We start from the raw sequence: 57,671 nt of genomic DNA, 5'->3' as shown, positions 1-57,671 counted from the left end.
ACGTGGCCATTGTCGGCGCCGGTTACACGGGCCTTTGGACCGCTTACTACCTGAAACGCCAGGCCCCTGAGCTGAAAATTGCGATTATCGAGGCACAGACTGCCGGTTTCGGTGCGTCGGGTCGCAACGGTGGCTGGTTGATGGGCAATCTGTTGGGCGAAGACCGCCTGCTGGCTGGCCTTGCCCCGCAACAGCGTCGCGCCTCGTTTGACCTGCTGCACGGCATTCCCGATGAAGTGGCCCAGGTGTTGGCCCGTGAAGGCATCGAGTGCGACTACCGCAAGGGCGGCGCCCTGTATTGCGCCGCGCGCTACCCTGAGCAGGAAGACAGCCTGCGGCGTTACCTGGACAAACTCTACGCCCAAGGCCTCACCGAAGATGACTATCGCTGGTTGAGCCCGCAACAGCTGGCCGAACAGATCCGTATCGCCAAGCCTTATGGCGGTATCTATGCGCCCCACGTCGCGACCATCAACCCCGCCAAGCTGGTGCGCGGCCTTGCCCGGGTGGTGGAAGGCATGGGCGTTGCGATCTATGAAAACAGCCCGGTAACCGATTGGCAGTCCGGCAGCCTGCGCACGGCCAAGGCCAGCGTGCGCGCCGCTTGGGTGGTGCCGGCGGTCGAAGGTTACGCCAATACGCTGCCGCCCCTGGGGCGCTACCAATTGCCGGTGCAAAGCTTGATCGTCGCCACCGAGCCACTGTCGGCCAGCACGTGGGATGAAATTGGCTTGAGCCACGGTCAGGCGTTTGGCGAAAGCAGCCGACAGGTCACCTACGGCCAACGTACGGCAGACAACCGCCTGGTGTTCGGCGCCCGTGGTGGCTATCAATTCGCCGGTAAGCTGCGCCATGACTTTGATTTGACCGACAGTGAAGTAGAGCTGCGTCGCTACCTGTTCGGCGAACTCTTCCCACAGCTGAAGCAGGTTCGGATTACCCACTCCTGGGGCGGCAACCTCGGCATGTCGCGTAATTTCCGGCCGCACATGCTGTGCGATCACAAAAGCGGTATCGCGTTGTCCGGTGGTTACGGCGGGGAGGGCGTAGGCGCCACCAACCTGGGTGGCCGCACGCTGGCGGACTTGATCCTGGGCCTCGACACGCCGCTGACCGTACAGCCCTGGGTGATCCGCGAGCGTGGCCTGGACGCGCTCAAAGCCTGGGAGCCCGAGCCGTGCCGCTGGCTGGGCTACAACGCGATCATTCGCAGTTTTGTCTATGAAGACCAAGTGTTGGCCGACCCCAACACCGCCCCTTGGCGCCGCAAGCTGGCGACCGGCGTGGCCGGGTTCATGGAAGGTTTTATGCACTAAGTCGTTTCACTCACACGGGAAAACCCATGAGCATCACTCAATTCAAAGACGCGCTGAATGCCCACCTGCCGGACTCGTCACCGGTGGCCGTGCCCCTGGGCGAACCGGTTGCCGTGGCCTCGACCTTGAGTGTCGAGCGCACCGACGGCGTCGAAACCGGCATCTGGGAATGCACCCCGGGCGTCTGGCGTCGGCAGATCAAATCCCAGGAGTTTTGCCACTTTATCCAGGGCCGCTGCACCTTCACCCCCGACAACGGTGAAATCGTTCACATAGAAGCCGGTGACGCACTGATGTTACCGGCCAACAGCACCGGAATCTGGGATATCCAGGAAACCGTGCGCAAGACCTACGTACTGATTCTGTAACGCTTTGATCCTTGATCGCCTGCCATAAAAACAGCCCTAAAACCGCCAGGAAATCGAACCATGAAAGCCATTGCCCTGTTGCCCTTGATGTTGGTGGCCTCTATCAGCCAGGCCGCCGAGACGGTGAAAATCTACAACTGGTCGAGCTACATCGCCCCGGACACCACAAAGAACTTCCAGAAGCAGACCGGGATCGGTTTCAGCTATGACGTGTATGACAGCAACGAAACCCTCGATGGCAAGCTGATGACCGGCAACTCGGGTTATGACGTGGTGTTTCCGTCTAACCACTTCATGGCGCGGCAGATCCAGGGCGGCGCCTTGAAAAAGCTCGACAAGAGCCAGTTGCCAAACTGGAAGAACCTCAACCCGGTATTGCTCAAGGCCCTGCAAAACAATGACCCGGGTAACGACCATGGCTTCCCGTACCTGTGGGGCAGTACCGGCATCGGCTACAACATCGACAAGGTAAAAGCCGTGCTGGGGGACAACGCCCCCGTGGATTCCTGGGACCTGATCTTCAAGCCCGAATACATGGAAAAACTCAGCAAGTGCGGCGTGGCCATCCTGGATAACGGCCCGGAACTATTGCCCATCGCCCTCAACTACCTCGGTTTGCCACCCCACAGCAAGAACCCTGAAGACTACAAAAAAGCCGAGGCGCTGCTGATGAAAGTGCGGCCCTATGTGGCGTACTTCCACTCCTCGAAATACACCGGCGACCTGGCCAATGGCGACATCTGTGTGGCCGTCGGTTTCTCCGGCGATGTGCTGCAAGCTGAAAGCCGTGCCAATGAAGCCAAGAATGGCGTGAAGATCGGTTACCAGATTCCCAAGGAAGGCGCTGCGATCTGGTTCGACATGGTTGCCATGCCGGCCGATGCCCCGGATGAAAAGGCCGGTTATGCCTTCATGAACTACCTGCTGGAGCCCCAGGTGATGGCCGACATCACCAACTCAGTGCACTACGCCAACGGCAATAGCGCCGCCGATAGCCTGGTAGACCCGCAGATCAAGGCGGACACCAAGATCTATCCGAGCCCGGAAATGATGGGCAAGTTGTTTGCGCTGGAGGCGATGCCGCTGAATATCGACCGGATCCGTACGCGGGTGTGGAATACCATTCGTATGGGGCGCTGATCGGTAATATTTCGTTGTGCATCGGTTCGGTTGTCTAGGTCGCTTTGCCTGTAGTTTCCTTGCTCCCAATGGCCGAACAGGGAGCAAGGAATGCTCAGGTCGAACAAGTCCGCACGTTTACGTCTAGGACGGGCGTCAGAGGAAGGTGGCGTGTATCTGCTCACGGCCGTGGTGGAGGGCCGGGAGCCGATCTTTGCGGATTGGCAGCTTGGGCGACTGGTTGTTGGGCAGTTTCGAGAAGCGCACGAGGCTGCGTCGGCTGCACCGCCGATATCAGGGGTTTTCCAGGTCATGCCCCAATGACTGAATAAACAACGAAAACAGCTCCGGTTGTGACGAAATATCCAGCTTGGCGTACAGATGCCGACGGTGCACCTTCACCGTGTCCGGCGAGATATTCAGGCGTTCAGCCATCGCTTTGGAAGAGAACCCGCGCAATACCAGGCGAGCAATTTCCAGTTCACGGTCCGAAAGCACCCCACACCCAAAATGGCTCATCGCGTCACGAATCTGGCTGGCCATTTCCTCGGCGGCCGGTGCGCGCTGGGTGCTTTGCTGCCAATGCTGCTGCATCAACGGCAGCACCCACGCCGCCACCGTGGTCATCAGCCCGGTTTCTTCGGCGCTGAACACCCGCTGCCTACCCAGCGACAGTGATAACGTCCCGGCGCCAGGCAGTTGCAGGATAAATTGCACCTCGTCTTCCAGCACGTTGTCGTGGAAGTAGTTGAGGAAGTATTCACTTTGCCGAAAATGGTCCGGCGCGACTTCCTCCAGGCGGTACACGCCATCGGCATACCCTTCGCGACAGGCCTGGAAGAATGGGTCGAGCAAATACAAGCCATTCAGGTAAACCAGCATCGACGCCGGTTTGCTGCTGGGCTGGGCGTCGTATTCTTCCAGGGCCTGGGGCGAGCCGTCGATGGGATAGAAAATCGCCAGGGCGTTATCAAAGGGCAAGCATTGGTGCAGCAACAGCACCAGCTGTTTCCAGAACCGCTCGGTGCCGATGTGCGCGACGGTGCGGCCCAGGCCTGCGTGTATGCCGACCTCTCTAAACAGGCTCATGTAAAAGGCTCCCGCCATCAAAAGATCGGCCAAGGGTTCGGCTTTTGCCGGGTGTCGTCAAGGGGAGTACGCCAATAGGGGAATTGGCTGACGCAAACACAGCGTTTACTTTCCCCACCATCCAGTGGGAAACATATCCCGCAAAAGCCCGACTTTTCGTTTCTGCCTCCTACCAAAAACAACGACAGAGGATAACGATATGAGTGCTTCCCCCGCGCCAGACGGCGTGCTCAAGCCCACCCTGAGCGTCTTCGATGTAGTGGCTATTACGGTTTCAGCCGTAACGCCTGCAAGCTCGGTGTTTGTGATTGCGCCCTTTGCCATCCAGCAAGCGGGCAGCGGTGTATTCCTGGCCTTTGTGATGGCCGCCTTGCTCGCGCTGATGTTCGCCTTCTGTTACGCCGAACTGGGCCGTGCCCACAACAGCGCCGGTGGTGAATATGTGTATGCCAAGCGGGTATTTGGCGGTATGGCGGGTTATGCGACCTTCCTGACGGTGCTGGTGATGTTGCTCTTCATCCCGCCGGTATTGGCCACTGGCGCGGCGACGTACCTGAATAATGCCTTGGGTACGAAGTTCGATTCTCAAACCGTCGCGCTGGTGATCGTGGTGTGCAGTTACGCGCTGGGCATCCTCAATATCAAGCTGAATGCCTGGATCACGGGCACCTGCCTGTTGCTGGAAGTGGCCGCTTTGCTGGTAATCGTGTTTATCGGCTTCGGTAACCCGGTGCAGCCGGCCAGCGTGCTGTTTCAGCCGCAGATCGTCGAAAACGGCGTACTGCATTTGGCGCCCTGGGCGTTGGTGATTGGCGCGGTCGGTATCGGTTTGTTTTCGTTCAATGGTTACGGTCCGGCGGTATTGCTGGCCGAAGACATGAAGTGCGGTGGCAAGGGCGTGCACAAGGCGGTGTTGTGGTCCCTGGGACTGGTGGTGGTGATTGAACTGGTGCCCATCACTGCGCTGTTGATTGGCGCGCCGTCGCTGAGTGCGATGATCAGCAGCCCCGACCCCATCGGCTACCTGTTGACCAGTCATGGCAATGAAACCTTGTCTCGGTTGGTCAGCGCGGGGATCTTCCTGTCAGTGTTCAACGCGATTGTCGCCATCGTCATCCAGATTGGCCGCGTGGTGTTCAGCAGTGGTCGCGATGCATTGTGGACACCAGGTATCAACAAGCTGTTTACCCGGATTCATCCGCGCTGGGATTCCCCTTGGTTGGCTACGCTGTTCCTGGCGATCCCTTCGGCATTGTTGAGTTTCAGCTCCAACCTGGCGGACCTCACATCCTTCAGTGTGTTGCTGATTATGTTGGTGTACCTGGCGGTGGCCTTGTGCGCATTGATGAGCCGGGTGCTGCTGCGTGATCGCGAGCACCCCTATCGCATGCCGCTGTGGCCGCTGCCGGCGTTGCTGGCAGTGCTGGGCGCGGGCTACCTGTTAGTGACCCTGGCGCTGGCGGCTTCGGCGCGAGACATCATGATCATCATCGGCTTGCTGGCCTTGTCGGTGATTTTGTATTGCATCAGTGGCCGGTTGAGTCCGGCGTTTCAGAAATTGTAAGGAGTGGTTATGCGTGCACGTCAATTGGGCATCACGTTGGGGCTGGGTACGCCTGGTGAATTGAATGCCATCACCGATGTTCCCGGCGTCCGGGTCGGCCACAGTACGCTCAAGACGCGTATCGACGGTAAACAGGTGCGCACCGGCGTCACCGTGGTCCAGCCGCGCGCCGGGGAGGCACGGTATCAGCCGTGCTTCGCCGGGTACCACGTGCTCAACGGCAATGGCGATGCGACTGGCCTTGAGTGGATCAGCGAGGCAGGGCTGTTGACCACGCCGTTGGCCATCACCAATACCCACAGCATCGGTATTGTGCGCGATACATTGATTGCCCTGGAGCGCGAGCGCCTGGCGGACCCTGCGGTGTACTGGTGCATGCCGGTGGTGATGGAAACCTACGACGGCCTGCTCAACGATATCTGGGGCCAGCACGTAGGCCCGGAACATGTGCGTGAGGCACTGAACAACGCTGAAACCGGCCCGGTGCAGGAAGGTGCAGTGGGCGGTGGCACCGGAATGATCTGCCATGAGTTCAAGGGCGGTATCGGCACAGCGTCGCGGCGTTTGCCTGCGGAGCAGGGCGGCTGGACCGTTGGTGTACTGGTGCAGGCCAACCATGGCAAGCGCCAGGAACTGCGGGTCGACGGCTACCCGGTAGGCCGCCAGTTGATGGGTATTGCTTCGCCGTTTGCCGAGCGGGGCACGCCGGGCATGGGTTCGATCGTAGTGATCATCGCCACCGACGCCCCCTTGCTGCCACACCAATGCCAGCGCCTGGCGCAGCGTGCATCCATCGGTATTGCCCGCACCGGCGGCGGTACCGAGGACTCCAGCGGCGACCTGTTTCTGGCCTTCGCCACCGGCAACCAGGATGTGCCCGCGGCGGATTACGGGCGCAAGGGCTTGCCGCTGAGCACCGCCTTGCAGATGGTCAATAACGACCACATTTCGCCGTTGTTCAGCGCGGCGGCGGAGGCGGTGGAGGAGGCGATCATCAATGCCATGCTGGCGGGGGAAGACATGACCACCGACGAGGGTGTCAAGGTTCCGGGGTTGGAGAGCGAGACATTATTGGAGGCACTACACAAGTCCGGTTGGAGTATGTCCCGGTAATAGGGGGCAACTCTAATTATATGATGTAAGTGGTGGCTCTTTAATGTTGCCAATGACACCGTGACAATATATTGGATCCATTTTTAAGTGCGCCGCTCAACTTGAGCGGCGTTACCGCTATTTAATATTTAAATATAAGGGGGCGGTTTTTTGTCGGACAAAAGCAAAGACCCCCAATAAATGCTGCGCGCGACTTCTTTAAGTTGAATCTACGTCACATTTTCAGTGCGGAAATATGTGTAGACGAAAGATTTCAGATTGTGTCAGTTTCGATACGCCTTCAAAAGAGGCGAGTGATAGGACTATCTCGCCCGCGAGGTTCCTATCGAACAAAGACTGATGCACTTGCAAACAAGGAAGTACGTTTATGTCAAAAGTAAAAGACAAAGCTATTGTTTCTGCCGCGCAAGCCAGCACTGCTTACTCGCAAATCGATAGCTTTAGCCATCTGTACGACCGTGGCGGTAACCTCACGGTCAATGGCAAACCGTCCTACACCGTGGACCAGGCAGCTACCCAGCTGCTGCGTGACGGCGCTGCGTACCGGGACTTTGATGGCAACGGCAAGATTGATCTGACTTACACCTTCCTGACCTCGGCGTCCTCGAGCACCATGAATAAACATGGCATCTCCGGGTTCAGCCAGTTCAACGCCCAGCAGAAAGCACAGGCCGCACTGGCCATGCAATCCTGGTCGGATGTTGCCAACGTGACCTTTACCGAAAAGGCCACCGGCGGTGACGCACACATGACCTTCGGCAACTACAGCGGCGGCCAGGACGGCGCGGCAGCCTTCGCTTACCTGCCCGGCACCGGCGCAGGCTACGACGGCACGTCGTGGTACCTGACCAACAGCAGCTACACGCCGAACAAGACCCCGGACCTGAACAACTATGGCCGGCAGACCCTGACCCACGAAATCGGCCACACCCTGGGCCTGGCTCACCCTGGCGACTACAACGCCGGGAATGGCAACCCGACCTATAACGACGCGACCTATGGACAGGACACGCGTGGCTACAGCGTCATGAGTTACTGGAGCGAGAGCAACACCAACCAGAACTTCAGCAAAGGCGGGGTTGAAGCTTATTCTTCGGGCCCGCTGATCGACGACATTGCCGCGATCCAGAAGCTCTACGGCGCCAACTACAACACCCGCGCTGGCGACACCACCTACGGTTTCAACTCCAACACCGGGCGTGATTTCTATAGCGCCACATCCAACGCCGACAAGCTGGTGTTTTCGGTATGGGACGGTGGTGGCAACGACACCCTGGACTTCTCCGGCTTCACCCAGAACCAGAAGATCAACCTCAATGAGGCCTCGTTCTCCGACGTTGGCGGCTTGGTGGGCAACGTGTCCATCGCCAAGGGCGTTACCGTCGAGAACGCGTTCGGCGGTTCGGGCAACGACCTGATCATTGGTAACAACGCAGCCAACATCATCAAGGGCGGTGCCGGCAACGACATCATCTACGGCGGTGGCGGTGCGGACCAACTGTGGGGCGGCGCCGGCAACGACACCTTCGTGTACGGTGCCAGCTCGGACTCCAAGCCGGGTGCGTCGGACAAGATCTTTGACTTCACCTCGGGTTCGGACAAGATCGACCTGTCCGGTATCACCAAAGGTGCAGGCCTGACCTTCGTCAATGCGTTCACCGGGCATGCCGGCGATGCTGTTCTGACCTACGCGGCAGGTACCAACCTGGGTACGTTGGCAGTCGACTTCTCCGGGCACGGCGTGGCGGATTTCCTCGTCACCACCGTCGGCCAGGCAGCGGTCAGCGACATCGTAGCGTGATGTAAAGCGCGCGGCGCTCCGGCGCCGCGCTCTATGATGGAGCTTGAGATGCCGCGTTTTTCTCATTTGATCGCCTGTGCTTCACAGGTGTTGTTCGTATCGGCAGGAGCCCACGTAATGGCGAGTAGTCTCGTGTTACCCACCACCGCCCAATTGGCCGGCCATTGGGAGTTGAAGCAACAGGATCAAGTCTGCGCACTGGACCTGTTGGAACAGGCGAACGCCCTGGCCGGCGATGTCGCGTGTGTCGAGCAATGGCTGGGCGATAAACCCCTGACCTGGTCGCCGACGCCGGACGGTATCTGGCTGATGAATGCCGAAGGCACCGGGATAACCCATTTGAATCGCCAGAAAGAAGGCGAATATAAAGGGCGTACACCGTCAGGCGCCGAAGTTGTATTACAACGAACACCTTAGTTGTTTGTTATAAGCATATAACTCGATTTTAATAGTTGGCCGTCCCTTGTTTAGGGATACGGGCAACTGTTGCGTGTAATTCGCTTCAGGGAAGATCAGACGATATGGCGAAGTCCCATGCGGTTGCGCCCCTTTTTAGGGCGCTGGGTGAATACAAGAGTATTTTGATCAGCGTTGGCTGCTTTACCGCATTGATTAACCTGCTGATGCTGGTGCCGTCGATTTACATGTTGCAAGTGTATGACCGTGTGCTGTCCTCCCAGAATGAAACCACCCTGGTGATGTTGACGCTGATGGTCGTCGGCTTCTTCGCCTTTATTGGCACGCTGGAGGTCGTCCGCAGCTTTATCGTGATCCGCATTGGCAGCCAGTTGGAGCGGCGTTTCAACTTGCGCGTGTACAAAGCCGCCTTTGAACGCAACCTGCAGCGTGGTCAGGGGCATGCCGGGCAATCCCTGGGCGACCTGACCCATATTCGCCAATTCATCACGGGACCGGCGCTGTTCGCGTTTTTCGATGCGCCGTGGTTTCCCATCTATTTGTTTGTGATTTTCCTGTTCAACGTATGGCTCGGCGTGTTGGCCACGGCGGGTGCGGTGCTGCTGATCGCCCTGGCATGCCTGAACGAATACCTCACCAAAAAACCATTGGGTGAAGCCAGTGGCTACTCGCAGCAATCCACCCAGTTGGCCACCAGCCATTTGCACAACGCCGAGACGATCCAGGCCATGGGCATGCTGGGCGCGTTGCGCAAACGCTGGTTTGCCGTGCATTCGCAGTTTCTGGGCCTGCAAAACAAGGCCAGCGACACCGGTTCGGTGATTACCTCGCTGAGTAAAACCTTGCGCCTGTGTTTGCAGTCCCTGGTACTGGGCCTGGGCGCGTTGCTGGTGATCAAAGGCGATATGACCGCCGGGATGATGATCGCAGGCTCCATCCTCATGGGACGGGTGCTCAGCCCCATCGACCAATTGATTGCGGTGTGGAAGCAATGGAGTTCGGCCAAGTTGGCGTACCAGCGTCTCGACGAACTGCTGCGCGAATTTCCACCGGAAGTCGAGCAGATGGCCTTGCCGGCGCCCAAGGGCCAGGTAAGTTTCGAGCAAGTCAGCGCGGGCCCGCCGGGGCGGCGTATGGCGACCTTGCATCAAGTCAGCTTCAACCTGGGCGCGGGCGAAGTACTGGGCGTGCTCGGCGCCTCGGGTTCCGGCAAATCCACCCTGGCCCGCGTGTTGGTCGGTGTGTGGCCGACCCTGGCGGGCACCGTGCGCCTGGATGGCGCAGATATCCATCGTTGGGACCGTGACGATCTCGGCCCGCATATCGGCTACTTGCCCCAGGACATCGAACTGTTCAGCGGCAGCATCGCCGACAACATTGCGCGCTTTCGCGATGCAGACCCTGCGCTGGTGGTGCAGGCCGCGCAACAAGCCGGCGTGCATGAACTGATCCTGCGCCTGCCCCAAGGTTACGACACCGTGCTGGGCGACAACGGCGGCGGGCTGTCCGGTGGTCAGAAACAACGCGTGGCCTTGGCGCGTGCCCTGTACGGCGGGCCTCGGTTGATTGTGTTGGATGAACCCAACTCCAATCTCGACACCGTCGGCGAAGCCGCGTTGGCCAGCGCCATCGTGCAGATGAAAGCCCAGGGCAGCAGCGTGGTGCTGGTGACTCATCGCTCCTCGGCATTGGCCCAAGCCGACAAGTTGCTGGTGCTCAACGAAGGGCACCTGCAGGCGTTCGGACCCAGCCAGGAAGTGCTGCGCGCCTTGTCCGGGCAGCAAGAAGCACCACGGGAAAAGGCCGGTGTGAGCCTTAGCCGTCAGTATTCAGCCGGAAGGAATCCAGGCGCATGAGCAGCCTCACTGTTGAGCCACGTTTTGAACAACGCGACGCACGTTTCTTTGTGCGCATGGGCTGGTTGCTGACGGTTGTCGGCGCGGGCGGTTTTTTTCTTTGGGCCAGTTTGGCGCCGCTGGACCAAGGCATTCCGGTCCAAGGCACGGTGGTGGTCTCGGGCAAGCGCAAGGCGGTACAAACCTTCAGCCCCGGCGTGGTCAGCCGCATTCTGGTGAAGGAGGGCGAGCTGGTGAAGCAAGGTCAGCCATTGTTTCGCCTCGACCAGACCCAGAACCAGGCCGATGTGCAGTCGCTGCAAGCCCAGTACCGCATGGCCTGGGCCAGCGTGGCGCGTTGGCAAAGCGAACGCGACAACCGCACTAGCATCAGCTTTCCCGCCGAACTGAGCGCCAACCCGGATCAGGCCCTCGCGTTGGTGCTGGAGGGTCAACGCCAACTGTTCAGCAGCCGCCGCGAGGCCTTTGCCCGTGAACAAGCGGGGATTCGCGCGAATATCGAAGGCGCCACCTCACAATTGGGTGGCATGCGCCGCGCCCGTAGCGACCTGACGGCCCAGGCCCAATCCCTGCGCGACCAACTGAGCAACCTGCAACCTTTGGCCGACAATGGCTACATCCCGCGTAACCGGCTGATGGAGTACCAGCGCCAGTTATCCCAAGTGCAGCAGGACCTGTCGCAAAACACCGGCGAAAGTGGGCGTGTGGAGCAGGGCATCCTCGAGTCACGCCTCAAGTTGCAGCAGCACAGCGAGGAATACCAAAAGGAGGTGCGCAGCCAACTGGCCGACGCGCAACTGCGCAGCCTGACCCTGGAGCAGCAACTCACCTCCGCCGGGTTTGACCTTCAACACAGCGAAATCAACGCCCCGGCCGATGGCATTGCGGTCAACCTCGGCGTACACACCGAAGGCGCCGTGGTGCGTGCCGGTGAAACCCTGTTGGAAATCGTGCCCCAGGGCACGCGCCTGGAAGTGGAAGGGCACTTGCCGGTGCATTTGGTGGACAAAGTCGGCACTCACTTGCCGGTCGACATCCTGTTCACCGCCTTCAACCAGAGCCGTACACCACGCGTGCCGGGGGAGGTCAGCCTGATTTCCGCCGACCAGATGCTCGATGAGAAAACCGGCCAGCCGTACTACGTGCTGCGCACCACGGTCAGTGAGGCCGCGTTGGAGAAACTCCATGGCCTGGTGATCAAGCCGGGCATGCCTGCCGAGATGTTCGTGCGCACCGGTGAGCGGTCGTTGCTCAATTACCTGTTCAAGCCGCTGCTCGATCGCGCCGGCTCCGCGTTGACCGAGGAATGAACATGAAGCTTGTGTTCATTGCCTTGCTGTTGAGCTGCACCAGCGCCCAAGCCGCCATGGGCCCGTTCGATGTCTATGAGCAAGCCCTGCGTAACGACCCGGTATTCCTCGGTGCGATCAAGGAGCGCGACGCCGGTCTGGAAAACCGCACCATCGGCCGTGCCGGCCTGCTGCCCAAGCTGTCCTACAACTACAACAAGGGCCGTAACAACTCCAAGGCCACCTTGCCCGACGGGCGTGGCGGCAATTATCAAGACAACCGCAACTACGACAGCTACGGCTCGACGTTCAGCCTGCAACAACCCTTGTTCGACTACGAAGCCTATGCCAACTACCGCAAAGGCGTGGCTCAGTCACTGTTTGCCGATGAAAGCTTTCGCGACAAAAGCCAGGCCTTGTTGGTGCGGGTGTTGACCTATTACACCCAGGCACTGTTTGCCCAGGATCAGATCGACATCGCCCGCGCCAAGAAGAAAGCCTACGAGCAGCAATTCCAGCAGAACCAACACCTGTTCCAACAGGGCGAGGGCACCCGCACCGACATCCTTGAGGCCGAATCGCGCTACGAGTTGGCCACCGCCGAAGAGATCCAGGCGCTGGATGAGCAGGACGCGTCATTAAGAGAGCTGGGCGCGTTGATTGGCGTGCAGAGCGTCAACATCAACGACCTGGCGCCGCTGAACCAAAGCTTCGCGGCCTTCACGCTGACACCTGCCAACTACGACACCTGGCACGAGTTGGCGGTCAGCAATAACCCCACGCTTGCGTCCCAGCGCCAGGCAGTGGAAGTGGCGCGTTATGAAGTGGAACGCAACCGCGCCGGGCACCTGCCGAAGATCACAGCGTATGCCAGCTCACGCCTGCAGGAGTCCGACAGCGGCAACACCTACAACCAGCGCTATGACACCAACACCATCGGCGTCGAAGTCAGTTTGCCGCTGTATGCCGGTGGCGGCATCTCTGCATCCACCCGTCAGGCCAGCCGCGCCATGGAGCAGGCCGAGTACGAGTTGGAAGGCAAGACCCGCGAAACCCTGATTGAGCTGCGCCGCCAGTTCAGCGCCTGCCTGTCGGGCGTGAGCAAGTTGCGCGCGTATCAAAAGGCCCTGACCTCCGCCGAAGCGCTGGTGGTGTCGACCAAGCAAAGCATCCTCGGCGGCGAGCGGGTCAACCTCGACGCGCTTAACGCCGAGCAGCAGCTGTACAGCACTCGCCGCGACCTGGCCCAGGCGCGTTACGACTATTTGATGGCCTGGACCAAATTGCACTACTACGCGGGCAACTTGCGCGACACCGACTTGGCCAAGGTAGATGAGGCCTTCGGACCTGTGAAATGAACATCCATAAAAACAACAAGGATGGTTTAGATGATCACCGATTTACCTCGCTTCAAACCCTTTACCGCAGGCTCCTTGCTGCTGTTTTCCGTGGCCGCTCAGGCGCAATACACTGAGACCGGCCAGTTGGGTAATCCCGCGAGTTGGCGTTCCGCCGAGTTCCAGAGCGACTGGGGCCTGGAGCGCATGAAGGCCAACGAGGCCTACGCTGCCGGGATCAGCGGCAGCGGGGTGAAAATCGGCGCACTGGACTCGGGGTTCGATGCCAATCACCCGCAAGCCTCCAAAGAGCGCTTCCACCCCGTCACCGCCACCGGCACTTATGTCGATGGCCGCCCGTTCAGCACCACCGGCGCACTTAACCCCAACAACGACTCCCACGGCACCCACGTCACCGGCACCATGGGCGCGGCACGCGATGGCGTGGGCATGCACGGCGTGGCGTACAACGCGCAAATCTACGTGGGCAACACCAACGCCAACGACAGCTTCCTGTTTGGCCCGACGCCCGACCCGAAATACTTCAAGGCGGTGTACAGCGCGTTGGTGGATTCCGGTGTGCGCGCCATCAATAACAGTTGGGGCAGCCAGCCCAAGGACGTCAGCTACCAGACCCTTGGCGACCTGTACGCGGCCTACGCCCAGCATTACAACCAGGGCACCTGGCTGGACGCGGCGGCGGATGTGGCCAAGGCCGGTGTCATCAATGTGTTCAGCGCCGGTAACAGCGGTTACGCGAATGCCAGCGTGCGCTCGGCGTTGCCGTATTTCCAGCCGGAGCTGGAGGGCCACTGGCTCGCGGTGTCGGGGCTGGATAAAGCCAACAACCAGAAATATAACAAGTGCGGCATCGCCAAGTACTGGTGCATTTCAACCCCGGGTGCGCTGATCAACAGCACCATTCCCGATGGCGGCTATGGCGTGAAATCCGGCACCTCGATGTCGGCGCCGCATGCCACCGGCGCGTTGGCACTGGTGATGGAACGCTATCCTTATATGAACAATGAGCAGGCGTTGCAGGTGCTGTTGACCACCGCCACACAACTCGACGGCTCGATCACTCAGGCGCCCAACACCATCGTGGGCTGGGGCGTGCCGGATCTGGGCCGGGCGATGCACGGACCGGGGCAATTGCTCGGCGCGATGAATGTAAACCTGGCGGCCGGGCAGGGTGATGTGTGGAGCAACGGGATCTCTGACCAGGCGTTGCTCCAGCGCCAGTCGGAAGACCGCATCGAGCACGCCGCTTGGCAGCAAACCCTGATCGACAAGGGTTGGCAAAACGGTGTGAGTGCCACTGCCAGCCAGCAGGATAAGACCGATTACGCCGTCGGCAGTGCACGCGATCAAGCTGGCGCAAACCGGGTGTACGAAGGCAGCCTGGTCAAATCGGGCGACGGCCGCCTGCTGCTCAGCGGCGACAGCACCTATCGCGGCGCAACCACGGTCAATGGCGGCCTGCTGGCGGTAAACGGTTCGCTGACGTCAGCGGTCACCGTCAACGCCAGCGGCACCCTCGGCGGTTCCGGGCGTATCGGCGCGTTGTCGGTGAACAGCGGCGGCACGGTGGCGCCGGGGAATTCAGTGGGTGCCTTACACGTGGCCGGCGATGTGACGTTGGGGGCAGGTTCCACCTATGCCGTGGAACTGACGCCCACCCGCAGTGACCTTATCGTCGCGGGTGGCAAGGCTATATTGGGTGGCGGCACCGTCACCCTGGCGCTCGAGAACAGCCCTACCGTGCTCAGCCAAAGCCAGGCCCAAAGCCTGATCGGTCGCCAATACAACATCCTCCAGGCGGCAGGCGGCATTCAGGGCCAGTTTGGGCAGGTGCTTCCCAACTACCTGTTTATTGGCGGCACACTCGACTATGCCGCCAATGGCGTTCAACTGGATGTGGTGCGCAACAACAAGACCTTCGCCAGTGTCGCCGCTACCCGTAACCAGCGCGCTGTCGCCGTCGCCGCCGAGCAATTGGGCGCCGGTAACCCGGTGTATGAAAGTGTGCTGCTGTCGGACTCCCTGGCATCGGCCCAGCAAGGCTTGCAGCAGCTGTCGGGTGAAATTTACCCGGCGATTGGCGCCATGCTGATCAACGACAGCCTGCAACTGCGCGACGCGGTGGGCGAGCGTCTGCGGCATGTGCCGGTGACCGGTGAAAGCAACCTGTGGCTCAAGACGCTCGGGGCCTGGGGCAAGACGGACGGCGGCAGCGAAACGGCGGGCTCCACCACCTCGATTGGTGGTCTGTTGGCCGGGGTCGACGGTGCGCTGGATGAGCAGACGCGTGTGGGTGTGGTCGCCGGCTACAGCGACAGCTCATTGAACATGGGCAGCGGCACTCACTCATCGGCGTCCATCGACAGTTACCACTTGGGCGCCTATGCCGGGCGTGAATTGGGCGACTGGCGGGTAAGCGTCGGCGGTGCCTACAGCTGGCATCGCGGTGATGTGAAGCGCGACCTGCAATACGGCGAAGTCAGCGGCAAGCAGAAGGGCAAGCTGGAGGCGCGCACTGCCCAGTTGTTCACCGAAGCCGCGTACCGCATTCACTTGCAACCGTTGGCTGTGGAGCCGTTCGCCAACCTGGCCTATGTGCACCTGGACAGTGAGTCTTTCCACGAAAAAGGCGATGCCGCAGCCCTGGAACGCGGCAGTGATCGGCGTGATGCCGTGCTCAGCACCCTGGGTGTGCGTGCCCTCAAAACCCTTCCTCTGAACGATCACCAGCAACTGGAACTGTCTGGTTCGCTGGGTTGGCAACACAGCCTCACCGCCGTTGAGTCCGAAGAGCACTTGGCGTTTGCCGCGGGCGGCCCTTCATTTGCCGTGAGTAGCGCGCCGTTGCTGCGTGATGCGGCGTTGATCGGTGTGCAGGCCAGCCTGGCGTTGAGCCCGTCCACACGGGTGAACCTCGATTACACCGGCCAATTGGGTGGACGGGAGAAAACCCAGGGCGTGGGGCTGAGCTTGAACTGGCAGTTCTAAAAGCACCGCGGATCAAAAAGGTGGGCGCTGCGGTGTGCAGGAGAAAGTGATTCACATACCGGCAATAAGAAAACTAAGGAAGGTCACCGTGAACAAACGCAAGTCAGGGTTAATTACCGCCACTCACACAGGCCCGGGCTACCCGCTCAAGGCCAAGAGCCGTGCGCCATGCGGTGCATTGCTGTGTTGCCTGGCAAGCCTGGGGACCGCCCAGGCCGCACCCTATGTGGAAACCGGCAAGCTGGGCGACGTCGCGAGTTGGCGCAGCAATGAGTTCAAGGCCGACTGGGGCCTGGGCGCCGTACACGCCGATACCGCCTATGCGGCCGGTTACACCGGCAAAGGCATCAAGCTGGGGATCTTCGACCAGCCGGTGTACGCCCAACATCCGGAGTTCGCCAGCCCGGGCAAAGTGGTGACGATTGTCACCGAGGGCATTCGCCAGTACACCGACCCGTATATTCCGGTGAAAGCGGGCGATGCGTTTCGCTACGACGGCACACCGTCCCTGGGATCCAACGGCAAGCTGGGTAACCACGGCACCCATGTCGGCGGTATCGCCGCCGGTAACCGCGATGGCGGGCCGATGCACGGCGTGGCGTTCAACGCGCAAATCATCAGCGCCGAAAACGGCGACCCGGGGCCGGAAGACGGGATCATCCTGGGCAACGATGGCGCGGTGTACAAAGCCGGTTGGGATGCACTGGTCGCCAGCGGCGCGCGGATCATCAACAACAGCTGGGGCATCGGTATCGGTGATCAGTACGCCAAGGGTGGCCGCGATCCGGCGTTCCCGAACTTCACGGTGAATGAAGCCCAGGCGCAGTTCAATCACATCCGGCCGATTCTCGGCACCGTCGCAGGCGGCGCTTATCAAGGGGCGATCGACGCTGCGCGCAGCGGCGTGTTGACCATCTTTGCCGCGGGTAACGACTACAACCGCAACAACCCCGATGCGATTTCGGGGCTGGCGTACTTTGTGCCGGAGATTGCGCCCAACTGGTTGTCTGTGGCGGCCTTGCAGCAAAACCCGAATACCGCCAGCCCCGATCCTTATGTGATCAGTACGTTCTCTTCGCGCTGTGGTTATGCGGCGAGTTTTTGCGTGTCGGCGCCGGGCACCAAGATCTACAGCTCGGTGATCAACGGCACCAGCCTTACAAACCTCACTACCGATTACGCCAACTTCAACGGCACCTCCATGGCCGCGCCGCATGTGGCCGGCAGCGCGGCGGTATTGATGGAGCGCTTCCCGTACATGAACGGCGAGCAGATCTCCACGCTGCTCAAAACCACTGCCACCGACCTCGGTGCACCCGGCATCGACTCGCTGTATGGCTGGGGCATGATCAACCTGGGCAAGGCGGTCAGCGGGCCGGGGATGTTCATCACGGCTGAGGATATCCCGGCAGAGTTTCGCATCGACGGCGCGTACGGCAGCGGCCAGTTTGTTGCCGACCTGCCGGGGATTGGCGCCGTGGTGGACGCGGGCAAACCCACGCAGCGCCTGTGCAGCGACGTGCATTGCGGGCGGGATGTGTGGAGCAATGACATATCGGGTCATGGCGGCCTGACCAAGCAGGGCATCGGCGCTTTGGTGCTGACCGGCACCAACACCTACAGCGGCCCGACGTTGGTCAATCAAGGTTTGCTGGCGATCAACGGTTCGGTCACCTCCGACGTCACCGTCAGCCAGAGCGGCGTAGTCGGTGGTTCGGGACGCATCGGTTCGCTGACCGCTAGAAGCGGCGGTACCGTGGCACCGGGTAACTCCATCGGCACGCTGAATGTGGCGGGCAATGTCACCTTCGACGCCGGGTCGACCTACGCGGTGGAGTTGTCGCCGACCAGCAGCGATCGCATCGTCGCCAGCGGCACCGCCACGCTCAACGGTGGCACCGTGACCTTGGCCCTGGAAAACAGCCCGACCCTGCTGACAGGCGCACAGGCCGACAGCTTGATCGGTCGCCAGTACAACATCCTGCAAGCCGCAGGCGGTATTACTGGCAGCTTTGGTTCGGTGCTGCCCAACTACCTGTTTCTCGGCGGCACCTTGAACTACGCGGCCACCGGTGTGCAGTTGGATGTGGTGCGTAACGCCAATAGTTTTGCCAGTGCGGCCGCCACGCCAAACCAGGCTTCCGTGGCTACCGCCGCCGAGAGGCTGGGCGCAGGCAATGCGGTGTATGAAAGCCTGCTGGCGGCGCCGAATGCGGCTTCGGCACAAGGTGCGTTTCAACAGCTGACCGGGGAAATCTACCCGGCGTTAGAGAGTGCACTGGTCAATGACAGCCGCTACGTGCGCGAAGCGGTAGGCGAGCGCCTGCGCAATGGTGAGATGGGCGCGACCAGTCAAACCGTCGACAGCCGTGGCAACGTGTGGTTCAAGGCGTTGGGGGCGTGGGGCAAGACCGACAGTCGCAGCGACACGGCGGGCTACACCACCTCCATCGGCGGCATGCTGGCCGGGGTAGATGGCGCGTTGGACGAAGCGACCCGTATCGGTTTGGTGGCAGGCTACAGCGACACCTCGTTGAACATGGGAGACGACACCCATAGCCGGGCCTCAGTCGACAGCTACCACCTGGGCGCTTACGCCGGGCATGAAATCGGCGCCTTGCGCCTCAGCGGCGGCGCGACCTACAGCTGGCACCGAGCGGATGTGAAGCGCGATCTGCAATACGGCGATGTGTCCGGCAAGCAAAAAGCCAAGGTCGATGCACGCAGCACCCAGGTGTTCACCGAGGCGGCCTACCGCGTCAACCTGCAACCCCTGGCCCTGGAGCCGTTCGCCAACCTGGCCTATGTGCACTTGGACACCGATGGCTTCACCGAGAAGGGTGACGCTGCCGCGCTGAAGAGCCACGACGACAGCCGCGACCTGGTGCTGAGCACCTTGGGCGTGCGCGCCTTGAAGACCTTCAATGTGAATGACCACCAGCAACTGGAGGTGTCCGGCACTTTGGGTTGGCAGCACAACCTGAGCAGCACCGATTCCGAACAGCACCTGGCGTTTGCCTCGGGCGGCCCGTCGTTTGCGGTGGAAAGTTCGCCGATGGTGCGTGATGCCGCGTTGGTCGGAGCGCGCGTGAGCCTGGCGTTGAGCAAGGACGCGCGGGTGAATTTTGACTACAACGGCCTGCTGGCAGGCAAGGAAAAAGTCCACGGGGTGGGGGTGAGCCTCGATTGGGCGTTCTGAGGTTTTAGCGATCACGGTGGGCGAGCAGGCTCGTTCACCGTGGGTACAAGTGTTTTGGCTTTCTCTACAAATCCAACAACAGAGAGGCACTACCATGGGTATCTTTGACTATAAAAACCTCGGGACCGAGGGCTCCAAAGCGTTGTTCGCCGATGCCATGGCGATCACGTTGTATTCCTACCACAACCTGGATAACGGCTTTGCCGTAGGCTACCAGCACAACGGCCTGGGGTTCGGCTTGCCGGCCACGCTGGTCGGTGCGTTGCTGGGCAGCACGGATTCACAAGGTGTGATCCCCGGCATTCCCTGGAACCCCGACTCGGAAAAAGCCGCCCTTGAAGCGGTGCAAAAAGCCGGGTGGACGCCGATCAGCGCCAGCACGCTGGGCTACGACGGCAAGGTCGATGGGCGGGGCACCTTCTTTGGCGAAAAGGCCGGCTACACCACGGCGCAAGTCGAGGTGCTCGGCAAGTACGATGACGCCGGCAAGCTGCTGGAAATCGGCATCGGTTTTCGCGGCACGTCGGGGCCACGGGAAACCTTGATCAGCGATTCCATCGGCGACCTGATCAACGACCTGCTCGCGGCCTTGGGGCCCAAGGATTATGCGAAAAACTACGCAGGCGAAGCCTTTGGCGGCTTGCTCAAGAATGTCGCCGACTATGCGGCGGCCCATGGCCTGAGCGGCAAGGACGTGGTGGTCAGCGGCCATAGCCTGGGCGGTTTGGCGGTCAACAGCATGGCGGACTTGAGCAACAACAAATGGTCGGGCTTCTACAAGGACGCCAACTATGTCGCCTATGCATCACCGACCCAGAGCGCCGGCGACAAAGTGCTGAACATCGGCTACGAGAACGACCCGGTGTTCCGCGCGCTGGACGGCTCCTCGTTCAACCTGTCGTCGTTGGGCGTGCACGACAAGCCCCACGAGTCGACCACGGATAACATTGTCAGCTTCAACGACCACTACGCTTCGACGCTGTGGAATGTGCTGCCGTTTTCCATCGTCAACCTGCCGACCTGGGTTTCACATTTGCCCACCGGCTATGGCGATGGCATGACGCGGGTTCTCGAATCCGGGTTCTACGACCAGATGACCCGTGACTCCACGGTAATCGTCGCCAACCTGTCCGACCCCGCGCGGGCTAACACCTGGGTCCAGGACCTTAACCGCAATGCCGAAGCGCACAAGGGCAACACCTTCATTATCGGCAGCGACGGCAATGACCTGATCCAGGGCGGCAAGGGCGCGGACTTTATCGAGGGCGGCAAAGGCAATGACACGATCCGCGACAACAGCGGCCATAACACCTTTCTGTTCAGCGGCCACTTTGGCAACGACCGCGTCATTGGTTACCAGGCCACGGACAAGCTGGTGTTCAAGGATGTGGAGGGGAGCACCGACCTGCGTGACCACGCGAAGGTGGTCGGCGCGGATACGGTGCTCACGTTTGGCGCCGACTCGGTGACCTTGGTCGGCGTCGGGCATGGCGGCCTGTGGGCGGACGGTGTTGTGATCAGCTGATTACACGCGCCACCTGTCAATGCCAATGGTGCCCCCGCCAGCCGCCGTCCCAGTGCGGCCGGTGGGGGTAGCCATAGCCATAGCCGTAATAATGGTGTGGATAGTAATAAGGCCGCGGGCCGTAACCCCAATGACCGTAATAGATCGGTGGCGGCGGGGCTTGCACCACGATCACCCGTGGAGGCTGGCGGATGATGAGGGTGTCGGCAAACACCGGCGTACTCGCCAGGGCCGCCAGGGTCAGGGGAATGAGCAAAAGAGCGCGTAGCGTTCGGGACATGCGTGCCATGGCCGTCGTTCCTCCGTTCTACCGCCTTCGAAGATGAAGGTGGCTTATCGGTTAAACGCCGGAGCGGGGAAAATCCTTCGGTAAATAAATCTTCACGTATCGACGGCTGAAGACTGCGACGGATCAAGCCGGTCTCACACGTTCAATGACTACCTGCGAGATGTTTCGCGCGTCATGTGTGAGGAGCTGAGCATGTCCCGATTTCGATTGCTGCTGTGCGCCTTGGTACTGCTGGGGTTGGGCGGGTGCGCGGTGTATCCGGCCTATCCGGGCCCATGCTGCTACCGCCCGTACTACCACTCGTACTATTACCATCCTTACTATCACCCGTATTACCACCCGTACTACCGGTACTGATCGAGTGACAGCCCTGAACAAAAAAGCCCCGAATATCGGGGCTTTTTTTGTTGTCAGTTTTCCTTGCGTACCGTCGCTACATCCGAGGGCTTGACTCGCACGTGCTTGCCGGCGATGTCGATGAATTCATAGAAACCGTCGGAGGTGTTGGTTTTAGGCATGTCCTTGGTCAAATACTGCGTGCCATTTTGCAATGTCACTACGGTTTGCGTCGCACAACCGGCCAATACCAAAAGAGTGAGTGCAACCAGCGGCAGCCCCAAAATCTTCATGTTCATAACCCTTACCTTTAACCCTGAAAAGTCCCGCGCCATGGGCTGCGGACAGCAAATGTTACGCGATCAACACCCTCATCTGATCACTTTTATACAGAAAGTTGCGTGCGCCATTTATCTATTACCAATTGCAACAATCGGTGGATGGCGGCAATCTGTATGCATAACCAGTATTTATTCAGCGCGCGAAATGGCCAATCCCCTCGACGACCCCTTGTATTACCTGCATAACTTCCGCCAAGTGCTGCTTTGGCTGGGGCAGCGCTATGCCGATTTACTCGACCCGGACGAAGCGCATTTTATTCAGCAATTCGACAGGTTGCCGCAGGCGTCCCAGGCGTTATTGGTGCGGATGGTGATGCGCAAGGGCATGCACTTTCGCGCGAGCAAACTCAATTACCTCGAGATTGGTTGCACCCACACGGCGGCGCAGGCGCTGGTGGCGCAAGGTTGGGTCGATGAACAAGGCTCTCTGGCCTTTGACGAGCTGTTCGCACTGCTGCAAAAGGGCGAACTGCTCGAGGCCTTCCACCCCTGGATTGATCAGCCCAAGGGCAAGAAGGCCGACTGGCTGGAGCCGCTGACGCTGCAGTTCACTGAACACCGCAGCTTTGCCCAGTGGTGCCCGGATATAAGCGATACGCTCTACAGCCTCACCGTGATGGACTTGTGCGATCGCCTGCGCCTGATGTTCTTCGGCAATCTGCACCAGGATTGGTCGGAGTTCGTGCTGGCGGACCTGGGGATCTACACCTACGAAAAGGTGGAGTTCTGCGCCGAGTCCCGTGGCCTGCGCAACCGCGACGATGTGCACGGCTTTCTGTTCCTGCACCACTGTCAGCAGGCGTTTGAAGCGGGGGAAGCGCTGGAGGGCGTGTTGGCGCAAATCGCCACGTTCTGCACCGACAACCCCTGGCTGGAAAAACGCCGCGCGAAGCTGTTGTTCCAGATCGGCCAATACTGCGAACGCAGTGCTGAATTGAACCTGGCGCAGCAGATCTACCGTCATTGCGCCTATCCCGGCGCGCGTTCACGGCTGATTCGCGTACTGGAGCGCCAGGAGGAATATGCCCAGGCCATGGCCCTGGCCTGCATGGCGCAACAGGCACCGGAAAGCGCCGCCGAACAACAACATCTGCTGCGCGTGTTACCCCGCCTGCGTCGCAAGTTGGGCGAACCTGCTTTGCCCAAGGCCAAGCTTGGGGAGGTCACGCGCCTGGACCTGGAACTGGCCATTTCGGAGCCGCTGATGTCGGTGGAGTATTGCGTGCAGGCCCATTTGAATGAGGCTGATGCGCCGGTGCATTACGTCGAGAATGGCCTGATCAACTCCTTATTCGGACTGTTGTGCTGGGACGCGATTTTCGCGCCGCTGCCCGGCTCGTTTTTCCACCCGTTCCAGCGCGGGCCGGTGGACCTGCACAGCGAGGATTTTCACCCGCGTCGCGCAACGTTGTTCGACGCATGTTTCGAGCAACTGCTGGATGAGCGCTACAAAACCACCATTCGCCAACGTTACGTGGACAAGTGGGGTATTCAGTCGCCCTTTGTGTTCTGGAACCTGCTCAGTGAAGACCTGCTCGAGCAAGCACTGGTCTGCTTGCCCGCCGAACACTTGCGCCACTGGTTTGAACGGCTGCTGCTGGATATTCGCGCCAACCGCGCCGGCATGCCGGACCTGATCCAGTTCTGGCCCGCGCAAAAGACCTATCGCATGATCGAGGTCAAAGGCCCCGGCGACCGCCTGCAAGACAACCAGCTGCGCTGGCTGGAATTCTGTGCGAAGCACCAGATGCCGGTCACGGTCTGCTATGTACGCTGGACGCAGCCCGCTTGAGCTATAGCGTAGCGGTGCGGGCGCTGTGTGAGTTCACAGCCAAGGTCGGTGACCTGGACCTGCGCTTTACCCCGTCACCCAGCGCCCAGGAAGGCATCGTCGGTCATCGCACCGTCGCCTCCCGGCGCAGTGCGCATTACCAGAACGAAGTGGCCCTGGAAGGCGAATACCAGCAACTCAAGGTGCGGGGCAGGGCAGACGGTTACGATCCCGAGCGTAATCGCCTCGAAGAGGTGAAGACCTATCGCGGCGACCTGGACGCTCAGCCCGCCAATCACCGGCAACTGCATTGGGCTCAGGCCAAGGTCTACGGCTGGCTGATGTGCCGCAAGCTCGGTCTTGGCGAGATCGACCTGGCGCTGGTGTATTTCGACATTGTCGGCGAGGGGGAAACCCTGCTGAGCCAGCGCTTTCAGGCGCCAGAGCTGGAGTCGTTCTTCAACCAGCAATGTGCGCTGTTCCTCGGTTGGGCGCAGCGGGAAATGCAGCACCGCGAAGCACGTAACAGCGCCGCGCAAACCCTGGCGTTTCCCCATGCCGCGTTTCGCCCTGGCCAGCGCTCGTTGGCCGAGTCAGTCTACAAGGCCGTCAGCACCGGACGTTGCCTGATGGCCCAGGCACCCACCGGCATCGGCAAAACCGTCGGTACGATTTTCCCAATGCTCAAAGCCCTGGCACCCCAGCAACTGGACAAGGTGTTCTTCCTCACCGCCAAGACCCCCGGCCGCAAGCTGGCCCTCGACGCCGCCCAGGTGCTCTACGACAGCAGCCCGGACTTGCCGTTGCGGGTGCTCGAACTGGTGGCGCGGGACAAGGCGTGCGAACACTTGGATAAAGCCTGCCACGGCGACTCATGCCCCTTGGCCAAAGGGTTTTACGATCGCCTGCCCGCTGCACGCGCTGCTGCGTCCAACGTGCGTTTGCTGGACCAGCGCAGTTTGCGCGATGTGGCGCTGGCCCATGCTGTCTGCCCGTATTACCTGAGCCAGGAAATGGCACGCTGGACCGACCTGGTGGTCGCTGACTACAACTACTATTTTGACTTTGGCGCCATGCTGTTTGGCCTGGCCCAGCTCAATCAATGGCGCGCGACGGTGCTGGTGGACGAAGCACACAACCTGGTTGAGCGCGCCCGTTCGATGTACAGCGCCAGCCTCGATCAATACAGCCTCAAGACCGTGCGCGACGCTGCGCCCGAGCCGCTGAAGAAGCCCTTGCAACGCCTTAACCGCGAATGGAATGCCCTGCACAAGGATCAACTCGCGCCCTATCAAGCCTATGCCATCAAACCCGACAAATTGCTCCAGGCCTTGAGCCTCTGCGCCAGTGCCATGGGCGACTACTTCAACGACCACCCCGAATCCCTCACCGGCGACCTGCAAGCGTTCTATTTCGAGGCGCTGCAATTTGCCAAGGTGGCTGAGCTGTTCAACGAGCACTTCATTTTCGATATCAGCAAGCGGCCGTTCGGCGCCAAGCGCAGTGTTTCAACCCTGTGCCTGCGTAATGTGGTGCCCGCCGAATTCATCCGGCCCCGGCTGACCGCGGCCCGCAGCAGCGTGCTGTTTTCCGCGACCTTGAGCCCACGGCACTATTACGCCGACTTACTGGGCCTGCCAGCGGATACCGCGTGGGTTGATGTGGAGTCGCCGTTCAAGGCCGAGCAATTGCAGGTGCACATCGTCGATGAAATCTCTACGCGCTTCGTGCATCGCCAAGCCTCGCTGGAGCCGATAGTCGAATTGATTGCCCGGCAATTTACGCAACAGCCCGGCAACTACCTGGCGTTCTTCAGCAGCTTCGATTATCTGCAACAAGTGGCGCAGTTGATGGCCGAGCGGCACCCGCAAATCTCGCTGTGGTTGCAATCACGCGGGATGGCCGAAGCTGAGCGCCAAGGGTTTTTGGATCAGTTCACCCCGCACAGCCAGGGCATCGGGTTTGCTGTGCTCGGCGGTGCGTTTGGAGAAGGCATCGATTTGCCGGGAGCGCGGTTGATCGGGGCGTTTATCGCCACCCTGGGGTTGCCGCAACTGAACCCGATCAACGAACAAATGAAAGCGCGCATGGGCTCTATCTTCGGGTCCGGCTATGACTACACCTATCTCTACCCGGGTATCCAGAAAGTGGTGCAAGCGGCGGGAAGGGTGATCCGCAGTCAACAGGACGAGGGGGTCGTGATGTTGATTGATGACCGATTTGGCGAGGCGCGGGTGCGGCAGTTGCTGCCGCGATGGTGGGCGGTAGATTGAGTCATTCCTGCTATCAATGATGCTGGTTGCGACACAAACAATCCTGCACGCTGCTCAAAACCTTCAGAAAGGCCACGCCCATGAGCCCCCTGACCGAGCAAAACATCGCCGTCAACGGCATTGAGTTAAACATCCATATCGCCGGCCCCGAACACGGCCAGCCCATTTGGTTGCTGCATGGTTTTCCTGAGTGTTGGCACTCCTGGCGCGAGCAGATCCCTGCGCTGGTCGCACAGGGTTATCGGGTCTTCGCCCCCGAAATGCGCGGCTACGGCCAAACAAGCTCGCCTGCCGAGATAGCCGATTACGATCTGCTGACACTGTGCGCGGATATCCAGCAGGCCATGGACTACTTCGACCAGGAGCAGGTCGTGATGGTGGGGCATGATTGGGGCGCCGTTGTGGCCTGGCACCTCGCCTTGCTGGAGCCCGATCGGGTCAGCCGGTTGATCACAATGTCGGTGCCTTTCGCCGGGCGCGCCCGTCGTCCGGTCATTGAAATCATGCGTGAGCTGTATGCCGACCGCTTCAATTACATCCTGTATTTTCAGGAACCCGGTGTGGCCGAGCAGGAATTGAACGCTGATATCGAGCGTACGCTGCGGTTGTTCATGCAGGATCAGGACGTGTTTCTGCAAAAAAAGCCCGCCAGCGCCACCTTGCTTGAAGGTGTTTCAGCCCCTGGCGTGCTGCCGGATTGGTGCCGCCAGGAGGACCTGGATGTGTATGTGCAGACGTTTGCCAACCACGGTTTTCGCGGCCCGCTGAACTGGTATCGCAACTTCGACCGCAATTGGCAGCGCACCGAGTTCCTGGCCGGCAAACAGGTGTTGCAACCCACGTTGTTCCTGATCGGCGACCGCGACCCTGTGGGCGTGTTTGAGGCCCACACCACCAAGCGCATGCCCGATTCAGTGCCTCAGTTGGAGCAGCATGTATTGGCCAACTGCGGTCACTGGATTCAGAACGAGCAAGGGCCGCAGGTCAACGCGCTGATGCTCGCGTTTCTAGGGAGAACGTAAAGGTCGCGCCATGGCCGGGGCGCTCCACCAGTTGGATACTGCGCCCGTGCAATTGCAGGATGCGGTGCACGATGCGCAGGCCCAGGCCGCCATCGCGGCGTGCGCCGCCAATGGTGAAGGCGCGCAGGAACAACCCTTCGCGCAGCTGCGCATCGATGCCGGGGCCGCTGTCGCTGACCGTCACAAGCACGCCACCCGCTTCGGGTGACAGGATCACCTCGACTTCGCCGTTCACCGGCGTATGGCGCAGGGCGTTGTCCAGCAGGTTGGTCAGCACCCGTTCGATCAAGCCCAGGTCGGCCAACACCGTCGGCACCTGCGGCGGCAGGGTTGCGGTGAGGGTGATGGTGCGGGCTTCGGCGGTCAGTTCGAATTTCTGGAAGATGTCCTGCACCAGGTCGGGCAATGAAAAACCTTCGATCACCGGCTGCACAAAGCCGTGCTCCAGGCGCACCAGTTCCAGCAACGATTGGGCCAGGCCGCCGACCTTACGGCTTTGGTCCAAGGCGATACCGAGGTAACGGCGGCGCTCTTCGGGGCTCAGGCTGGCGTCCTTGAGGGACAGGGTTTCCAGGTACCCATGCAGCGACGCCAGCGGTGTGCGCAGGTCGTGGGAAATATTCGCGACCATTTCCCGACGTTCCTGGTCTTGATGGGTGAGGGCGCGTAATTGTTCACCCAGGCGGTTTTCCATCTGTACAAAGGCGTGGTCGAGTACGGCGATTTCATCACCGCTGTCGAGCTCTGGCGTGTGGGCTTGCGCAGGTTTAGGCGCACCGTTGATATCGAACTGGCCGACCTTGTCGGTCAATTGGCGCAGGGGGCGGGTGATCCAGGCAAATGCGATCAAACCGGCCATCAGGCATAACGCCGCGACCAGACCGATGGACCATAAGGCGATTTTCAGCGCCATGCCTGTCGCGTCTTTGGCGTCGTATACATCATGTGCTTCGCCCAGCAGCACCACGTACAAATAGCCGGTTTGCTGACCGTTGGCCTTGAGCGGTGCGGCGCTGAACACTTTGCGCCCGTCGACGCTGCGCGGGTCGTCGCCGAGAATCGGCAGCATGGCGCCGCTGAGAAAGCGCCGGACTGGCGCAAGATCGACCTGATCACGCAGCAAATGCCCACTGGGTGCGGCATTCCCCACTACGCGGCCGTCGATATCGAGCAAATACACCTCGACACTGGGGTTAACCAGCATCAACTGGTTGAACAGGTTGCGCACGGCTTCGGGCTTGAGGCCTTCGGCGTCCATCAGTTGGGTGTCACGGGCGATATGCGCCGCCAGGTCGCGGGACAGGCCTTGCACCACTTCCAGCTCATGCATGCGGTTGGAGCGCACCTGTAACCACGCAGAGGTACCGCTGCAGATCACCAGCAATACGGCGAACACCACTGACAGGCGTTGGGTCAGGGTCAGTTTCATGGCGGGCTCTCGGCAAACTTGTAGCCTCGGCCCCACACCGTGAGGATGCGCGCCGGGTTGGCCGGATCGGCCTCGACCTTGGCCCGCAACCGATTGATATGCGTATTGACCGTGTGTTCATAGCCTTCGTGGCTGTAGCCCCACACGGCGTTGAGCAGGTCCATGCGTGAAAACACTTTGCCCGGCTGGCGGGCGAAGAAGTACAGCAAATCGAACTCCCGCGGGGTCAGGTCCAGGCGCTGGCCTTGCAAGGTGGCGTCGCGGGTCAGTGGGTTGATGAACAACTGGCCGAGGTCGAGGCTGCCGGCGTCCATCTTCAGGTTGCGCGCCATGGCGTCAACCCGGCGCAGCAGCGCCTTGACCCGCGCCACCAGCTCCGGCATCGAGAACGGTTTGGCCAGGTAGTCGTCGGCGCCCAGTTCCAAACCGAGGATGCGGTGTAACTCGCTGGAGCGGGCGCTGGTGATGATGATCGGCGTGTAGCGCGTCATGGCGCGGGCACGGCGGCAGATTTCCAGGCCGTCGACGCCGGGTAACATCAGGTCGAGGATCAACGCATCCCAGCCGCCTTGTTCGAGCAGGCGCAGGCCTTCGTTACCGTCGGCGCTGTGCACCACCTCGAACTGTTCGTCGCGCAAGTGCAGGCAGATCAAGTCGGCAATATGGGCATCGTCCTCGACCACCAGGACACGTTTGGGCTGATCCATGTAAGAGAAACCTTCGCTGTAGTTCGCGCATTGTGCGGGTTTTGCAACAGTGTAGTTATCACGAATTGTTTAACTCTGCGTGAGGATTCCGCGACCGCCCAGGGTCCAGGATGGCGTCATAGCTCAATGAGGAGAACGCCATGTACTCACGTCGACAAATACTGCTGGCCGGTGGCGGCCTGGGTGTCGCCGTCCTGGCCGGTGGTTTGCTGAAACAGATCAACATGATCACCGAGGTAGAAGCCGCCGAAACCTTCGAGGTCAACCACACCGAGGCCGAGTGGCGCAGCCTGCTCAGCGCCGAGCAATTCGACATCCTGCGCGAGGAGGGCACCGAACGCCCTTACAGCAGCGCGCTCAACGATGAACACCGCACGGGCACCTTTGCCTGCGCCGGTTGCGCATTGCCGCTGTTTTCCTCGGCCACCAAGTTCAACAGCCACACCGGTTGGCCGAGCTTCTGGCAGCCGCTGGACAACGCGGTTGCCAGCCACACCGACACCTCCTATGGCGTGGTGCGCAAGGAAATCCACTGCCGCCGGTGCGGCGGTCATCAAGGGCACGTGTTTGACGATGGCCCGCAACCCACCGGTCTACGCTATTGCATGAACGGCGCAGCCATGACGTTCACGGCGGCTTAAGCCAATGTCTTTTTCTACTTGTAAGGGTCGATCCCATGTGGCTTCTGGTTCTCGCGTATCTGGGCGGCGTGCTGACAATTGTCAGCCCGTGCATCCTGCCTGTTCTGCCTTTTGTCTTCGCTCGCACCGGGCAGCCGTTTATGCGCAGTGGCTTGCCGCTGTTAGCGGGGATGGCGGTGACGTTCGCCCTGGTGGCCTCGCTGGCGGCGGTGGGCGGCGGTTGGGTGGTGCAAGTCAATCAGTACGGGCGCTGGCTCGCGTTGCTGTGCGTTGCCCTGTTCGGATTGACGCTGCTGTTGCCGCAGTTGTCGGAACGCCTGACGCGCCCGTTGGTAGCCGCCGGCAGTCGCCTGTCGCAAGCCGCAGGGGCCGATGCCAAACCGCGTCCGGGCGCTTCGTTCCTGATTGGCGTGGCCACCGGATTGCTGTGGGCACCCTGCGCCGGGCCGATCCTGGGGCTGGTGCTCACGGGCGCCGCGCTACAGGGCGCCAGCATCGGTACTACCTTGCTCTTGCTGGCCTACGCCGCCGGTGCTGCCACTTCCCTGGCCTTGGCGCTGCTGGTCGGCGGTAAAGTCTTCGGCTTGATGAAGCGTTCCCTTGGCGCCGGTGAATGGCTGCGCCGTGGCCTCGGCGCGCTGATGTTGGTCGGTGTAGCCGCCATCGCCCTGGGCCTGGATACCGGCGTGTTGTCGCGGTTGTCGACGGCGTCCACCGGTGGCCTGGAGCAAAGCCTGGTCGACCGCCTGAACGCCAAGCCGGAACAGAAGGGCGGGGCGATGATGGCTGGTGGCGCGATGATGATGGCCGCCAACCACAGCGACACGCTGCCGATCGAAGGTGCGTTGCCGCCTCTGGACGGCGCAGTGCAATGGCTCAACAGCCCGCCACTGACTGCCGAAGGCTTGAAAGGCAAAGTGGTGCTGGTGGATTTCTGGACCTACTCCTGTATCAACTGCCTGCGCACCTTGCCCTACGTAAAAGCCTGGGCCGAGAAATACCACGACCAGGGCCTGGTGGTGATTGGCGTGCATGCCCCGGAATTCGCATTCGAGCGGGATGTGAACAATGTCACCAAGGCCATGAAGGACCTGGGGATCACCTATCCGGTGGCCATCGACAACAACTACAAGATCTGGCGCGCGTTCAACAACCAGTACTGGCCGGCGCATTATTTCGCCGATGCCAAGGGCCAGATCCGTTATCACCACTTTGGCGAGGGCGACTACGCCGAGTCGGAGCGGGTGATCCAGCAGTTGTTGCGTGAAGCTGGGGCTAAAAATGTTGCAGGTGGCTTGATCGAGGCCGACGCCAAGGGCGTGCAGCAAGCGCCGGACATGAACGAAGTGCAGTCGCCGGAAACCTACCTGGGCTTCCAGCGCGCCGAGAACTTCGTCACCACCGGCGCCCTGGGCACCGACACGGTGGTGAACTACCCAGTGGCCGGCAACCTGGCCCTGAACAACTGGACCCTGGAAGGTCAATGGAACGTCGGCGGGCAACAAGCCGCCCTCGACCAGGCTGGCGGGCGCATCGTCTATCGCTTCCACGCCCGTGACCTGCACCTGGTGCTTGGCCCGGGGGCTGATGGCAAGCCGGTGCGCTTCAAAGTGACGATTGATGGCCAGGTGCCGGGCGATGCCCACGGCACCGATGTGGCCCCGGATGGCAGCGGCACGGTGACCGAGCAGCGCTTGTATCAACTGGTGCGTCAGCCGGGTGCGGTCCAGGACCGTACCTTCACCATCGAGTTTCTCGACCCGCATGTGGCGGCCTATGCCTTTACCTTCGGCTGAACTGAAAACCCAATCACTGTGGGAGCAGGCAAGCCAGCTCCCACACTTGATCGCGTTCTGGAGTGAATTTGATGAAAGTGCTCAAGTATTTACCGGTCCTGGCATTCGCTGCATTCGTTGGCCAAAGTTCGGCGTTTTCCTTCGGCGCCTCCGAGGAGGCCGTGATGATCGCACCCCCCGCACTCGACCTGCCGGGCGAGTCCGGTAACGTGCAAACCGCTGTGTTTGCCGGTGGCTGTTTCTGGGGCGTCCAAGGCGTGTTCCAACATGTGCAAGGGGTGAAAAACGCGGTGTCCGGCTACGACGGCGGTGCGGCGAGCACCGCTCAGTACGAATCCGTCAGCGGGGGGGATACCGGCCACGCCGAGTCCGTGTCGGTGACCTACGATCCGAGTAAGGTCAGCTACGGCAAACTCTTGCAGATCTACTTCTCGGTGGCCCACAACCCGACCGAGCTGAACCGCCAAGGCCCGGACACTGGCACCCAATACCGTTCGGAAATTTTTGCGCAGAATGCCGAGCAACAAAAAGTCGCCCAGGCCTACATTGCACAGTTGGACGCGGCCAAAGCTTTCGACAAGCCGATTGTGACCAAGGTGGAGATGGGCAAGGCGTTTTACCCGGCGGAGTCCTACCATCAGGACTTCCTCACCGAGAACCCGTCTTACCCGTACATCGTGATCAATGATTTACCGAAGGTGGCGCAATTGAAAAAGCTGTTCCCCGATCAATACCGCGCGGAGCCTGTCCTGGTAAAAAACCAATAAAAACGATCATTCCCCACGCTCTGCGTGGGAACGATCTTTAGACAACCTCCAGGTACGAGCTATGAATCGCCCGCGCAAGCTCCCGCACCGTGTCGATATAGTCCGTGAGACGGCTATGCAACCCGTCCTCCAGAATTTCATCAATCCCCGTATACCGCAGTCGCGCCTCGAATTCCGCGGCCAACCGCTGCGCCGCTCGGCCATAACTTCCCGGCAAATCCGCCAGAATATGGCTCAACTCCTCGATACACGCATGCAACGAACGCGGCACGTCACTGCGCAATAACAGCAACTCCGACACCGAGCGTGCATTCAGCGCATTCGGGTACAGCTCGGTATACGCCTCGAATGACGACAGCGCGCGGAGCAGGGCGCTCCACTGGTAATAACCGCGTGCCGACAGGTCGCTGACTTCTTCCGATTCCTCGCCAAACATCTCGTAGCGCGCATCCAGCAGGCGCAGCGTGTTATCCGCGCGCTCGACAAAGGTGCCCAGGCGAATAAACCGATACGCGTCATTGCGCATGATGGTCCCGGAGGTCGCGCCCCGGAACAGGTGCGAACGCTGTTTGACCCAGTCACAAAAGTGGCTGATGCCATGCCGCGCGAGGCCGCCGGCGGCGATGCTGCGCATTTCCAGCCACGTGGCGTTGAGGTTTTCCCACATGTCGGCGGTGATGCGCCCGCGTACGGCATGGGCATTGCCCCTGGCGGCGCGCAAGCAGTTGTAGATGCTGGCCGGGTTTTCTTCGTCGAGCGCGAAGAAGTGCAGCATGCGCTCGGCATCCAGTTGTTTGTGACGCTCCAGGTAGCTGTCCAGGGTGCCGCTGCTGAGCAACGACATCGCCAGTTCATCCAGGCCATCGCTGCGCCCGGCCTGGGGCATCAAGGACAACGAATAACTGACTTCCAACATGCGCGCCAGGTTCTCGGCGCGCTCCAGGTAACGGGACATCCAGTACAGATCTGCGGCGGTTCTACTCAACATACTCAGCCCTCCACCACCCAGGTGTCCTTGGTTCCGCCGCCTTGCGACGAGTTGACGATCAACGAGCCCTCACGTAAGGCCACGCGCGTGAGGCCACCGGGCACCAGGCGGGTTTCCTTGCCCGACAGCACGAACGGTCGCAGGTCGATATGCCGCGGCGCGATGCCGTTCTCGACAAAGGTGGGGCAGGTGGACAGGCTCAGGGTGGGTTGGGCGATGTACGCGTGGGGGCGGGCCTTGATACGTTGGCGGAAGTCCTCGATCTCAGCGGCGCTGGATGCCGGGCCGACCAGCATGCCGTAGCCGCCGGAGCCCTGGGTTTCCTTGACCACCAGCTCCGGTAAATGGGCCAGCACATGGGACAGCTCATCCGGTTTGCGGCATTGGAAGGTCGGCACGTTTTGCAGGATCGGTTCCTCATCCAGGTAGAAGCGGATCATCTCCGGCACATAGGGGTAGATCGACTTATCGTCGGCCACACCGGTGCCGATGGCGTTGGCCAGCACCACGTTGCCCGCGCAGTAAGCGGCGACCAGGCCTGGCACACCGAGCATTGAGTCCGGGTTGAACGCCTGCGGATCGAGGAACGCGTCGTCGATACGACGGTAGATCACGTCCACGGCCTTGGGGCCGTCGGTGGTGCGCATGAACACCTTGAGGTCCTGCACGAACAGGTCGGCACCTTCCACCAGCTCCACACCCATCTCCCGAGCGAGGAAGGCATGTTCGAAGAACGCGCTGTTGAAGCGCCCAGGGGTCAGCACCACCACATTCGGGTTATCCAGGCGGCTGGAGCTTTTCAGGGTCTTGAGCAACAGGTTGGGGTAGTGGTCTACCGGCGCGATGCGTTGCTTGGCAAACACTTCCGGGAACAAGCGCATCATCATCTTGCGATCTTCGAGCATGTAGCTCACGCCGCTGGGGGTGCGCAGGTTGTCTTCGAGCACGTAGTAAGTGCCGTCGCCGTCGCGCACCAGGTCTACCCCGGAGATATGCGAGTAGATGTCGCGGTGCAGGTCCAGGCCGACCATTGCCTTTTGGTAACCCTCGTTACCCAGCACTTGGTCCGCCGGAATAATCCCGGCCTTGATGATGCGTTGGTCGTGGTAGATGTCGGCAAGGAACATGTTCAGTGCATTTACACGCTGAATGCAGCCACGTTCGATCACGCTCCATTCACTGGCGGGGATGCTGCGGGGGATGATGTCGAAGGGGATCAGGCGCTCGGTGTCCTGCTCGTCGCCGTAGAGGGTGAAAGTGATCCCGGCGCGGTGGAACAGCAAGTCGGCTTCGCGACGCCTTTGGGCCAGCAGTTCCGGCGGCGTATTGGCCAGCCAGCGGGAGAATTCCTGATAGTGCGCACGGCATACACCGTGTGCGTCATTCATTTCATCAAAGAAAGATCGAGCCATTCCAGTACCTTGTCAGTGCCCAGGGTTGCATGGGGTGGCACTGCCGCTTTAAAAAACGCATTTTTTATGAGCCCGTGGCTGATGGTGCCAACAGGCCTGGTCCTTACTTTCTTATGGGGTCGGCTCTGGGTCGGGGGGTAACGAATGCTCCTGTATCGGGGTGTGGCAGAGGGGTAGTGAATGGATTAAGCAATGCTTGTGCCGAAACCTGTTTTTAGCACCCAATCCTCTGTGGCGAGGCCGCTTGCTCGCGCTGTGTGCGCAACGCTCCCTCTTTCAGTGCTGCTGTGCTGCACCGAATGCTCTGATTTGGTGCGTCAGAACGCTTGACCGTCGCATACCCCCGAGACGCTTCACAAGGGCTATCGCCAGTCACTGCTATTCTTAATGTGCACACCTTGGCCATTTAGGGTGTTCTGGTTTATTACCCTGGTGGGCAACCCTGGTGCTTAAGCGAGGAGATGGTTATGCCCCAAGAGCGGGAGGAAGACGAACTCAACGACCCAGGGAATGAAGACCCGGGGTCGCTGATGGATGATGCGCAGGTGCCGCTGAAGGTCCAGGATAAAGCGGCCGATTCAGAGAATACCGAGAGACAAGACTGAACCCTCACGCGGGTTCGTTGCTCATATTGCGCCGGTATGGGCAGGCCTACGCCGGCAGGTTCCTGATGTTGGATTCAAGGACGCTGGAAGGTGTGAACACGATGTCGTAGCCCCCGCTTGTGGTCGAGTCCATAAACCCTTGGATCCCTGTTTGCTGTTCAGGGCCGAGTGTGTAGACGTTGGCGTTACCTGCCGTGGCCGGCGTGATTTTCGTGCCCCCTAGTGCATGATCCAGCGAGGAAGAGTTGGAGTGATAAAGGTACAACTGGCCATCAGGCGTTTTTTGGATGTAGACAACGTGAGACATTTTGCCCTTGTTGTAACCCACTCTATTGATAAACGTGATGACGCCCGATTCTGTGATGTCTGCCGTGTTGAAGGTGCTTTTGAGGGTATCCGGCCCAACGTTCAACATTCGTTTATAGCGCTCCGTTCCACCACCTTCAAATTCGGGAAGGATGCGGTTGTAGGCGGTCTCCGTGATTTTCTTGTCGGCTTGAGCGCTGCGTAATGCAGTGGCGTAGCAAATATCCAGTTGAGGCTCTTTATCCAGTTTCTTATACAGTGTGTTCAGGTTGTCACTCAGTTCGTCACTGGACAGCACTTTGGGTTTGAAATCCTTGAGCGCTGGCCCGTAGGGTTGGTGGGTCGTTGCGTCAAGCGCATGCCAATTGCCCGTCCCCTCGTCAAGCTTGGCTATTACGCCGATGTCATCCAACGCATTGGCTGACTTGATCGAGCCCTCGGCGATCCCCGGCGTTTTCGTCAGTGCTATTGGATCAATTTTGCTCAGGGTTCCCCGCAGTTGCTTGAAGCCATTGCGCGTGGCGGTGAATGTCTTGCGGGCCGCCTTGGAAACGCCTCGAGCCAGATCATCGATACCGCTTAATGGGTTAAGGCTACCGATGACTGCACGTCCTACGATTTTCGCCCCTTGGGCCAGTTTGGCAGCTGCTGAAGCACCGCTTTGAATGACTTTGGCACCTTTCGCAGCAGCCCCCAGGCCTACTGCAAAACCGAAGGCATCCAGTGTCAGGTCGACGATGCCGTCGCCGATGTTGCCGTTTGCGAAGTTCTTGATCGCGGACCTCAAGGGGATCAGGTTGAGCATGAACTCATGGGCTTTTTTGTAAAACGGTACCTCGGTATCAAAGGTGGTCGCCCCTTCAGCTTGCTCTTTTAACGCCCCGATATTGATTTCCTTCACCAGCGCGTCTGCGATGTAGGCCGTTCGGGCACTACTGAAACTGCGAGGTGGGGCGCGTCCCAAGATTTTTTCGTCGGTCGGACTGGGGCCATATGTTCCCGAAGGAACCACTTCGAGCAAGGTCTTATAAGGTTCTCGAGTGTCGGTTGGATAGTCTCCCGGCTGGAAGTCGCCCAAGTCCTTGCGCTCCACAATCTTGTTGTTTTTCAGATCAATCTCATAAGTATGGATTTTTCCGTCAAGTACGGTTTTGACCAGCAGGTTGCTGCCTTGGGATGCCGGCGTGCTTTCTTTGAAACGGCTATAGGCCGAGTAACTGTTGTTCCACTCCTTTACCACCGTGATTTTGCCGAACTCCAGACGTTCGCGGTCTGCCAGAGGCAGTTTAGATATCAGGTGTTTGACCTGAGTGGCCGCGCTTTTTTCCGCCTGCGCGCAATAATCTGAAAAAGCGCTTTCGAACAACGTCGACAAGCTCGGAAGGTCTTTGAACGTCTTCAGCACGTCATTGATTTTTACCTCGCCTGATGACGAGACCCACTGGCTGGTCTCCGGACGGGGTTTGAATCGACCACGTACGCCGAGAACCCGAGGCTGTACAGCCGGTGTGCTGCCCATCAAGCTTCGTTCATCCATGTACAGGTCCAGCACCGAGTAGGGGCCGGGGAAGTCTTGGTGGGAAGGTTCTACGGTGATGCACTTTTTGTCGAACAGGGCCGGGTCCATTTCCGGCAGGATTTTTTTCAACTCCGCCAGGGCCATTTCCCGGGCGTCCGGCACAAGCGTGGTTTGCGCTTCACTGGCGGCTTGCAGTGCCTGAATCTGCGCGTTGTAGGCTTTACGCACGTCGTCTATCGCCGTGTCGGTCAGCGCGAACCCCATGCCATTGGCACTCCCCCAGTCTCTGAGCGCCTCTGTTTGGGCCGCATATTCGACCTGACGCTCTTGCGCGGAGATCGGGGCGATATCCGCTTCAAGCATCACTTGCCCATAACTCATCAATGCTGTGATGCCAGGCGCTTTTGCTTCGAGGCGCGCCACGGCAGTGACAAAGGTGACCCAACTATGGGTGCCCGGTACAACTTGCACCGGGATGTCCTTGACCAGAAACTCCGGTGCCCGGCTGGACAGCAGCAGGTGAGCTTGAATCATGGCTTTCTCGGACGAGGAGGCCTTGCCTGACGTCATCAGGTGCTCGGCCAGTTCGTCGACAATGGTGGATGCGCGCTTGCCCTGATTCTCTTTCGATGACATGGGATAGCCCGCGACCCAGGCTTTAGACTGGATTTTTAGGACGCTTGGGGTTCCGGTCACCGTGTCACTCTGGTCGGCACTCATGGCCGCCAGCAGCCAGTCAGTGGCACTGCCTTTGACTGCGCGCGCTTCGAATTTTGCCTGAATGGCCTCGCCCAACGCCCTGCCTTTGGGCGAGTGAATCAAGGTGTCGATCAAGAGCCTGGGGTTTTGCGCCTGGGCGGGGTAGACCTGCGAATGCTGCAGTAAGTACTCCAGCACGCTCTTGAATGGCTTCAGGTCGATGTCGCCGAACGTGCCATGGCGAATATCTGCGCGCAATTGCAACTGGCTGCTCCGGTCCAGCGGTATGGGCCAATCCAGGGCACCGCCGTAATTACCATGCTTGGGGCTGACCGGAGCAGGCCTGGACAACGCGTTGGCCAAGTTGTCCAGTTCTGCCTGGTTAGCGGGAATGTCCAGGCCGTTGTCTTCCAGAAACTGCTTGAGGCTGATGTCGTTCCATTTATCGACATGGGTCTTGCGGTAGGTGCTACTGGGGTCAATATTGACCTTGCTGGTCTTCAGGTAATCGAGGATGTCATGGTCGGTGCGCAAACCTTCCTTCAGAAAATTGGCGAAGAAGCGCAACGCGTGAACGGCATCCTGCTGGGTACGGATGTTGCCGATCATGGCCTTTTGGCCTTCAAGTTTTTCCTCGCTACGCGGCTCGAGAACCCCCGAAAAATGAGCAGGGTCGAGCTCGGGAAAAGTTTTATCCTGCTGTAATTGTGCCGCGCGTTGCTGGGTGTCAGAGGTGCCGAACGAATCGTTTGCGAAGTAGAAGCGCGCGACCAGCCATAACGGTGCCGTCGTGCTGCTTTCGGTTAACGCAGGCTTGTAGTCGCGGAATGTATGCCCGCCAATCACGCGTGCCGCGGCGATGACAGGCCCGCTGACCTTTGACCACATTGGGTCGCTCAGGTCGCGCGCGTGCACGCCGGGCTTACCGATAGAGCGCTGGAACTCAAAGCTGATTTGCCCCGTGATCGGGTTGATTTTCATCGTCTCGGGATGAATACCCAACTCTCGCATCCACTCGGCAACGTTCGGCGACTGAAAGGCCCGCCCGAGTTGCGACCACCACTGGCCGAACGTCGAGTTTGGCGGGATGTTCTCGAGCATCAGCGTGTTGTCATGACTGGGCACGCCTGTGGTGCGCGCGAGTGCCTGGCCATATAGGCCGGCCAACTCACTGTCGCCTTGGCTGCGGGGGCTACGGGTGTCTGGCTCAATTGCCGGGGCTTCACGCTTGGGCCGGGCGGGCGTTGGTTCAGTGTGGGTGGCCAGCGGAATGTGGTGTGAGGGCGTGATGGCTTGGGAAACAGTCGGCATGGTCAGGTCTCATCAGGTATTTTCTGAGTACGCCCGGGGAACGCTTCATACCCGTGACATAAACATTCGTACCCAAACCGCCGGCAACGATTCCCTCTCAAAACCGATTACTCGTTACCAACCGTTGCCAACTGCGCCCCGCAGCGCGCATTGGCGGCTGGGGTAATGCCTGCACGACGATGACCTGACATATATCGACCGTATCCTGACCAGTACGCTATAAGAGCCCACTGGATTGGAGTTTATGGCCCCGTAAAACGTTAACCTTGATGACAGGGATGTCAGCGACAAAAAAACTGACATCTCCTACCTTGAGGCTTTTTGCATGAAGCGCGGTACCGTGTTCACGATCGTGGGTGGTTTGCTCTGTGGGCTGGTGTTGGTCTGGGCCTGGAATTGGCGGGGCAACCCCGACGCCTTGTGGCATATCGTCAGCCAGCAATGCGTGCCGAACCAGCAACAGCAGCACAAACCCGACCCGTGCCTGGCAGTGGACCTGGAGCACGGTTTCACACTGCTCAAGGACCGTAACGGCCCGGTGCATGACCTGTTGATACCGGTAAACAAGGTCACCGGTATCGAAGAAGCGGCCCTCGGTAGCCAATTGTTACCGCATTACTTCGCCCAGGCTTGGCAGCACCGCAATGTGTTGTCCGATGGGCTGAACAAGGCGATCCCGGATCAATTCGTCTCGGTGGCGATCAACTCGCGCTACGGCCGCACGCAGAACCAGCTGCATGTGCATATCGCCTGCCTGCGCCCGGCTGTCTTTGCGGCCCTCAATCAGCAGAGCACTACCCTCGATGAACAGTGGCGTGTGCTGCCGACCCGATTGATGGGGCACACCTACAGCGCCCGTACGCTCCCGGCGGCGGATGTCGATGCGCTCGATCCGTTCGCATTGCTGCGTGAATACGTGCAAGCCCGGGGCGATTCGATGAGCCAGTACGGCCTGCTGATGACGCCCCGAGCCGATGGCCGCCTTGTGTTGTTGACCACGCACCTGGCACCGGGCGAGCTCAATCGGGGTTCCGCTGAAGAGCTGCAGGACCCTCACTGCGACCTGATGAACCCACAGCAAGCCTCCCTACAACGACCTCTTTAGACGATAAACGACACTGCCTCGAACTTACCCATTGAACGACTGTTCAGTTTGAACTATGTTGACCGCATCCACCCGTTTGCACACAAGCGGGTTCGCGCTTTTTCTTCTTGAACGAGAGGCTCTGGCATGCGGTTTTCCCCCTTCGTTGAACGAATTGCAGGGCAGGGCGTAGCCGCCTGGGACATCCACCACGCCGCGTTCCACGCCGCAAGCCAAGGCGAAGACATCATTATCCTCAGCGTTGGCGACCCTGATTTCGCCACGCCGTCCTTCATCACCGATGCCGCCGTCAGCGCCTTGCGCGACGGTGATACCCATTACACCGAAATCCCTGGCCGCCCGACATTACGCGATGCCATCGCGGCGCGTTATAGCCAGACCCTGGCCCGCCCGCTGGCCGCCGAAAACGTGATCATCGTGCCCGGCGCGCAGAATGCCTTGTTCGTCAGTTCCCTGTGCTTGTTGCAAGCCGGCGATGAAGTGCTGGTGCTCGACCCGATGTACGTCACTTACGAAGCCACGCTCAAGGCCAGTGGGGCGACGCTGGTGCGCGTGCCGTGTTCGCCGGAATCGGGTTTTCGTCTTGATCCGGCATCACTCGCCGCCGCGATCACGCCGCGTACCCGGGCGATTTTTTTCTCCAACCCGAATAATCCCACCGGCGTTGTACTCAGCCCACCCGAGCTGCAAGCCATTGCTGATTTGGCCATCGCCCATGACCTGTGGGTGGTGGTGGACGAAGTCTACGAAAGCCTGGTGTTCGACGGCGAATATCACAGCCTCGCAGCCTTGCCCGGCATGGCCGAGCGCTGCATCGTGATCGGCAGCTTGTCCAAGTCCCACGCGATGACCGGCTGGCGTATCGGCTGGATCATCGCGGCGCCTGAGATGGTCGTGCACGCCGAAACCCTGGTGTTGAGCATGCTCTATGGCTTGCCCGGGTTCGTGATGGAAGCCGCCACGGCGGCGGTGCTGGCCCATGAAGACGTGACGGTGGGCATGCGCGAGATCTACCGACGTCGACGTGACTTGGTGGTGGCCGGCCTTAGTGCGTGCCCAGGGATCAAGGTGCAGGCGCCTCAAGCGGGCATGTTTGTGCTGATGGATGTGCGCGGCACCGGCTTGAGTTCATTGGATTTTGCCTGGCGGTTGTTCCGTGAAGCAGGTGTCTCGGTGCTGGATGCCGCCGCGTTTGGTGAGCCCGCCCAAGGTTTCGTGCGCTTGTCCTTTACCCTGGGCGAAGAACGCTTGGCCGAAGCGTGCCGGCGTATCGCTGCGTTTGTCGCCAAGCTCACCGGTGAACCGCGCATCGCGGCGGCACCAAAGGTTGAAGTGGTGCAACCGGCGCAAGCCAAGAAGATGATCGAGGTCATCGACCTGCATAAACGCTTCGGCAATATCGAGGTGCTCAAGGGCATCTCGCTCACGGCCCACGAAGGTGAAGTCATCTCGCTGATCGGTGCCAGCGGCTCGGGTAAAAGCACCTTGCTGCGCTGCATCAACATGCTTGAAGTGCCGGACCAGGGCAGCATCCATGTCGACGGCGAAAGCATCAAGTTGAACTACGGTTGCCCCGGCTCGCCGCTGGTGGCCGACGCCAAGCAACTGGTGCGCATCCGTTCGACCCTGGGCATGGTGTTCCAGAACTTCAACCTGTGGCCCCATCGCACGGTGCTGGAAAACCTGATCGAAGCCCCCATCCAGGTGCTGCGCGAAAGCCGTGCCGAAGCCATCGAACGCGCTGAAGCCTTGCTCGACCGTGTCGGCCTCGCCTCCAAGCGCAACGAATTTCCGGCGTTTCTCTCCGGTGGTCAGCAACAGCGTGTGGCCATTGCCCGTGCGCTGGCCATGCGCCCCAAAGTCATGCTGTTTGACGAACCCACCTCGGCCCTTGATCCGGAGCTGGTGGGCGAAGTACTGCGGGTGATCCGCTCCCTGGCCGAGGAAGGCCGCACCATGATTCTGGTTACCCATGAAATGGCATTCGCGCGGGATGTGTCGTCCAAAGTGGCTTTTCTGCACCAAGGCATGATCGAGGAAAGCGGCTCGCCGGACTCGGTGTTTATCGACCCACGCAGTGAACGTTGCCGGCAGTTCGTCAACGCGCATCAAACTCGCTAATTCCATAATAAGACGGGGCAAAATCATGAAATGCAAACCCATGGCAACGTGGTTGAGCGGTGCAGTGTTGATGTTGGCCGCAGGTTTTACTTCGGCTGCGGAAAAACCCATCGTGTTCGCCGTCGCGGCCGAACCCTACCCACCGTTTACCGTGAAGGGCGGCAACGGGCAGTGGTCGGGGTTTGAAGTGGACCTGATCCACAAGCTGTGCGAAGGCATGAAAGCTGAGTGCCAAATCAAGGAAGTGGCGTGGGACGGCATCATCCCGTCACTGCTGGCGAAGAAGATCGACGTGATTTTCTCCTCGATGTCGGTCACCGATGAGCGCGAAAAACAGATCGCGTTCAGCCGTGCCTATTACGACTCGCTGCTGGGCGTGGCGGGGCCCAAAGGCAGCGAAGTCGAGATCTCCCCGGCGGGTCTCAAGGGTAAGTTGATCGGTGTGCAGATCTCCACCGTCAGCGCCAACTACCTGAAGAAGTATTACGAGAGCATTGCGGATCTCAAGTACTACGACACCCAGGAATCGGCCAACGCCGACCTGATCGCGGGGCGTATTGACTACATGATGGCCGACGACACCGCCATCGCCATGATGGTCAAGACCCCGGAAGCCAGCGGCCTGGCGCATATCGCCAGCGTGCCCTATGACCCGATCATCGGCCGTGGTGTCGGCGCGGGTCTGCGCAAGGAAGACACCGCGCTCAAGGCCAGGCTCGACAAGGCCATCGGCGAGTTGCTGGTGAGCAAGGAGTATGACGACTTGTCCGAGCAGTATTTCGGCTTGTCGGTCAGCCCGTGCAAACGCGGTGACACCCCGGCGTTTGTCAGCAAGACCTGTGACAGCCCGTACCAGCAAATCGCCCAGAAGAGCGAATAATGTTCGATCTCTTAAGCTTCGGCGAACAGGGGTGGGGCAACGCGTTGCTCAAGGGGTTATGGATGACCCTGCAGATCTCCGCCGGCTCGTTTGTGGTGGGGTTGCTGATTGGCTTGGTGGTGGCGTGCGCCAAGCTCAGCGCGCCACGCCCGATTGCGCTGATGATGCGCGGCTACACCACGGTGTTTCGCGCGGTGCCTGAATTGCTGCTGATCCTGCTGCTGTACTACGCAGGTTCCATGGGCCTCAATGCGTTGATGCTGTGGTTGGGTTTCCAGCAGGTGAATATCAGCGGGCCGCTGGTGGCGATCCTGGTCTTGGGGTTGGTTCAAGGTGCTTATGCGTCGGAGATTTTCCGCGCAGCCATCCTGGCGATTCCCCATGGGCAAATCGAAGCGGCAAGGGCTTTTGGCTTGAGCGGTGTTGGCCTGTTTCGCCGGGTGACCTTGCCGATCATGGCGCCGTTCGCCCTGGCCGGTATGTCCAACCTGTGGATCAACCTGATCAAGGACAGCGCCTTGATCAGCGTGGTCGGCACCAACGAGTTGCTGTACACCGCCAAACAGGCGGCGGGCTCCACGCGCCAATATTTGCTGTTCTACCTCACGGCCGCCGCCTTGTATTACCTGGTGACGCTGGCTTCCAACTACCTGTCCGGGCGCCTGGAACGACGTATTCGTCGCTGGATGCCGGTTGTCGAGTGAGGGGCACATGCCTGAATGGATAAGTTACTACGCGGGGCTGATCGCCAAGGGGTTGCAAACCACCTTGTCGCTGCTGCTGGTTTCGGCGGTGCTGGGTTTTGCCCTGGCGGTGGTGGTGGCGTTGGCGCGCTTGTCGCGGCGCAAAGGGTTGGCCCGTTTCGCGCTGGGATACACCAGTGTGTTTCGGGGTACGCCGCTGCTGATCCAGATCTACATTTTCTACTACGGGCTGGGCAGTCTGTTTGCGCAGTTCCCGATGATCCGGGGCAGCTTTCTCTGGCCGTTCCTGCGCGATGGTTATTGGTACATCGTGTTCGCCTTGGTGCTGTCGGTGGGCGCCTATGTGGGTGAAGTGATTCGCGGTGGTTTGCTGGCGGTGCCTAAAGGTGAGATGGAGGCGGCTTCGGCCTTTGGCATGACCCCGCGCCAGGCGCTGTTGCGGGTGCGTTTGCCACGGGCGATGCGTCTGCTGTTGCCGACGCTGGCGGGGGAGACGGTGATGTTGCTCAAGTCCACCGCATTGGCCTCGACCATCGCTGTGGTTGACCTGCTGGGCGCGGCCAACGTGGTGCGGGCGCAAACCTTGCAGATCTATCAGCCGCTGCTGTTGGTCGCCGGCGTCTACCTGTGCCTGACCTTCTTGATTGAAGGCGTCTACGCCATCGCCGAACGGCGCGGCACGCCGCTGCGCAGGTCCGCCGGATGAACCGGGATCGCTCGCTGCAAGGGATCGCCCTGTGCTCCCTGGCCTATGCGTTCCTGGCGTTGCAGGATGCGGTGATCAAATGGTTGGTGGCCGATTATTCGGTATTCACCATCCTGTTCTGGCGCAGCCTGGTGGTCGTTGCCGCCTGCGTGATCGCCGGACGCATGGGGCTGTTGCGCCGAGCATGGAGCTCCGTGAGCCGCAAGCTCTTGATCATTCGCGGGCTGCTGTCGTTACTCGCCTGGTTGCTGTACTACACCGCTGCCAAGGACCTGACCCTGGCGGAAATGACCACGCTGTATTTCTCCGCGCCGATCATGGTGACGTTGCTCGCGGCGCTGATCCTCAAGGAGCGCGCCAGCCGTGGGCAGTGGATCTCGTTGATCATCGGTTTTGTCGGCGTGGTGATCGCCTGCCGCCCGAGCCATATGGTCGACCCGTTGCCGATTGCGCTGACGTTGGCGGCTGCTGTGTGTTGGGCGTTCACTTATATCCAGTTGCGCCAGGTCGACCCGACCACCTCGGTGCTGGAACAGATGCTGATCACCAATGTGGTGTTTGTGATCTGCATGGCCGTCACCTTGCCCTGGACTCACACCCCCGCGCCGACGCCGGCCTGGCTGGGCATGTTAGCGGCAGGGCTGGTCGGCGGTATTGGCCAGTTTTTGCTATTTGCCAGTTTCCGCCGTGCCACGGCCACGCTGCTCGCACCGTTCGAATACACCGGGTTGATCTGGGCGTTCATTCTGTCGAGCCTGATCTGGGGCACGCTGATGGACACCTCGCTGATCATCGGCGCGGTGTTGATTGCGGTGAGCGGCACCCTGGCGATGCTTAGCGCGCGCCATCCCGAATCACAAGACGTGGTCGGCGCCGAATGCTCCGTGACGCAACCCCTGTACCCAGCAGCGGCAGATGTGCAGCCCGTTGGCGGGGCTGAAGGTGCTGGGGTTGAGGCACCCCTCGAGCCAGAGCCCGTCGAGCATCGCCGATAGGCCGATGGCGGCCAGATGGCTGTCGTGGATCACCAGGTTTTCGCTGCGGGCCAAGTCGTCCAGCAGTTGCTGGATCAGCGCCAGGTAGGTGCGGTAACTGTTTTCGTGGGACTGGTTTACGTGGGGCGAGTGGCGGATCAGGCTCCAGAACACCACCCACACGCCAAGCAAGTCGGGGTCCATCACCCGTGGCGAAAAGGACGCGCTGAGAAAGGTATCCAGACGCGCGGCTGCGCCTTCGGCCAGTTCGACCTGCGCCCACAGCGCGCTGGTCAGTTCACTGGCCAGCTTGTGGTAGGTCTCGGCGATCAGCGCATCGATAGTGCCGAAGTGATGGTTGAGCAAACCCACGGACACTCCGGCTTCGGCCGCGATGCGTCGTACCGAAATCCCGGCATGGCCATCGCGCGCGAGGCTGGTGAGGGTCGCGGTAATCAGCAAGTCCCGGCGTTCATCGGGGTCGGCGCGGCGCAGTTTAGGAGGGTCGATGGTCACGGGAATGCCTTTGCTGAAACACCAGAGTGCACAGGTTAATTGAACATCTGTTCAATCTCTACCGATTAAATGATCAGAGGAGGGCAAGGCATGGCAAAAGACCTTTCGTGGCAGGTGACCGGCGACGCCGGCAACGTGCTGAATATCGGCGCCTGGCGCTTTGACGGCGATGGCAGCGGACCCAAGGTACACCTGCAAGCGGGCGTGCACGCCGATGAAATAGCCGGGATGCTGGTGCTGCATAATCTGCTGCCGCGCTTGCAGGCGTGCCAGGATCAAGGTCGGCTCAGAGGCAGCGTGACTGTCGTGCCCCAGGCGAATCCGTTGGGTGTTGGCCAGTTTCGCCAGGGCCGATTGCTCGGACGGTTCCATGAGGCCACCGGGCAAAACTTTAACCGGGCCTTCGATCATTCCCTGGCCATGGAACGTCCGGCGAACAACCTGATGCAATGGCAAAAAAGCCTGGTGCAACTGGCTGCCTCTGCTGATCTGGTGCTGGACCTGCACACCGACGATGAGGCGCTGCCTTACCTCTACATCCACCGCAGCTTCTGGCCGGAACAAGGCCTGGCGCTGGCGGCGGCTTTGCGGGTGGATGTAGTGATCGTCTGGGATGAAGGCGGTGATGGCTCCTTTGAAGAAACCATCATCAACCACGGCTCACCGCGCTTGGCGGCGACTGTCGAATTGCGCGGGCAAGCGGACGTCAGCGATGCCCTGGCGCAACAGGACGCCGATGGCGTGTGGGCATGGTTGTGCATCAATGGCGTGGTCGACGAGGTGGCCGCTATCGACGAATGGCAAGGCGATGTGGTGGGCATGGGCTGCATGGAAACCATCCTCGCCCCGCGTGCCGGTGTGTTGGTGTTTGACCGAGGCGTGGGTGATTACGTCGAGGAAGGCCAGCGCTTTGCCCGGATCATCGGTCGCCCCGGCGACCCCGACTCCGAGGTAATTTTGCACGCCGCACAAACCGGCCGCATGCTCACCAGCCACCGCGAACGCCTGGTCGCCCAAGGCTCAGTGGTGGCGAAGTTCACCGGCAGTCGCTTATCCGACAGCTACAGCGGCGGGGCACTGGACCCGTAACGAGACCCGCAGACGAAACCATCCCCCGTGCATCCTGAATGCACATTTCTACACTTATGCGCTTGGTGAAACGTTTAATCAAACGATAAACGGCGCACGCAAGCGCTTGCGTAAGGAAATGTATCTGGCATAGAGTCGGCAGCACTCGACTACAAAAATAATAATGCCAGGAGCTCATCCATGAGCCTTGAACCCTTGCTTGAGATGCAGGGCATCAGCAAAACCTTCAACGGTTTGCGAGTGCTCAAGAATGTTGGCCTGAAGGTCTATTCCGGTGAAATCCATGCCTTGATGGGTGAGAACGGCGCCGGTAAATCGACCCTGATGAAAATCCTTTCCGGCGCTTACCAGGCCGATCCCGGCGGCGAAATCCGCATCGACGGCCAGCCCGTCGCCACCTTTGACCCCGCCACCGCCAAAACCCTCGGCATCTCCGTGATCTATCAGGAACTGAGCCTGTGCCCAAACCTGAGCGTGGCTGAAAACATCTACCTGGGCCGTGAACTGCGCCGTGGCTGGACCATCGACCGCAAGGGCATGGAGGCCGGGTGTGTGGAGGTGTTGCAACGCCTGGGCGCCGAATTCAAACCGGCGACACGGGTCAGCAGCCTGTCGATTGCCGAGCGCCAGTTGGTAGAAATCGCCCGCGCCCTGCATGCCCACGCCAGGATCCTGGTGATGGACGAACCGACCACGCCCCTGTCGTCCCGCGAGACCGACCGCCTGTTTGCGCTGATCAAACAACTGCGCAGCCAGGGCCTGGCGATTATCTATATCAGCCACCGCATGGCCGAGATCTACGAGTTGTCGGACCGGGTTTCGGTGCTGCGCGACGGCCAATACATCGGCGAACTGACCCGCGATGCGCTGTCGGCCGAGGTGCTGGTGAAGATGATGGTCGGCCGCGACCTGTCCGGTTTCTACAAAAAAGAACACGCCGCGTATAACCCCGGCAATGTGGTGATGCGCGTGCGCGACATGGCCGATGGCAAGCGCGTGCGCAATTGCAGCTTCGACTTGCATGCCGGTGAAGTGCTGGGCATTGCCGGGCTGGTGGGGGCAGGGCGCACCGAGCTTGCACGGTTGATCTTTGCCGCCGACCCGCGCACCTCCGGCACCCTCGAAGTGGTCGGCAAGACCCTGACTCAACTGCGTACCCCGGCGGACGCGATTCGCGCCGGCGTGGTGTACCTCACCGAAGACCGCAAGGCCCAGGGCCTGTTCCTGGACATGAGCGTGGCCGACAATATCAACGTCTGCGCCTGTGTCCCGGATGCGCATGCCGGTGGGGTGCTGGATCGCAGTCACGCCGCGCAGCGTTCGAATGATGCAATCAAGTCGCTGTCGATTCGCGTGGCGTCGGGCAAGGTCAACGTCGGCGCATTGTCCGGCGGCAATCAGCAAAAGGTGTTGCTGGCGCGGCTGCTGGAGGTCAAGCCGCATGTGCTGATCCTTGACGAACCTACACGGGGCGTCGACATCGGCTCCAAATCCGAGATCTACCGCATCATCAATCAACTGGCCCTGGCCGGTGTGGGCATCGTGGTGATCTCCAGCGAGCTGCCGGAAATCATCGGCACGTGCGACCGCGTGTTGATCATGCGCGAAGGCCAGTTGGTGGCCGAAGTCGGCGGGGCTTCCGGCCACGTTATTTCCCAGGAACGCATTATTGACCTCGCCACCGGTGGCGATCAGGTGGCTGCCAATGGTTAATTCAAACAACACGCTGACAATTCCAACGGCCGGTAAAGCGGAGCGCGTTCGAGAACTGATGCGCACGGTCGGCATGCTGCCGGTGCTGGTGTTGCTGCTGGTGGGCTTTGCCCTGGCCAGTGAAAACTTCCTCACGGTGCAGAACCTGTCGATCATCACCCAACAGGCCTCGGTCAACGTGGTGCTGGCGGCGGGCATGACGTTTGTGATTCTCACAGCGGGGATCGACCTGTCCGTCGGCGCGATCCTCGCGGCGTCCGCCGTGGTGGCCTTGCAGGCGTCGATGTCGCCGCAGTTCGGCATGTTCGGGATTGCCGCCGGGGTTGGCTTCGGCTTGTTGCTGGGTCTGGTCAACGGCGGGTTGATCGCATTCATGCGCCTGCCGCCGTTTATCGTCACCCTCGGTGCGCTGACCGCGATGCGCGGCTTGGCGCGTTTGCTGGCGGATGACAAGACAGTGTTCAACCCTGATTTGCCGTTTGCGTTTATCGGCAATGACTCGATTCTCGGCGTGCCCTGGCTGGTGGTCATCGCGGTGGCGGTGGTGGGGCTGTCGTGGTTCATCCTGCGCCGCACCGTGATGGGCGTGCAGATCTATTCGGTAGGTGGCAACCCGGAAGCCGCGCGGCTGTCGGGGATCAAGGTGTGGAAGGTGCTGCTGTTCGTCTACGCCATGTCCGGCGCGCTGGCCGGGCTGGGCGCGGTGATGAGCGCCTCGCGCCTGTTCGCCGCCAATGGCCTGCAACTCGGGCAATCCTACGAGCTGGATGCGATTGCCGCAGTAATCCTCGGCGGCACCAGTTTTACCGGCGGCGTCGGCACCATCGGCGGCACGCTGATCGGCGCGCTGATTATCGCGGTACTCACCAACGGCCTGGTGCTGCTGGGGGTGTCGGACATCTGGCAGTACATCATCAAGGGCATCGTGATCATTGGCGCCGTGGCGCTGGATCGCTATCGCCAGTCCGGTGCACGGACCTGATTTCACTCAAAACAACAATCACAAGAGAGACCCGCATGAACTTAAAACGCATCTTTCCCGTTATTGCCTTGGCCGCCCTGATGTCCCACGTCGTAGAGGCCCGTGAACTCAAGGCTCTCGGTATCAGCATGGGCTCGCTCGGCAACCCGTATTTCGTGACCCTGGCCGACGGTGCCACGGCACGGGCCAAGGAGCTGAACCCCAACGTCAAGGTTACTTCGGTGTCGGCTGACTACGACCTGAGCAAGCAATTTTCGCAGATCGATAACTTCATCTCGTCCAAGGTCGATCTGATCCTGATCAACGCCGTCGACCCGTCCGCCATGGCGTCGGCGATCAAGAAGGCCCGTGATGCCGGCATTGTCGTGGTCGCGGTCGATGTGGACGCCAAAGGCGTGAACGCCACGGTGCAAACCGATAACGTTGAAGCCGGCAAGCTGGCCTGCCAATTCCTGGTGGATAAGCTCTCGGGCAAAGGCAACGTGATTATCCAGAACGGCCCGCAAGTGACCGCCGTGACCGACCGCGTCAAAGGCTGCAAAGCAGCCTTGGCCGGTGCGCCGGCGATCAAGGTGCTGTCCGATGACCAGGACGGCAAAGGCTCGCGCGAAGGTGGACTGAACGTAATGCAGGGCTACCTCACGCGCTTCCCGAAAATCGACGGCCTGTTCGCGATCAACGACCCGCAAGCCATCGGCAGCGACTTGGCAGCCAAGCAGCTTAAACGCAGCGGCATCATCATCACCTCGGTGGACGGTGCACCGGATATCGAGAACGCGCTGAAGACCGACACCCAGATCCAGGCCTCCGCCAGCCAAGACCCATGGGCCATGGCCCAGACCGCTGTGAATGTCGGCAATGACATTCTCAATGACAAGGCCCCCGCCGAAGCGGTTACCCTGCTCACGCCAAAACTGATCACCCGTGACAACGTCGGTACGTACCGCGGCTGGTCGAGTAAACATTGATTCAGTGAAGGGGGAGCAGCGCCGTGGTCACTATGGATGACGTGGCAAGCAGGGCCGGGGTGTCGACGTCGACCGTGTCCCACGTGTTGAACGGCACCCGCAAAGTCAGCCCGGCCACGGTGCTGGCCGTGCAGCAAGCGATCCAGCAGTTGGGCTATGTGCCCAACACCCTGGCGCGCTCGTTGGCGCGGTCGAGCACCAGCACGATTGGTGTGGCGATCTCGTCACTGTCCAACCACTACTTCAGCGAAACGGTGCACGCGATTGAAACCGAGTGTGCCAAGCACGGCTTCATGATGCTGTTTGTCGATACTCACGACGACCCGGAGCAAGAGCTGCGGGTGATCACGGCGTTGCATCACCGGCGCGTCGATGGGATTTTGCTGGCGCCGTCTCCGGGCTCGGTCGCTCGGGAGTATTTACAGGCCAACGAGATTCCGGCGGTGCTGGTGGACCGCATGATGGACGGACCCTTTGATCAGGTCGGGGTGGAGAACACCCAGTCCACCCAGGCCCTGGTCACTCACTTGATTGAACACGGGCACCGGCGTATCGGCTTTATCGCCGGGCGTGAGGGGCTCGGTACCACCGACGAGCGTGTTGCCGGTTATCGCGCCGCCTTGCAGGCGGCGGGGTTGGCGTTTGATCCGCAGTTGCTGGTCAACGGCGGTTCCAACAGCGCGCCGGCACGCGCGGCCACCGTGCAGTTACTGGCGTTGGCCGCGCCGCCGACAGCGATCATGGCCGCCAACAACCTGATGACCTTGGGCGCGATGCACGCCTTGCGTGACGCGCAGCTTGAAGTGCCGGGGCAGATGGCCCTGGTGGGTTTTGATGATTTTGACTGGGCGGATTTTTTCGTGCCGCGCCTGACCTTGATCGCACAGCCGGTCAAGGAGCTGGGGGCGCTCGCCGTTAATCTGCTGCTGCAACGCATGGCGACGCCTGCCGCGCCTATCCAACGCGTGCACCTGGCGCCGACCCTGCAATACCGCAATTCATGTGGCTGTATTTGATTGGAATGACCCGCGTATGAGCAGTCCTGTTTCCCTCGGCATAGACCTCGGCACCTCGGAACTCAAGGCCATCTTGATGGGGGCAGACGGCACCATTCTGGCTCACACCGGTGTGCGCTTGAGCGTTTCACGACGCCACAGTGGCTGGTCCGAGCAGGCGCCCGAAGATTGGTGGCAGGCTTGTTTGCAGGCGCTGGACCAGTTGCGGGTGCATGCGGCTTTTGAACGTGTGGCGTGCATCGGTCTGTCCGGGCAGATGCACGGCGCGGTCTTGCTGGGTGACGACGACCGCGTGCTGTATCCGGCGATCCTCTGGGACGACTCGCGTGCCGTCGCCGAAGCTACACAACTGGGGCCAGGGTTTGCCGAGGTTACCGGCAGCTCTCCCATGGCCGGGCTGACGGCGCCGAAACTGCTCTGGCTGCAACAGCATGAGCCCGAGGTGTTCAAGGCGATTGACTGCGTGCTGTCACCCAAGGATTACCTGCGTTTGCGCCTGAGTGGTGAGCGCATCAGCGAGATGTCCGATGCCGCCGGCACGCTGTGGCTGGACGTGGCGCAGCGTCAATGGTTCAGCCCCATGGTGCATGCCACGGGCCTTGCGCTGGCGCAGATGCCAAGACTGGTGGAAGGCGGCGCGGCGAGTGCGTGTTTGACGGCGAGTATGGCGGCGCGGCTGGGGTTGTCTTCAAAGGTCGTGATTGCCGGTGGCGGCGGTGATAACCCGGTGGCGGCTGTCGGCATCGGCGCGATCAATGCCGGTGACGGCTTCATCACCCTCGGTACCAGCGCGGCCATCGTCGCGATCACCGACCACGCAGCGGGCAACCCGGCAAGCGCGGTGCACAGCTTCTGCCACGCGCTGCCGAATCGCTGGTACACCATGGGCGCCATGCTGGCCGGTGCCAGTTGCTTGCGCTGGGTCACACGGCTGACGGGCACATCAGATGAGCAGGCGTTGTTGGATCAAGTGCAGGCACAGCTACCGATCGGGCAGCCAGTCCCTTTGGATACTCCGTTGTTTCTGCCGTACCTGGCCGGTGAGCGCACGCCGCATAACGATCCCTTGCTGCGCGGCGGCTTCATGAGCCTTGGCCACGACTGCACACCGGCGATGCTCGGTTACGCGGTAATGGAAGGCGTCGGCTTCGGTTTGCTGGATTCCCTGCGCGCGGTGCAATCGGCGGGGGCCGACGTGGAGGCATGCGCCTTGGTGGGCGGCGGCGCGCGCAGCGAATACTGGGCACAGTTGCTGGCTAATATCCTGCAACGGGAAATTTTCACCTTGCAGGGCAGCGAGTTGAGCGCCTGCGTGGGTGCGGCGAAGCTGGGGTTGCTCGCGATTGGGCAGGGTGCGGATCTGTTGCAGGCAGGTATGCCGGTCAAGGCGCGGTACTTGCCGGACGCGACGCAACGGCCGGTGCTGGAGGCGCGGTATCGCAAGTTTCAAGGGTTGCTGACGGCGGCGAAAGCCCTCCACGACTGATGCTCTGTGGCATACAGACCTGTTATGGCATGCAGGGCCTGTTGTGGTGAGTGGGCCTGTTGTGGCAAGCCCGCTCGCCACAACATCTATCAGCCGACTAGCATTGTCAGCCATCTGCCAGCGGCGGCAAACGCCGTTTCACCGGGGTTTTCTTGACGATGGCGGTGTTGGTTTCGGCGTAGGCGTTGAGGCGGTCGAGCAGGGTGTCCAACTGCTCCATGGTCCGTACATGCAGGCGCGCGATGAAGCAGTCATCGCCGGTGACCTTGTCGCATTCGGTGAACTCCGGGATCGACTGGATCTGGCGTTCAACCTCCTGCAATTTGCCGGGCAGGGGGCGAATGCGCACGATGGCTTGCAGCAGGTAGCCGAAGTGCTTGGCGTCGATATCAACGGTGTAGTGGGTCAGTACGCCGCGTTCTTCAAGGCGCCGCAGGCGTTCGCCGACACTGGGCGATGACAGCCCGGTGATACCCGCCAGGGCCTTGAGGGACAGGCGTGAGTCGTCCATTAAAGCGGCGATCAGTTGCTGGTCGATGGTGTCAATCATGATGCCCGCCTAATAAGAAAAGGTGATTCTGGCGTTTTGCCTTTTTTAGTCGCTGGAGCCGATGACCAACAGATTGCCATAATTGAGCCTCACTTGAGGAGCATCAATCGTGGACACATCCATTCGTCGCGGGTCGTGGGAAATGGTCGCCGCCATGCTGATCTCCGGCACCATTGGCTGGTTTGTTTTGGTGTCGGGCGTGTCGGTTATTGAAGTGGTGTTCTGGCGCTGCGTGATCGGCGCACTGACGTTGCTGCTGGTGTGCGCTTTGCTGGGTTACCTGCGGCTGGACCTGCTCACGTGGGCCAAGCTCGGGCTGGCGATGCTCAGTGGCGTGGCGATCGTCGGTAATTGGTTGCTGCTGTTCGAATCCTATTCTCACGCTTCAATCGCCATCAGTACGGCGGTGTACAACGTGCAGCCGTTCATGTTGGTGATGCTGGCGGCGGTGTTTCTCGGCGAAAAAATCACCGTGCAGAAACTGGCGTGGTTGAGCGTGGCCTTTCTAGGCATGTTGGCGATCGTCACCGCCCATGGCGATCAGCAAAGTGGCGGCGAGGATTACCTGGCCGGTATTGCGCTGGCCCTCGGCGCAGCATTTTTGTATGCGATTGCCGCACTGATCATCAAGCGTTTGAAAGAAGTGCCGCCGCATTTGATGGCGTTGATCCAGGTGACCACCGGGGCCGTATTGCTCGCGCCTTTAGTCCCTTGGCACAGCCTGCCGACCGCGACCAACGCGTGGGCGGCGTTGGTGACGCTCGGTGTGGTTCACACCGGCTTGATGTATGTGTTGCTGTACGGGGCGATCCAGAAACTGCCCACCGCCATTACCGGCGCGCTGTCGTTTATCTACCCGATAGCGGCGATTTTTGTGGATTGGTTTGCCTTCGGTCATCGCCTGGGCTGGCTGCAATGGCTGGGTGTGGCCGCAATCCTGCTGGCGGCTGCGGGGTTGCAGCGGGGCTGGTGGTGGCCCCGCTCCCACAGGGTTAGTGCGTGCCCTGATAGATGATATTTTCTGGGTTGAAATGAGCCACGCCACTACCCGGCTGCGGCAACCCAAGGATGTGCCCCTTGATCTTGCCCACCACGTGCATTTCGCACGGCTTGCAATCGAACTTCAAGGTCAGCACTTCGTCGCCGTGGATCAACTGCATTGGCGCCACCTTGGTCTTCACGCCCGTCACACCCTTAGCCTGTTTAGGGCACAGGTTGAACGAGAACCGCAGGCAGTGCTTGGTGATCATCACCGGCACTTCGCCGGTTTCTTCGTGGGCTTCGAAGGCCGCATCGATCAGCTTCACGCCGTGACGGTGGTAGAACTCGCGAGCCTTTTGGTTGTAGACGTTGGCCAGGAATGACAGGTGCGCTTCCGGGTACACCGGTGGTGGCGTGGTCTCGGCTTTACGGCCACCACGAGGGTGAGCGGCGACGCGAGCGGCGGTCAGTGCCTCGATCACTTCACGGCGCAATGCCTTGAGCTGCGAGTTAGGGATGAAGAACGCTTGCGGCGCATCCAGCTGGATGTCGGTTGCGTGGTACTCGGTGGTGCCCAGTTGGCCGAGCAGGTCGCGCAGGGTGTCCAGCGCCTGTTCCGGCTTGTTGGCCACGCCGAATGGGCCGGGCAGGGTGACGCTGGCGCTGAGGCCTTCTTCGCTGGTGGCGGTGATTTCAAGCTGCTCTTCGCGCAGACGGGCGACCCACGACAGGCCGATACGGCGCTCGGCCGAGGTCTTCAACAGCGCCTGTTGCCAGTTGTGGTCCAGGTTGCGGTTCAACGGGTGGTTCGGGCGCAACTGGTGCAAGCCAGCCGGCATTTCATTCGGTTCGACGCGGTAGCGGTAGCGCTTTTCGCCATCTTCTTCGAACTCGCCCTTGGGTTCGGCGATATTGGCGCGGAAACCTACCACTTCGCGTTTGACCAGCACATTCAGGCCGTCGCCGTTGGACAGCGGCTCATGGGTGACCACTTGCAGATCGCGCTTGCCGGCTTTTTCCACCACACCCACCGGCAGGCCGGTGAAGGTTGGGGTGTCGAAGGCGCCGATGTCGATCTTGCGGTCGCTGACGAAGTAATCGGTGCTGCCACGGTGGAAAGTCTTTTCCGGGTCGGGCAGGAAGAAATGCGCGGTACGGCCGCTGGAAGCGCGAGCCAGGTCCGGGCGGTCTTCGAGGATCTCGTCGAGGCGCTGACGGTAATAGGCGGTGATGTTTTTCACATAGCCCATGTCCTTGTAGCGGCCTTCGATCTTGAACGAACGCACCCCGGCCTCGACCAGCGCGCGCAGGTTGGCGCTCTGGTTGTTGTCTTTCATCGACAGCAGGTGTTTTTCAAAGGCCACGACGCGGCCCTGGTCATCTTTCAAGGTGTACGGCAGGCGGCAGGCCTGGGAGCAGTCGCCACGGTTGGCGCTGCGGCCATTTTGCGCGTGGGAGATGTTGCACTGCCCGGAGAACGCTACGCACAGGGCGCCGTGGATAAAGAACTCAACGGCGGCATCGGTCTCATCGGCGATCGCGCGGATTTCCTGCAGGTTCAGCTCACGGGCCAATACCAACTGCGAGAAACCGGCCTGGTCGAGAAACTTGGCGCGGCCCAGGGTGCGGATGTCGGTCTGGGTGCTGGCGTGCAGCTCGATGGGCGGAATATCCAGCTCCATCACGCCCAGGTCTTGCACGATCAACGCGTCGACACCGGCGTCGTAGAGCTGATGGATCAGCTTGCGCGCGGGCTCCAGCTCGTTGTCATGCAGGATGGTGTTGATGGTGGTGAACACGCGGGCGTGGTAACGGCGGGCGAATTCGACCAGTTGAGCGATATCGCTCACCTCGTTACAGGCGTTATGGCGGGCGCCGAAGCTCGGGCCGCCGATGTAGATGGCGTCGGCGCCATGCAAGATAGCCTCGCGGGCGATGGCGACATCGCGGGCAGGGCTGAGCAATTCCAGGTGATGCTTGGGCAAGGACATAGTTTTTTTAGTCAGGCTTGTCACGGTTGAGGCGCGCATTGTAGCTGTGAAACGCTGGGCGGGCACCTACCGCAGGGCTGCCGGGTCGAGCACGGGAGCGGGGGTGCTTGGTGGGCTGTTTTTTTTAGGTGGATTTTTGAGTACATATCCGTTGTTTGGGTAACGGCCTCTATTGGTTTCGCTCTTACAGCGACTCACTTTGGAAAAGCCGGAATGCCGGCCCAGCCCAAAGTAAGCAAAGGGCTCTTGCCCCACCACTCGGCACCTCGCTAATGCTCGGTGTGCCCGCACGCAGGCTTGAATCCGTGGGCCGCCGCGATGGGCCATCCTTGGCCCAGCGCGGCTAACCCGGCGTCCTGCCGGGTTACCCACGGATTCAAGCCTGCGTGCGGCCAGCGTGGTTAATGGGGCGCCTGAGATCAAGATCAAAAGCAGATCAAAAGCAGAGCACGGCGGCCTGAAAGCCGACCTGAGTGGTGTGGATCAAAAGCCAGATCAAGAGCAGAGAGATATCTATCTGGTGTATGGAGATCCAAATGTGGGCTTGCTCGCTTGTTTTACCGCTTTTGATCTACACCACTCAGGTCGGCTTTCAGGCCGCCGTGCTGTTGATTTTGACTTTGATCTTAGGCGCCCCATTAACCACGCTGGCCGCAAGTAGGCACGGTGGAGCGG

The 57,671-nt window shown here is 60.5% G+C and carries 44 protein-coding genes and 1 pseudogene (1 of these 45 running past the window's edge); 34 read left to right on the top strand and 11 right to left on the bottom strand.

The features are described from left to right. The 3 genes in view from BFL40_RS07245 to BFL40_RS07235 are tightly spaced (at most 60 nt apart) and all read left to right on the top strand, a layout consistent with a single transcriptional unit that may run on beyond the window. A protein-coding gene (locus tag BFL40_RS07245) for an NAD(P)/FAD-dependent oxidoreductase (RefSeq protein ID WP_071483311.1) crosses the window boundary here: on the top strand, positions 1–1,316 show its 3' portion. Its footprint begins 91 nt before the window's first position; only the last 1,316 of its 1,407 coding nucleotides appear in the window; its start codon lies off the left edge, out of view; it ends in the stop codon at positions 1,314–1,316. A gap of 26 nt (positions 1,317–1,342) precedes the next feature. Further along, complete coding sequence (locus BFL40_RS07240; protein ID WP_071483310.1) at positions 1,343–1,684, top strand: cupin domain-containing protein; 342 nt, start codon at positions 1,343–1,345, stop codon at positions 1,682–1,684. A 60-nt stretch (positions 1,685–1,744) separates the two neighbouring features. Beyond that, positions 1,745–2,824 (top strand): polyamine ABC transporter substrate-binding protein, encoded by a 1,080-nt coding sequence (locus BFL40_RS07235; protein WP_071483309.1) that lies wholly within the window; start codon positions 1,745–1,747, stop codon positions 2,822–2,824. A gap of 273 nt (positions 2,825–3,097) precedes the next feature. Here the strand turns inward: BFL40_RS07235 and BFL40_RS07230 are convergent, their stop codons facing one another. Next, the gene (locus BFL40_RS07230) at positions 3,098–3,892 is read right to left on the bottom strand and encodes a helix-turn-helix transcriptional regulator (RefSeq protein WP_071483308.1); all 795 of its coding nucleotides are present in this window, start codon (positions 3,890–3,892) and stop codon (positions 3,098–3,100) included. A 199-nt stretch (positions 3,893–4,091) separates the two neighbouring features. Here BFL40_RS07230 and BFL40_RS07225 point away from each other — a divergent pair, with 199 nt between their 5' ends. The 10 genes from BFL40_RS07225 (at position 4,092) to BFL40_RS07180 (ending at position 21,002) form a co-directional block, all read left to right on the top strand. After that, positions 4,092–5,456: an APC family permease gene (locus tag BFL40_RS07225; RefSeq protein WP_071483307.1), complete on the top strand. Its 1,365-nt coding sequence runs from the start codon at positions 4,092–4,094 to the stop codon at positions 5,454–5,456. 9 nt (positions 5,457–5,465) lie between these two features. Continuing rightward, entirely contained in the window at positions 5,466–6,569 is a 1,104-nt protein-coding gene (locus BFL40_RS07220) for a DmpA family aminopeptidase (protein ID WP_071483306.1), read from the top strand. Positions 6,570–6,936: 367 nt separating this feature from the next. Continuing rightward, positions 6,937–8,370, top strand: a complete 1,434-nt coding sequence (locus BFL40_RS07215) for a serralysin family metalloprotease (protein ID WP_071483305.1) — start codon at positions 6,937–6,939, stop codon at positions 8,368–8,370. 48 nt (positions 8,371–8,418) lie between these two features. Continuing rightward, positions 8,419–8,787, top strand: coding sequence for a protease inhibitor Inh/omp19 family protein (locus tag BFL40_RS07210; protein ID WP_071483304.1), 369 nt, complete (start codon positions 8,419–8,421; stop codon positions 8,785–8,787). 104 nt (positions 8,788–8,891) lie between these two features. After that, positions 8,892–10,643 carry a type I secretion system permease/ATPase gene (locus tag BFL40_RS07205; RefSeq protein WP_071483303.1) on the top strand — a complete coding sequence of 584 codons (1,752 nt, stop codon included), beginning with the start codon at positions 8,892–8,894 and terminating at the stop codon, positions 10,641–10,643. Beyond that, positions 10,640–11,953, top strand: a complete 1,314-nt coding sequence (locus BFL40_RS07200; RefSeq protein WP_071483302.1) for an HlyD family type I secretion periplasmic adaptor subunit — start codon at positions 10,640–10,642, stop codon at positions 11,951–11,953. The genes BFL40_RS07205 and BFL40_RS07200 overlap by 4 nt, the downstream gene beginning before the upstream one ends. Before the next feature lie 2 nt (positions 11,954–11,955). After that, positions 11,956–13,290 (top strand): TolC family outer membrane protein, encoded by a 1,335-nt coding sequence (locus tag BFL40_RS07195; protein WP_071483301.1) that lies wholly within the window; start codon positions 11,956–11,958, stop codon positions 13,288–13,290. Positions 13,291–13,320: 30 nt separating this feature from the next. Then, positions 13,321–16,278: an autotransporter serine peptidase EprS gene (gene eprS, locus BFL40_RS07190; protein WP_071483300.1), complete on the top strand. Its 2,958-nt coding sequence runs from the start codon at positions 13,321–13,323 to the stop codon at positions 16,276–16,278. Positions 16,279–16,366: 88 nt separating this feature from the next. Then, entirely contained in the window at positions 16,367–19,477 is a 3,111-nt protein-coding gene (locus BFL40_RS07185) for an autotransporter serine protease (protein ID WP_071483299.1), read from the top strand. A 94-nt stretch (positions 19,478–19,571) separates the two neighbouring features. Next, entirely contained in the window at positions 19,572–21,002 is a 1,431-nt protein-coding gene (locus BFL40_RS07180; protein ID WP_071483298.1) for a polyurethane esterase, read from the top strand. Between the two features lie 16 nt (positions 21,003–21,018). Here BFL40_RS07180 and BFL40_RS07175 read toward each other — a convergent pair whose 3' ends face one another. Next, positions 21,019–21,291 carry a hypothetical protein gene (locus tag BFL40_RS07175; RefSeq protein WP_071483297.1) on the bottom strand — a complete coding sequence of 91 codons (273 nt, stop codon included), beginning with the start codon at positions 21,289–21,291 and terminating at the stop codon, positions 21,019–21,021. Positions 21,292–21,483: 192 nt separating this feature from the next. On the opposite strand from BFL40_RS07175, the gene BFL40_RS34035 reads away from it, so the two are divergent. Continuing rightward, entirely contained in the window at positions 21,484–21,648 is a 165-nt protein-coding gene (locus tag BFL40_RS34035; protein WP_162843021.1) for a hypothetical protein, read from the top strand. 53 nt (positions 21,649–21,701) lie between these two features. Here BFL40_RS34035 and BFL40_RS07170 read toward each other — a convergent pair whose 3' ends face one another. Then, complete coding sequence (locus BFL40_RS07170; protein ID WP_071483296.1) at positions 21,702–21,926, bottom strand: YgdI/YgdR family lipoprotein; 225 nt, start codon at positions 21,924–21,926, stop codon at positions 21,702–21,704. A 187-nt stretch (positions 21,927–22,113) separates the two neighbouring features. Between BFL40_RS07170 and BFL40_RS07165 the strand changes: the two genes are divergently transcribed. From BFL40_RS07165 to BFL40_RS07155, 3 genes are all read left to right on the top strand, one after another. Further along, complete coding sequence (locus tag BFL40_RS07165; protein ID WP_071483295.1) at positions 22,114–23,760, top strand: VRR-NUC domain-containing protein; 1,647 nt, start codon at positions 22,114–22,116, stop codon at positions 23,758–23,760. Beyond that, complete coding sequence (locus BFL40_RS07160; RefSeq protein WP_071483294.1) at positions 23,757–26,012, top strand: ATP-dependent DNA helicase; 2,256 nt, start codon at positions 23,757–23,759, stop codon at positions 26,010–26,012. Before BFL40_RS07165 ends, BFL40_RS07160 begins: the two co-directional genes overlap by 4 nt. A gap of 80 nt (positions 26,013–26,092) precedes the next feature. Further along, on the top strand, positions 26,093–27,034 hold the full coding sequence (locus BFL40_RS07155; RefSeq protein WP_071483293.1) for an alpha/beta fold hydrolase: 942 nt from the start codon (positions 26,093–26,095) through the stop codon (positions 27,032–27,034). On the opposite strand, the gene BFL40_RS07150 is transcribed toward BFL40_RS07155, so the two are convergent. Beyond that, entirely contained in the window at positions 26,997–28,463 is a 1,467-nt protein-coding gene (locus tag BFL40_RS07150; protein WP_071483292.1) for a sensor histidine kinase, read from the bottom strand. The two genes, BFL40_RS07155 and BFL40_RS07150, sit on opposite strands and share 38 nt — an antisense overlap. Further along, on the bottom strand, positions 28,460–29,170 hold the full coding sequence (locus BFL40_RS07145; RefSeq protein ID WP_058425926.1) for a response regulator transcription factor: 711 nt from the start codon (positions 29,168–29,170) through the stop codon (positions 28,460–28,462). Before BFL40_RS07145 ends, BFL40_RS07150 begins: the two co-directional genes overlap by 4 nt. Positions 29,171–29,310: 140 nt before the next feature. Between BFL40_RS07145 and msrB the strand changes: the two genes are divergently transcribed. From msrB to msrA, 3 genes are all read left to right on the top strand, one after another. Continuing rightward, positions 29,311–29,811, top strand: a complete 501-nt coding sequence (msrB, locus tag BFL40_RS07140) for a peptide-methionine (R)-S-oxide reductase MsrB (protein WP_071483291.1) — start codon at positions 29,311–29,313, stop codon at positions 29,809–29,811. Positions 29,812–29,846: 35 nt separating this feature from the next. Continuing rightward, positions 29,847–31,607 (top strand): cytochrome c biogenesis protein DipZ, encoded by a 1,761-nt coding sequence (locus BFL40_RS07135; protein ID WP_071483290.1) that lies wholly within the window; start codon positions 29,847–29,849, stop codon positions 31,605–31,607. Positions 31,608–31,678: 71 nt separating this feature from the next. Beyond that, complete coding sequence (gene msrA / locus BFL40_RS07130) at positions 31,679–32,374, top strand: peptide-methionine (S)-S-oxide reductase MsrA (protein ID WP_071483289.1); 696 nt, start codon at positions 31,679–31,681, stop codon at positions 32,372–32,374. 37 nt (positions 32,375–32,411) lie between these two features. Here msrA and BFL40_RS07125 read toward each other — a convergent pair whose 3' ends face one another. After that, complete coding sequence (locus BFL40_RS07125) at positions 32,412–33,362, bottom strand: alpha-E domain-containing protein (RefSeq protein ID WP_071483288.1); 951 nt, start codon at positions 33,360–33,362, stop codon at positions 32,412–32,414. A gap of 2 nt (positions 33,363–33,364) precedes the next feature. Next, entirely contained in the window at positions 33,365–34,774 is a 1,410-nt protein-coding gene (locus BFL40_RS07120) for a circularly permuted type 2 ATP-grasp protein (RefSeq protein ID WP_071483287.1), read from the bottom strand. A 467-nt stretch (positions 34,775–35,241) separates the two neighbouring features. On the opposite strand from BFL40_RS07120, the gene BFL40_RS34030 reads away from it, so the two are divergent. Beyond that, complete coding sequence (locus tag BFL40_RS34030; RefSeq protein WP_162843022.1) at positions 35,242–35,379, top strand: hypothetical protein; 138 nt, start codon at positions 35,242–35,244, stop codon at positions 35,377–35,379. A gap of 46 nt (positions 35,380–35,425) precedes the next feature. Here BFL40_RS34030 and BFL40_RS07115 read toward each other — a convergent pair whose 3' ends face one another. Continuing rightward, positions 35,426–39,214 (bottom strand): DUF8038 domain-containing protein, encoded by a 3,789-nt coding sequence (locus tag BFL40_RS07115; RefSeq protein ID WP_071483286.1) that lies wholly within the window; start codon positions 39,212–39,214, stop codon positions 35,426–35,428. A gap of 325 nt (positions 39,215–39,539) precedes the next feature. Here BFL40_RS07115 and BFL40_RS07110 point away from each other — a divergent pair, with 325 nt between their 5' ends. The 6 genes from BFL40_RS07110 (at position 39,540) to BFL40_RS34280 (ending at position 45,725) form a co-directional block, all read left to right on the top strand. Beyond that, positions 39,540–40,319 (top strand): CDP-diacylglycerol diphosphatase, encoded by a 780-nt coding sequence (locus BFL40_RS07110; protein ID WP_071483285.1) that lies wholly within the window; start codon positions 39,540–39,542, stop codon positions 40,317–40,319. Between the two features lie 126 nt (positions 40,320–40,445). Then, positions 40,446–42,440 (top strand): aminotransferase class I/II-fold pyridoxal phosphate-dependent enzyme, encoded by a 1,995-nt coding sequence (locus BFL40_RS34425; protein ID WP_071483284.1) that lies wholly within the window; start codon positions 40,446–40,448, stop codon positions 42,438–42,440. A gap of 40 nt (positions 42,441–42,480) precedes the next feature. Beyond that, entirely contained in the window at positions 42,481–43,320 is an 840-nt protein-coding gene (locus tag BFL40_RS07100; RefSeq protein ID WP_139213550.1) for a transporter substrate-binding domain-containing protein, read from the top strand. After that, a complete protein-coding gene (locus BFL40_RS07095; protein WP_071483282.1) occupies positions 43,320–44,024 on the top strand; it encodes an ABC transporter permease in 705 nt (234 codons plus the stop codon). The genes BFL40_RS07100 and BFL40_RS07095 overlap by 1 nt, the downstream gene beginning before the upstream one ends. 7 nt (positions 44,025–44,031) lie before the next feature. Next, a complete protein-coding gene (locus BFL40_RS07090; protein ID WP_071483281.1) occupies positions 44,032–44,730 on the top strand; it encodes an ABC transporter permease in 699 nt (232 codons plus the stop codon). Further along, positions 44,727–45,725: a DMT family transporter gene (locus BFL40_RS34280; RefSeq protein ID WP_071483280.1), complete on the top strand. Its 999-nt coding sequence runs from the start codon at positions 44,727–44,729 to the stop codon at positions 45,723–45,725. The genes BFL40_RS07090 and BFL40_RS34280 overlap by 4 nt, the downstream gene beginning before the upstream one ends. On the opposite strand, the pseudogene BFL40_RS32825 reads toward BFL40_RS34280, so the two are convergent. Next, positions 45,681–46,220 (bottom strand): annotated as a pseudogene (locus BFL40_RS32825) (TetR/AcrR family transcriptional regulator); the annotation flags it as partial. The gene BFL40_RS34280 and the pseudogene BFL40_RS32825 sit on opposite strands and share 45 nt — an antisense overlap. Before the next feature lie 90 nt (positions 46,221–46,310). On the opposite strand from BFL40_RS32825, the gene BFL40_RS07075 reads away from it, so the two are divergent. The 6 genes from BFL40_RS07075 (at position 46,311) to xylB (ending at position 53,474) form a co-directional block, all read left to right on the top strand. Beyond that, entirely contained in the window at positions 46,311–47,309 is a 999-nt protein-coding gene (locus BFL40_RS07075; RefSeq protein WP_071483279.1) for a succinylglutamate desuccinylase/aspartoacylase domain-containing protein, read from the top strand. A 180-nt stretch (positions 47,310–47,489) separates the two neighbouring features. Beyond that, on the top strand, positions 47,490–49,022 hold the full coding sequence (locus BFL40_RS07070; protein WP_071483278.1) for a sugar ABC transporter ATP-binding protein: 1,533 nt from the start codon (positions 47,490–47,492) through the stop codon (positions 49,020–49,022). Then, on the top strand, positions 49,015–50,004 hold the full coding sequence (locus BFL40_RS07065; protein ID WP_071483277.1) for an ABC transporter permease subunit: 990 nt from the start codon (positions 49,015–49,017) through the stop codon (positions 50,002–50,004). Before BFL40_RS07070 ends, BFL40_RS07065 begins: the two co-directional genes overlap by 8 nt. A 35-nt stretch (positions 50,005–50,039) precedes the next feature. Next, the gene (locus BFL40_RS07060) at positions 50,040–50,972 is read left to right on the top strand and encodes an ABC transporter substrate-binding protein (protein ID WP_071483276.1); all 933 of its coding nucleotides are present in this window, start codon (positions 50,040–50,042) and stop codon (positions 50,970–50,972) included. A gap of 23 nt (positions 50,973–50,995) precedes the next feature. Further along, positions 50,996–51,988 (top strand): LacI family DNA-binding transcriptional regulator, encoded by a 993-nt coding sequence (locus BFL40_RS07055; RefSeq protein WP_071483275.1) that lies wholly within the window; start codon positions 50,996–50,998, stop codon positions 51,986–51,988. 16 nt (positions 51,989–52,004) lie between these two features. Further along, positions 52,005–53,474, top strand: coding sequence for a xylulokinase (xylB, locus tag BFL40_RS07050; RefSeq protein ID WP_071483274.1), 1,470 nt, complete (start codon positions 52,005–52,007; stop codon positions 53,472–53,474). 106 nt (positions 53,475–53,580) lie between these two features. Here the strand turns inward: xylB and BFL40_RS07045 are convergent, their stop codons facing one another. Then, the gene (locus BFL40_RS07045; protein ID WP_071483273.1) at positions 53,581–54,024 is read right to left on the bottom strand and encodes an Lrp/AsnC family transcriptional regulator; all 444 of its coding nucleotides are present in this window, start codon (positions 54,022–54,024) and stop codon (positions 53,581–53,583) included. 109 nt (positions 54,025–54,133) lie between these two features. Here BFL40_RS07045 and BFL40_RS07040 point away from each other — a divergent pair, with 109 nt between their 5' ends. Beyond that, positions 54,134–55,039, top strand: a complete 906-nt coding sequence (locus BFL40_RS07040) for a DMT family transporter (protein WP_071483272.1) — start codon at positions 54,134–54,136, stop codon at positions 55,037–55,039. On the opposite strand, the gene BFL40_RS07035 is transcribed toward BFL40_RS07040, so the two are convergent. After that, a complete protein-coding gene (locus BFL40_RS07035; protein WP_071483271.1) occupies positions 55,017–56,996 on the bottom strand; it encodes a peptidase U32 family protein in 1,980 nt (659 codons plus the stop codon). The genes BFL40_RS07040 and BFL40_RS07035 overlap by 23 nt on opposite strands. Positions 56,997–57,671: the final 675 nt, after the last annotated feature.

The sequence above is a fragment of the Pseudomonas costantinii genome (genome assembly GCF_001870435.1).
GTDB lineage: Bacteria > Pseudomonadota > Gammaproteobacteria > Pseudomonadales > Pseudomonadaceae > Aquipseudomonas > Aquipseudomonas costantinii.
The sequence above is the reverse complement of the archived record's forward strand: the minus strand, read 5'-3'. Positions and strand labels throughout refer to the sequence as shown.

Coding starts and splice junctions, on each gene's coding strand:
- msrB (WP_071483291.1), top strand. CDS start 29,311: ATGTACTCACGTCGACAAATACTGCTGGCCGGTGGCGGCCTGGGTGTC.
- BFL40_RS07205 (WP_071483303.1), top strand. CDS start 8,892: ATGGCGAAGTCCCATGCGGTTGCGCCCCTTTTTAGGGCGCTGGGTGAA.
- BFL40_RS34425 (WP_071483284.1), top strand. CDS start 40,446: ATGCGGTTTTCCCCCTTCGTTGAACGAATTGCAGGGCAGGGCGTAGCC.
- BFL40_RS07110 (WP_071483285.1), top strand. CDS start 39,540: ATGAAGCGCGGTACCGTGTTCACGATCGTGGGTGGTTTGCTCTGTGGG.
- BFL40_RS07230 (WP_071483308.1), bottom strand. CDS start 3,892: ATGAGCCTGTTTAGAGAGGTCGGCATACACGCAGGCCTGGGCCGCACC.
- BFL40_RS07090 (WP_071483281.1), top strand. CDS start 44,032: ATGCCTGAATGGATAAGTTACTACGCGGGGCTGATCGCCAAGGGGTTG.
- BFL40_RS07125 (WP_071483288.1), bottom strand. CDS start 33,362: ATGTTGAGTAGAACCGCCGCAGATCTGTACTGGATGTCCCGTTACCTG.
- BFL40_RS07165 (WP_071483295.1), top strand. CDS start 22,114: ATGGCCAATCCCCTCGACGACCCCTTGTATTACCTGCATAACTTCCGC.
- BFL40_RS07075 (WP_071483279.1), top strand. CDS start 46,311: ATGGCAAAAGACCTTTCGTGGCAGGTGACCGGCGACGCCGGCAACGTG.
- BFL40_RS07150 (WP_071483292.1), bottom strand. CDS start 28,463: ATGAAACTGACCCTGACCCAACGCCTGTCAGTGGTGTTCGCCGTATTG.
- BFL40_RS07035 (WP_071483271.1), bottom strand. CDS start 56,996: ATGTCCTTGCCCAAGCATCACCTGGAATTGCTCAGCCCTGCCCGCGAT.
- BFL40_RS07225 (WP_071483307.1), top strand. CDS start 4,092: ATGAGTGCTTCCCCCGCGCCAGACGGCGTGCTCAAGCCCACCCTGAGC.
- BFL40_RS07180 (WP_071483298.1), top strand. CDS start 19,572: ATGGGTATCTTTGACTATAAAAACCTCGGGACCGAGGGCTCCAAAGCG.
- xylB (WP_071483274.1), top strand. CDS start 52,005: ATGAGCAGTCCTGTTTCCCTCGGCATAGACCTCGGCACCTCGGAACTC.
- eprS (WP_071483300.1), top strand. CDS start 13,321: ATGATCACCGATTTACCTCGCTTCAAACCCTTTACCGCAGGCTCCTTG.
- BFL40_RS07215 (WP_071483305.1), top strand. CDS start 6,937: ATGTCAAAAGTAAAAGACAAAGCTATTGTTTCTGCCGCGCAAGCCAGC.
- BFL40_RS07100 (WP_139213550.1), top strand. CDS start 42,481: ATGGCAACGTGGTTGAGCGGTGCAGTGTTGATGTTGGCCGCAGGTTTT.
- BFL40_RS07170 (WP_071483296.1), bottom strand. CDS start 21,926: ATGAACATGAAGATTTTGGGGCTGCCGCTGGTTGCACTCACTCTTTTG.
- BFL40_RS07145 (WP_058425926.1), bottom strand. CDS start 29,170: ATGGATCAGCCCAAACGTGTCCTGGTGGTCGAGGACGATGCCCATATT.
- BFL40_RS07115 (WP_071483286.1), bottom strand. CDS start 39,214: ATGCCGACTGTTTCCCAAGCCATCACGCCCTCACACCACATTCCGCTG.
- BFL40_RS07060 (WP_071483276.1), top strand. CDS start 50,040: ATGAACTTAAAACGCATCTTTCCCGTTATTGCCTTGGCCGCCCTGATG.
- BFL40_RS34035 (WP_162843021.1), top strand. CDS start 21,484: ATGTCCCGATTTCGATTGCTGCTGTGCGCCTTGGTACTGCTGGGGTTG.
- BFL40_RS07220 (WP_071483306.1), top strand. CDS start 5,466: ATGCGTGCACGTCAATTGGGCATCACGTTGGGGCTGGGTACGCCTGGT.
- BFL40_RS07235 (WP_071483309.1), top strand. CDS start 1,745: ATGAAAGCCATTGCCCTGTTGCCCTTGATGTTGGTGGCCTCTATCAGC.
- BFL40_RS34030 (WP_162843022.1), top strand. CDS start 35,242: ATGCCCCAAGAGCGGGAGGAAGACGAACTCAACGACCCAGGGAATGAA.
- BFL40_RS07095 (WP_071483282.1), top strand. CDS start 43,320: ATGTTCGATCTCTTAAGCTTCGGCGAACAGGGGTGGGGCAACGCGTTG.
- BFL40_RS07195 (WP_071483301.1), top strand. CDS start 11,956: ATGAAGCTTGTGTTCATTGCCTTGCTGTTGAGCTGCACCAGCGCCCAA.
- BFL40_RS07070 (WP_071483278.1), top strand. CDS start 47,490: ATGAGCCTTGAACCCTTGCTTGAGATGCAGGGCATCAGCAAAACCTTC.
- BFL40_RS07210 (WP_071483304.1), top strand. CDS start 8,419: ATGCCGCGTTTTTCTCATTTGATCGCCTGTGCTTCACAGGTGTTGTTC.
- BFL40_RS07155 (WP_071483293.1), top strand. CDS start 26,093: ATGAGCCCCCTGACCGAGCAAAACATCGCCGTCAACGGCATTGAGTTA.
- msrA (WP_071483289.1), top strand. CDS start 31,679: ATGAAAGTGCTCAAGTATTTACCGGTCCTGGCATTCGCTGCATTCGTT.
- BFL40_RS07240 (WP_071483310.1), top strand. CDS start 1,343: ATGAGCATCACTCAATTCAAAGACGCGCTGAATGCCCACCTGCCGGAC.
- BFL40_RS07135 (WP_071483290.1), top strand. CDS start 29,847: ATGTGGCTTCTGGTTCTCGCGTATCTGGGCGGCGTGCTGACAATTGTC.
- BFL40_RS07120 (WP_071483287.1), bottom strand. CDS start 34,774: ATGGCTCGATCTTTCTTTGATGAAATGAATGACGCACACGGTGTATGC.
- BFL40_RS07200 (WP_071483302.1), top strand. CDS start 10,640: ATGAGCAGCCTCACTGTTGAGCCACGTTTTGAACAACGCGACGCACGT.
- BFL40_RS34280 (WP_071483280.1), top strand. CDS start 44,727: ATGAACCGGGATCGCTCGCTGCAAGGGATCGCCCTGTGCTCCCTGGCC.
- BFL40_RS07065 (WP_071483277.1), top strand. CDS start 49,015: ATGGTTAATTCAAACAACACGCTGACAATTCCAACGGCCGGTAAAGCG.
- BFL40_RS07175 (WP_071483297.1), bottom strand. CDS start 21,291: ATGGCACGCATGTCCCGAACGCTACGCGCTCTTTTGCTCATTCCCCTG.
- BFL40_RS07045 (WP_071483273.1), bottom strand. CDS start 54,024: ATGATTGACACCATCGACCAGCAACTGATCGCCGCTTTAATGGACGAC.